Here is a 52,407-nt window from a genome sequence, read left to right as displayed (position 1 = left end):
GCTCCGTTAGGAGCCCAATATTGGTAGAAAAAATAGTATAATATATTCTCGCCCCGTAGGGCCGCAACCTCACAAATTATGTCCGTTGTAATTTGCTATTCCGGCAATTTGAGAGCATGCCTTACCCCAATCAGTTATTTGCCTGATTACACGGCGTATAGGTGGCGTACCTATGGCACGCTCGTCCTATTTTGTTTGTTTTCTACCAATATTAGGCCCCGATGGGGCCGGGAAATGTAATCACATGCCGCCATGCATTGGTTGCCATACAGGCGGCTCCGTTAGGAGCCAAATATTGGTAGAAAAGAAACGAAAAACATATACGCCCCATAGGGGCGAGACCTAACAAATCATGGTTTTTTTAATCGCTATTCCGGCAATTTGAAAATGTATCGCTCGTCGTATTCAATTTCAAATTGCTTCAAAAACTGCTCGTACTCTTCCATGAACGTTTTATGGCGATGATGTTCTTCCTGGTTCATCACATATTCAACTACCTTTTGTACATGCGACCGCGAATATGAAAATGCGCCATATCCCTCCTGCAATTAAAAACGGCCGGTGTAAATTGCTTGTCGTTTATCCATTTTGTCGATTCACTTTTTACAATACGTATTAAATCTGCCAGGGATTGGTTTGGCCGGAATCCGAAAAACATGTGTAAATGGTCGGGCATATTATTTATCGCCAGCATTTTATGTCCGTAATTTTGAATGATGCCCGTAATATATTTTTGTAATTGTTCTTTCCAATCCGGTTGAATTAAGGACGCTCGGTATTTAACCGCCATAACACATTGAATGTGAATTTGGGTGTAGGTATTTGCCATTTTATTTAAACATTTATATGGCGCAATATATAGGTTGACTTATTTTATTTGACGCATATATGCTCAATTTTCGTTTACTTCCTCCTGCCTAAATTAAACACATACCCCACCTAAGACCCACCATTGGCGTGGTACCATCGCCAATAGTCCCGATATAAAACTTAAAGATTTGACAACTCTTCTAAAAGTTATCAAATCCTCAGCGAACAGTTTACACCGTCAATTTTTTATACTTAATCCTTTTCGGAGCCACATCGCCTAAACGCTTTTTACGGTTTTCTTCGTAATCGGTATAGTTGCCCTCAAAGAAATAAACCTGTGAATTCCCTTCGAATGCCAGGATGTGCGTACAAACCCTGTCGAGGAACCAGCGGTCGTGGCTAATGATTACTGCGCAGCCGCCAAAATTTTCCATACCTTCTTCAAGCGCACGCAATGTGTTTACGTCGATATCGTTGGTAGGCTCATCGAGCAGCAGCACGTTCGAGCCTTTTTTCAGGGTGATGGCCAGGTGCACGCGGTTGCGCTCACCGCCGGACAGCACACCTACTTTTTTCTGCTGATCAGCGCCATTAAAGTTGAACTTTGATACATAGGCGCGCGAGTTAAGCGGGCGATTACCCACCAGCACATTATCGAGTCCATCCGTAATGTTTTCCCAAACGGATTTATTCGGGTCGAGGTCATCGTGCATTTGATCTACATAGCCTAACTGAACAGTATCACCTACGCGGAAGGTACCAGCGTCCGGCTTTTCCTGCCCGGTGATCAGGCGGAACAAGGTAGTTTTACCGGCGCCGTTCGGACCGATAATACCAACTATACCTGCAGGCGGCAGCGAAAAACTCAAATTATCGAATAATACCTTATCCCCATAAGATTTGCTTACGCCATTGGCCTCTATCACCACATTCCCCAAACGGGGGCCCGGTGGAATAAACAGCTCCAGTTTTTCTTCTTTTTCCCTTGTTTCTTCGGATGCTAATTTCTCGTAGTTAGACAAGCGGGCTTTTGATTTGGCATGACGTCCCTTTGGCCCCATGCGCACCCATTCCAGCTCGCGTTCCAGGGTTTTCTGGCGCTTGCTTTCGCTCTTTTCTTCCTGTGCCAGGCGCTTAGCCTTCTGGTCGAGCCATGAGGAATAATTGCCTTTCCATGGAATACCTTCACCCCTGTCGAGCTCCAGAATCCATCCGGCTACATTGTCTAAGAAGTAACGGTCGTGCGTTACGGCTATAACGGTGCCTTTGTATTGTTTCAGGTGCTGCTCCAGCCAGTCGATTGATTCAGCGTCGAGGTGGTTGGTTGGCTCATCCAGCAATAATACGTCGGGTTCCTGCAAGAGTAAACGGCACAGGGCTACGCGGCGGCGCTCACCACCGGAAAGTACCGAAATTTTGGTATCCGGGTCGGGGCAGCGCAAAGCGTCCATAGCGCGCTCCAGTTTGGTATCTATCTCCCAGGCGTTCACAGCATCGATCTTGTCCTGCAGCTCGCCCTGGCGGGTCATCAGCTTATCCATTTTATCCGGATCGCTGTAGTATTCTTCCAGGCCAAATTTTTCGTTAATGTCTTCGTATTCTTTTAATAAAGCGGTGGTTTCGGCAACGCCTTCCTCCACCACTTCCTTAACAGTTTTATTGGGATCAAGCTCGGGCTCCTGGCTCAGGTAGCCTACCGTATATCCCGGCGAAAATACTACTTCGCCAATGTTGGTTTTATCTATTCCTGCTATGATTTTCAGCAGGCTGGATTTACCCGAACCATTTAAACCGATAACCCCTATTTTGGCGCCGTAAAAAAACGACAGGTAAATATTCTTTAAAACTGTTTTTTGCGGCGGATAAACTTTGCTTACGCCCGCCATTGAAAAAATTATCTTTTCGTCTGCCATGCCTTGTAATTAGTGAGTTGTTGGATTAGTGAATTAGGCTGCACTTATTCCTGCGGGCTAAATTAGTAATTTGAGTTGATTAAGTTGGATGGGGGTATTAAGTTGTCGGAATTTCGGCCGAACTTTAGATATTCAAGGCCTTCCGGCTTTGTAAGGTGCCTTAAAACATTTTTATTCGGTTGACCGATTACGAAATTCGCAAAACAAGCAGGTAGTGGTAGAAAATTCTGATAACTTATCTATTTTAGGGGCACGGTTATCTATGAATTAACGCCCTATGCACACAATCCTGCCCTTTTTACTTGCCATGGTTGCAGCCGTTGTACTGCTGGAAATGTGGGCGGCCAAACTCCGGATCGCCTATCCTATTTTGCTGGTGGTTGCGGGCTTAATTATTAGTTTTATACCGGGATTACCCATTGTAAGAATCAATCCCGACCTTATATTTTTCATTTTCCTGCCGCCGCTGCTGTTCGATGCATCGTGGAGCATCTCGTTTAAGGAGATGAAAAAGTGGTGGCGTATTATCGGCAGCTTTGCTTTCCTGGTGGTATTTTTTACGGCTTTGTCGGTGGCAATTATCGCCAACCATTACATACCCGGGTTTTCAATTGCCTTAGGGTTTTTGCTGGGCGGCATTGTTGCCCCGCCCGATGCAGTGAGCACCGCAGCTATTACCGGTTTTGTTAAAATTCCAAAGGCTACATCGGCAATTCTGGAAGGGGAAAGCTTGCTTAATGATGCATCAGCCCTTATTATTTTCCGTTTTGCTTTAGTGGCGGTCGGCACAGGCCAGTTTATATGGCACCAGGCTGCGCTTAGTTTTTTGTGGATAGTAATTGGCGGGACCGGCATTGGCCTGCTGCTGGGCTGGATTTTTGTGCAGGCGCATAAACGGCTGCCTACAGATGCCTCTGCTGACGTAGCACTTACCCTCATCGAACCATATTTTATGTATTGGGTGGCCGAGGAGCTCCACTGCTCCGGCGTACTGGCAGTAGTGGCCGGCGGATTATTCATGTCGGCCAGGCGGCTGGTGTTTTTAAACAGTGCCAGCCGTGTCCAGGGTTTCAGCGTTTGGGAAAGCTTCGTTTTTATACTGAACGGCATCATCTTTTTAATTATCGGCCTGGATCTTCCTGAAATTGTGGAGGGCCTGCATGCCAAGGGTATCCCGGTTAGCACCGCTATAAACTATGGCCTGCTGGTAACGGGAGTCCTCATTGCCGCCAGGATGATCAGCGCATACGCTGCGATGCTGGCCACCTATATCTTCAGGCCGGGTGTGGTGCCAAGGGCAGGTTCAGCCGCCAGGGTGTGGCTCATACCGCTGACGTTGGGCTGGTCAGGCATGCGGGGCGTGGTATCGCTTGCGGCAGCTTTATCCATCCCTATGGTGCTGGATAACGGGACGGAATTTCCGCAGCGAAACTTAATTCTGTTCGTCACTTTTGTGGCTATATTGCTTACGCTGGTGATACAGGGATTAACCCTGCCCTGGGTGATAAAGAAATCGCATGCGTTTGATAATCTGACCAATGACGAGAAGGAAAAAATAGCCCGGAGGAATATGAAACATGGCCTGAAACGGCATGTACATGAGTTCCTTACCATCAAGTTCGAAAAAGAGCTGAACGACCATGCGGGTATGCAAAGCCTGCTAAAACTATGGGAGCAGCGCCAGCGCGCTGCAGAGGGCAGCCTGATGGGCGAAAAGAAAAAAGCCGTTTTTTTTGAATTGCTGGAAAGCCAGCGCCGTTTTTTAACCGAGATGAACAAGGATCCTGATATCAGCGAGGAGATGATCCGCGAGCAGCTTTACCAGATTGATCTGGAAGAGGAAAGACTGAGGAGAAGCTGATATACCTCCTACTATTTAGCTTAAAGCCAAACACTGGAGTAAATTCGTAATATGACAGATATCTTCGAAAGGATGAAAGCTGGTGAAATCATCAGCCTGGACGACCCCGAGTTTCATCATGTAAGCGAGATCGTTAACCGTACGCTTGCCCTGATACCTGCCCTCAATAATTCGACAGATACCGCCCTGGTCAGGCAGCGACTGAGCGACATTACCGTCGCACCAATTGACGAAAGCGTAACGGTTTTTGCGCCGTTCTATACCAATTTTGGCCGGTTTATCCGGATGGGTAAGGGTGTGTTTATCAACCATGCCTGCTCATTTCTCGACATGGGCGGAATTACGCTGGAAGAAGATGTGTTGATAGGCCCGAAGGCCAATCTGATAACAGAAAACCACCCGCTTGATCCTGCCGACAGGCGCTCATTGATCTGCAAGCCCATCCTCATCAAACGCAAAGCCTGGATCGGGGCCGGCGCCACCATTCTGCCCGGCGTAACCGTAGGCGAAAATGCCGTAGTGGCGGCCGGCGCAGTCGTCAGCAAGGATGTTCCTGACAATACTGTAGTTGGCGGCGTACCGGCCAAAGTAATCAGGCAGATATAGCTGCAAGTCAGGACTTCCCTCTCCCATCACTATTAAACACATCCCTGAAAATTTTCCACCCGGCGGCGGTTTTCTTCCAAAGCTTCAGGTATTTGCCGCTATCAATCGGTTTGCCGGAGCTATCGAAAACCTGCCATGTTCCTTCCTCAGTGATGTAGCTATTACCCTCGCCATAGATGTTTTGGGTGGTGAATTTAACGCCTCTGATGTGGCCGGCGTCGTAGGTATCCTTAAAATCTTTGGTCAGGGCCGCTTTGCCCCGGATAGCCGGAGCATTTGGCGGCATCAGGCAGCCATCATCTGTATAAAGATTTACAATCGACAGGTCTTTTTTTGAAAAAAGGCCGAAATACCGGGCGTTGGTTTTGGCGATGTACCGTTTGATTGCGCCCGGGCTTTGCGCGAAGCAGTTACCAGCAATAAATAAAACGGCAAGACAAGCCGATAAAATAATAATGTTCCTTTTCATGATGCTTTGATAATTAATATATGTGGCAAAGCTACCGGCCATAAAAAAGCACAAATTGTAAAAATGCGAACAAACTAGCCGGCAAGCGAAACGGACAGTTCGCTGGAGCTTTCGGCCCGGAAACGGGATGGCGGCAGGCCGGTGAAGTTTTTAAAATCCTTAATGAAATGCGATTGGTCGTAATAACCGCATTGGTGGGCGACGGTTGTAAGCGGCAATTCGTCTTTGGCTATCAATTGCAGGCTTTTTTGAAAACGCGCTATCTTGCTAAACAGATGGGGACTAATACCCGAATAGCTCAAAAACAGCCGCTGCAGGTAACGCGGCGTCATGCCATAGCGCGCGGAAATGGTATTGATGTTCCTGAAAAAATCATCGTTATTGAGCTCTCTAACAATGGCATTCATCAGCTTAAGCTTAGCAAAACGATGCCCGAAACGCTGCAATCGCGCAAGCAAAAAATCTTCCAGCAGATTAATTTTTCCAGTAACCGGAATATTTTCCAGTAACCGGGTATATAGTTCGCGGCCATCTGAACCAGCCACATCTACATAATCAACCACCTGGTTGTTAAACGTATCCACCGGTTCATCAAAAAAGCAAGCGGCGGTATGCGGATAAAAGCGCACACCCAGCATGGCATGTTTGCCGGATGAGGTGAAAGTAAATGGCCGGATGGTTTGTCCCCAAAGCTGCGCACGTGGCCGGGCGGACTGACCGGCGTTAATAAGTGTTTGCGGACTATCGCCGAGGTTAAACATGATCTCTGCAAATCCGGATGCATACACGCTGTCCACCGTAGTTACGGCGCAATCTGTTTCGCAGGTGAAATAGCATTGCACGTAACTTTTTAAAGCAGCGGATGCAGGGTATTCTTTGTAGCGCATGGTTTGGTGGTTAAAGGTAAGAAATTGGGGTTAGAATAGGAGGTAGATTTGCATGATACAAACACAGGGCGAATGGCGCATAACGCAGGGGCGATGCCCTGGCTGACATCTGCAACCTTTCAGCGTGTTGAACCTGGTCAATACCATAACTGGGTTGCATACGCCAGCGACCGGTAATACCCATCAGCCCGTCATGCATTTTTACCCCGCCAACATTTCCCATTCACGCATTTGCACATCAGTCATCAGTACCCGCCATACTGTCATATTTTCATATTATTTGGCGGATTGATGTCACCTTAGTAAACCGACGAACGTATACATAATAAACCAAACAGGAATAATCATGTCAAAAAATGTATAAATGCACGTTTTTTTGTAAAAACCTGCTTTGTTTGCATATTTTATTTATAAAATTGCCGTATATAATTTTGTTATCGCAAGTGGGATTATCACAGCAATGTCTGCTTTGGGCATTACCCTAAAACTTGGCAATAATATTGTTGATATGTGCAAAAGAACAAGTCCGGATTGTTGAAACAAAATGATACATTAGGATGTTCATAAAAATCGGAAGGATATATATGGAAGCTAAATTTTCGCCACGGGTAAAAGACGTTATTCAATATAGCAGAGAAGAGGCCTTGCGCCTGGGGCATGATTATATTGGAACTGAGCACCTTTTGCTGGGATTGATAAGAGACGGGGACGGTGTTGCGATTAAATTATTAAGAGAGTTAAATGTGGATACCGGCCGTTTGCGACGTTCTGTTGAAGACGCGGTAAAAGGCACTATAGGCACAAATGTGCACATCGGCAGCATACCGCTTACCAAGCAAGCCGAAAAAGTATTGAAAATTACTTACCTGGAAGCTAAAATTTTTAAAAGCGATGTGATAGGCACAGAGCATTTGCTGCTTTCTATCCTTCGCGACGAGGACAATATCGCCTCACAGATTTTAACCCAGTTTAATGTGAACTACGAAATATTTAAAAGCGAGGTAGAATCGCATAAAAATGATGTGACTGACGAGATGCCCGGCTCACCAACCGGCGGCGACGACGACTTTAAAGAAGAAGAAGCCTTCAGTCAGCCTAAGAAAGTGTCGGACATCAAATCAAAAACACCGGTGCTCGACAATTTTGGCCGCGACTTAACCAAGGCAGCTGAAGACGGCCGCCTTGACCCAATTGTAGGACGCGAGAAAGAGATTGAGCGTGTATCGCAGATCCTGTCGCGCCGTAAAAAGAACAACCCTATATTAATTGGCGAGCCTGGCGTTGGTAAATCAGCCATTGCCGAAGGTCTGGCCCTGCGCATCGTTCAGCGCAAGGTATCGCGCGTTTTGTTTAATAAACGCGTTGTTACGCTTGACCTAGCCTCGCTGGTTGCCGGCACCAAATACCGCGGACAGTTTGAGGAGCGCATGAAAGCCGTGATGAACGAACTGGAAAAATCACCAGACGTTATTTTATTTATCGACGAAATTCACACCATTGTGGGCGCAGGCGGCGCATCAGGCTCGCTCGACGCATCGAATATGTTTAAGCCGGCGTTGGCCCGCGGCGAAATACAATGCATCGGTGCAACCACTTTGGATGAATACCGCCAGTATATCGAGAAGGATGGCGCTTTGGACCGCCGTTTCCAAAAGGTAATGGTAGAACCTGCCACTCCTGACGAAACTGTTGAGATTTTGAACCGCATCAAAGAAAAATACGAAGAGCACCATGGTGTAACTTATACCCCGGAAGCTATTGCGGCCTGCGTTAATTTAACCACCCGTTACATTACCGACCGTTTTTTACCGGACAAAGCTATCGACGCTTTGGATGAGTCAGGCTCGCGCGTTCACCTCACCAACATCCATGTTCCGCAGAACATACTGGATATTGAGCAAAAGATAGAGCAAATTAAGGTAGAAAAGAACCGCGTGGTACGCAGCCAGAAATATGAGGAAGCTGCCAAACTGCGCGATACCGAAAAGCATTTACTGGAAGAGCTGGAACAGGCCAAGGCTATCTGGGAAGCTGAAACCAAATCAAAACGCTACACCGTATCAGAAGATAATGTGGCTGAAGTCGTTTCGATGATGACCGGCATACCGGTACAGCGTGTAGGCCAGGCCGACAGTCAAAAGCTGCTGCACATGGCAGAAACCGTAGGCAGCAAGATCATCGGCCAGGACGATGCCATCAAGAAGTTAACCCGCGCTATACAACGTACACGCGCAGGCTTAAAAGATCCTAAAAAGCCAATCGGCTCATTTATATTCCTGGGCCCTACCGGTGTAGGTAAAACCGAGCTTGCCAAAGAGCTGGCCCGCTTTATGTTCGACACCGAGGACGCGCTGATCCAGATAGACATGAGCGAGTATATGGAGAAATTCGCCGTATCCCGCTTAGTGGGAGCGCCTCCGGGCTACGTTGGTTACGAAGAAGGCGGACAGCTTACCGAGAAGGTACGCCGCAAGCCTTACGCCGTAGTACTGCTGGATGAGATTGAAAAAGCACACCCGGATGTATTCAACATCCTGCTGCAGGTGCTGGATGAAGGTCAGCTGACTGACTCACTGGGCCGCAAGGTTGACTTCAGAAACACCATCATCATCATGACCTCGAACATTGGGGCACGCCAGCTGAAAGACTTCGGCCAGGGTGTTGGTTTTACCACCAGCGCCAAAGCCGACCAGGCTGACGCCCATTCACGCGGTGTGATCGAGAATGCCCTGAAACGCGCTTTCGCTCCCGAGTTTTTGAACCGTATCGATGACGTGATCGTGTTCAACTCACTGGGCAAAGAAGAGATCTTCAAGATCATTGACATCGAACTGGGCTTCCTGTTCAGCCGTGTGAATATCCTTGGTTACAAAATCGAGCTTACACTTGCCGCGAAGGAATTTATTGCCGACAAAGGCTACGATTCGCAATTTGGCGCACGTCCGTTAAAACGTGCCATCCAGAAATACCTGGAAGACCCGATTGCCGAAGAAATACTGAAAGGCGAGCTTGCCGAAGGCGATACCATGGAAGTGGATTACGACAAGGAAGCAAACGAAATAAAAATTATTGCAAGAAAGCCTGAGGCTGAGACAAAAAAGCCTGAGGAAGAAGAGCAGAAGTAATTATTTTTTTAATCGATATTGAAAACCCCGGCGTGCGAAGCACGGCCGGGTTTTTTGTTTTAGTCCTTTACTCCGGATTTGTGGTCTGGATTTGAATAATATGATATTTGTAATTTCACTTTAATGGGCTTTTCGCTGATTGCGCATCCGGACTAACGAGATAATGGGACAATTGAACAATAGTATTGACCCGCTAGTATCCGGACAGCGCTTTGATAAAAAGAGCGAGCACAATTCCAATAACTTAATTTGGGGGATATTGAATACAACCATAATGAAAGCTATAAGAGACATTTCTTTGGAACTGGACTATGAAGAAAATCTTCATACGCCTAAAAAATACACATCTGATTTTTCAATTCATTGTCGGTTTATCGGAAATTATTTGAGAAGGCAAGTCAAGGCTATCGATTTTGAACCAGTTGGATATAATAGACTATTTATAAGCGCCTGCCAATTTACCGTGGCCCCTAATTACGTATTTGAAAACACATTACGTGTTTCTGTTCTTTTTGATCAAAATAAATATGATAAATTACCGAAAAAAGACTTGCCTGATTTCTTCATTGAGCTATACAAAGCTGGAATAGGTAAAGCATCGCAAACACATAAGGTTCCGGTAAAATATCTTTTAATAAAGCTTGAGGAACTCAAAGAGAATGGTTACGAAAATGAGTGGGAATTTAAATCTAAAACATTTAAAGACATCGGAATAAAGGCTGTTTTAAATTGTAGGATGACAATGGACTTTTTCAGTCTTACCCTTATGCTGACGAAGAAAAACGAAGTTGTGGTTAATAAGGAAATACTTATTACTTTGCCAGATGAAATCATTTTTGCATGGCAATTCAAAGAAATTGTTTTAGAAGGCTCAGTTATTAAAGTGTTAGATAGTTTTAAGCAGCCAATTTATACACTAGATTTAACTTCTGAAACTTAGTTTTCTCGCCCTTGTTTGCTGAAAGTCGCTCGCTTACAATTGTCCTGCGGCTTTTTGCTAGTCACAGACGTCATCGTGTTGTTGGTGACAACACCAACAACGGCGGGAAAGTTTTTTTTATGGCAATGTAAGCCTTTTAAATTATCTGTGTCGTCAGCGGGACGCTGACAGGCGTTTTGGGTTCAAGTGAGACACTTGAACCGGCGACGGCCAGCATGACGTATCTTATCCTAAAATCTACTTTCCCCCGAAATCTCCATCCCATCCTTTACAGCTCTTTCCAGCACATCAAGGTTGATATCCGCCAGCTTTTTAAACTTAATGCAATAGCCGGTTATGCTGGCCTTACCGAGATCTTTGCCATAGGTTTGGGATAAATAGGTTTTGTCCGGGATACCAAGAATATAAACAGATATCCCGGTTGTATTGGCGCTTAGGCCGATTTGGAAAAACTCGCGGGTTGCGCCGCCGGCATATTTCATGGTGTAGGAGCCATAGCCTATATTGGGGTTGCTGACCACTTTGCCCTCGCTGTTTTTACCGTCCTCGAACCATAATTTGCATCCTGGCAATGCCTGGAGTATACGCGCATGCAAAGTTTGCATCTCACCGCGTTTTACTTCGGGCTGACCGGAGATATATTCGTCTATTTGTACCTGTACGTCCATTGTGATCATTTTATCGGTTGTAAAATCTCCTTATGTTTTATGATGAATAAAAGTTATCATTCGTATATGAAATCAAATTACACAAATATTATAAAATAATTTTCCGCAACCAAAAAGTTGCACATATATTTGTAGTAATTTTTGCGATACTATGAGACGAGATGTTTTCCAGGCCATAGCCGATCCCACCCGCAGGGCCATTCTTACCCTATTAATTGTACAGGCCATGACGCCCAATGCCCTTGCCGAGCATTTCGACAGCACGCGCCAGGCGGTGTCCAAGCACATTAAGATACTGACGGAATGCGAAGTGGTTGCGCAAAAACAAAGCGGCAGGGAAATATATTATCATGTCGTCCCCGAAAAAATGAAGGAGATCGATATCTGGATGGAGCAATTCCGCAAAATGTGGGAAAGCCGCTTCGACCAATTGGATAACCTGTTAGAAGAACTATAAACCCAAACCGTTATGACCAACAACTTTGTTTTCGAAACCGACATGGCCGCGAAAAAGATCTATATATCGCGTGAATTCAACGCCCCGGTTGAAAAAGTATGGCGGGCCTGGACAGAGCCCTCTCTGATTGAAAAGTGGATCGCCCCAAAGCCCTGGCGTGCGGAAACCAAAACCTGGGATTTTACCGTCGGAGGCGTATGGTTATATGCTATGGTGGGCACCGAGGGCCAGCGCCATTGGGTGTATGCTGAATTTACCGGGATAGATGTCAAAAAGGCTATTTCGACAATCGGTAAGTTTTGTGACGGCGCGGGTAACCCCCTTCTCGGCGGCCCGGCGAGTTACAAGGATGCCAAATTCGCTGCCATTGGAGGAGACCGGTCAAAGGTTGACCAGGTAATTTTATTTGAGGATGATTCAACCATTAAAATGTTTGCTGAAGGAGGCTTTAAGGAAGGCACGGCCGCAAGTCTTAATAATTTGGATGAACTACTGGCAATAGAATAAGATTATTTCACCAAGATTTCTTACCGCTTCTATCACCCGTTGTGCAAAACATAACGGATTATGTTTTATAACCGCGCACGTAATTTGAAGGGATACAAACATCAACCCTTAATTAATTTTTAACTGTATCAATAAATACTGTACCAAAGGTAAAATATTGCGGTTTTTACGTAAGATTTTTGCGGTAAACACCTAGTAAAGTTACGTGACACTACGTTTGCGCCGTAACGCATGCCGGTACTACCTTTATGTCGTCCCTAGACCTTATTTGGTTCGCAAAAAAAGAGAGCCCCTGACGTTGTCAGGGGCTCTTGTTTTTTTGATACCTGGCCGCAATAAGCCGCCATTTTCAACTAAACCCTCTTCTCTACTTTATCATAAAATCCGCCGAAGGTATTGGTTTTTACGGCATCTTCCCTGAAGAAATCGCCGGGGAAGCCTAATTGTATGGCGCTGGCCTCATCCAGTTTTTTTAATTGTGCCGGTGTCAGCTCCACACCTACGGTTTTAAGGTTGTCTTCTAACTGATTAAGCTTGGTTGCGCCTACCACGGGTATAGAAGAAAAGCCTTGCTGCATTGTCCATTTCAGGGCTACATTGCCGGGCGATACGCCAAGCTCGTCAGCAATATCTATGACAACTTTGGTAATATTCACCGCACGGTCGCCGCGGCGCACGCTTTCTTCCTTAATACGTCCCTGCTCGCCGCGCAGGTATTTGCCGGTAAGCGCACCGCCGCCCAAAGGGGCCCATGGCGTTACCGTCATGCCGAAGTGTTTGGCCATAGGAATCAGCTCGCGCTCCGGCGTCCGGGCAAGCAGGCTGTATTCAACCTGCAGGGCCACAAACTGGCTCCAGCCCATCAATTCCGCCAGCGTATTGCCTTTAGCGACTACCCAGGCGGGTGTATCACTGATCGCGGCATAGGTTACCTTGCCTTGCCGGATCAGGTCATCCATAGCGCGGAGAACTTCGTCAATGGGGGTCAGGTCGTCCCAGATGTGAAGGTAAAGTACATCTATAAAATCTGTTTTCAGGCGTTTCAGGCTTTCTTCTACGCTGCGCATCATGTTTTTGCGGTTATTGCCTGAGGCGTTAGGGTTGGTGATGTTATCCTTCAGCGAGTACTTGGTGGCCAGCACGAAGTAATCGCGGTCGTGGTGGCTAACATACTCCCCTATTATCTTTTCGCTGGCGCCCAGCTTGTAGATATTGGCGGTATCGATAAAATTGCCTCCCGCGTTGGCAAAGGCGTCCATAATATCGAAGCTGGCGTCTTTATCGGCCCCCCAGCCGGCCTCAGTGCCGAAGCCCATGCTGCCCAAACATAATTCAGAAACTTTAAGGCCCGAGCGGCCCAGTAATTTGTATTTCATATTGGTGGTGTTTGACGGTAAAGTTAGGGAATGACGGGGAAAAGGGAAAGGGAAAGGCAAAGGCCAAACCGAATATGTATTATCGCCATGCATGCCCCCAGCAGGGGCAAATATTGGTAGAAAAACACAAATAGAGGGGCGGCGCTCCGTTACGTGCGCCACATAGCACCCCGGGGTGGCGCACCTACAGAGCATTGGTTTGGGTTAATTATTTTGCTACCAATATTGGGCTCCTGGCGGAGCCTGTGAAGTTCAAGCGTTGGACCGAAAATTGGCGTGAAAAATAAAAAGGCCAAACCGATTATGTATTGCCGGCCATGCACGCCCCCGGCGGGGGCAAATATTGGTAGAAAAAAACAATAAGGGGGCAGCGCTCCGTTACGTGCGCCACATAGCACCCGGGGTTACGCACCTACGGAGCGTTGGTTTGGGTTAATTATTTTGCTACCAATATTGGGTTCCTGGCGGAGCCTATGAAGTTCAAGCGTGGGACCGAAAATTGGCACGTGAAAATAAAAATGCTAAATCAAATATGCATTGCCGGCCATGCACGCCCCCCAGCGAGGACAAATATTGGTAGAAAAAACAATAAGGGGGGCAACGTCCCTTTACGTGCGCCACATAGCACCCCGGGGTTACGCACCTACGGAGCGCCGGCTTGATTTAATTATCTTGCTATCAATATTGGGCTCCTGGCTGAGCCTGTGAAGGTTCAAGCGTGGGACCGAAAATTGGCACGTGAAAAATAAAAAGGCCAAATCAAATATGCATTGCCGGCCATGCACGCCCCCGGCGGGGGCAAATATTGGTAGAAAAAGATAAATAAGGGGTGAGCGCTCCGTTAGGTGCGCCACATAGCACCCCGGGGTTGCGCACCTACGAAGCGTTGGTTTGGGTTAATTATTTTGCTACCAATATTGGGCTCCTGGCGGAGCCTGTGAAGTTCAAGCGTGGGGACCGAAAATTGGCACGTGAAAATAAAAATGCTAAACCGAATATGTATTGCCGGCCATGCACGCCCCCGGCGGGGGCAAATATTGGTAGTAGAAAAACACAATAAGGGGACAGCGCTCCGTTAGGTGCGCCACATGGCACCCCGCGGTTGCGCAAGCTTTGTGCCTATTATTCAAAGATCAAACAAATATCGCCGCGCACTTGTAATTATTAAACCAACGATATCCACCATGAAAATCATCAACCTGCATAAAACAATCAATATTGCCGACCTTTATGAGCTCATCAGCCAAAAGCTGAACCCGCTTTTTCACGGGCAGAAACAGAGCGGCATAAATTTCAGCGTTGAAAACAGCAACGGCGCTATCCATATCACCCAGCCGGAACTGTATGGCGACAGCATTTTATTCCGCATCGAACCCTTTGGCCAAAACCTTAACATTACCCGCTCCGAACATTATGTCGACGATATCAACTCTATAACAGTCGAGTCCATTTTAAACTCGCTTTTCGACGAGTATTCCGGTGGCGCAGGCGTGTCGCTGGTACAGGAAGGCTAGTATATCATCCGGGAGACTTAAATGCGCCCGCCGGATGATACGTCGATTTAATTGAGTAGCTTTAATAAAAAAGCCTGAACAGATGCGAAAAATATATTTCTTGCCGATACTGCTCCTGATCTCCGTTTTTGCCGATGCGCAAATTAAGCGACCTGTAAAGCCCTCGCCGCCCGATACGCTGCGCACCGCGGTCATTGGTCAGCCGGTGGTTGTGAACCACGACACGCTGTTCAAATTTTACGCGGGCCAGGGTTTGATCGATGCCCGGGAGCGGGCCCATGTGGTGAGCAGCCGCATCAGCCAGATAATTTCTACCCTGGATTTCAATGCCGATTCCCTCACCCTCAAAAACGACACCGCCCTATCGGTCATCAGCTACAAATCGCAGCTGATAATGGCCATCACTAATGCCGACGCCAAATTTTCCGAACTCGGCCGCCCGGCGCTGGCTGCCAATTATCTTGCCTTACTGAAAACGAAAACCGGCAATGCCTTCGAGAGCGGCAGTGTTAAGCAAACCATCACTAACATACTGGAGGCGCTGGCTGTTGTCACCATCCTGTTACTGCTCATCTGGGTGGTAAATAAAGGCTTCCGATGGATAAAGCTAAAGATACTGCTCGGCTGGGAAAGCCGGCTCGAGAAACTGAAAGCAAAAGGCGCTCCCATAGGCTATGCCAACCGCCTGCTGCCCCTGCTTACCAGCGCCATAAGGGTGGCCCGGCTTATCATTATAGCGCTGCTTATCTACCTGGCCCTGCCCGTAGCGTTCCTGATTTTTCCGTTTACCAAACCTGTTGCCACCCAGCTATTAGGCTACGTGTTAACCCCGCTGAAGGATATACTGATGGCCATAGCCCATTATATACCCAACCTGCTCACCATAATTGTTATATACGTTGTTACCCGGTCGATAGTAAGGCTGATAAAATTCATAGCGGGCGAAATTGAGAATGGCGCCGTAACCATCAAAAACTTTTACCCAGAATGGGCCAAGCCCACCTATAACATTATCAGGGTGCTGCTGTATGCCTTTATGTTTGTGGTGATATTTCCCTACCTGCCCGGTTCCGACTCAAAAGTATTCCAGGGGGTTACCGTTTTCCTGGGGGTGCTCTTTTCGTTGGGATCGTCCTCGGCAATTGCCAATATGGTGGCGGGGATAGTGCTTACCTACATGCGACCCTTTAAAATTGGCGACCGCGTAAAAGTGGGCGAAATTACCGGCGACGTGGTCGAGAAAAATATGCTGGTCACCCGCATCCGCACCATCAAGAACGAGGACATCACCGTGCCCAATGCCACCATTCTTTCCGGGGCGTCCATCAATTACACCTCATCATCAAAAAATCTTGGCCTGATATTAAATACCAGTATTACCATTGGCTACGATGCACCCTGGCAGGTGGTACACAACCTGCTGATCCAGGCAGCCCTTGCTACCGAAGGCATTACCGATACACCCAGCCCCTTTGTACTGCAAACCAACCTTAACGACTTTAACGTCACCTATCAAATCAATGCATATACGGCACAGTCGCACAGGATGGCGCTCATTTACTCGCAACTGCACCAAAATATACAGGATAAATTCAACGAGGCCGGGGTAGAGATCATGTCGCCGCACTATACCGCCCTGCGCGACGGCAACGCTATCCAGATCCCCGACGACTATAAGCCCAAAGGATACCAGAAACCGGGCTTTAAGGTGGAGTGATGCAGAAAGAACCCTGATTCAGTAAAGAAAAACAAATAAAAAGGGCCCCAGCAAACCTGCGGAACCCCTTATGTTTTTTCGCTATTACCGGCTTCATCTTCCGGCCTTTCGGACTTTACTGACTTTTCGGACTCCCCTACCCGTTTATCCAGCTGAATTTATATTCCAGCATGGGGTTTTTCATGCGCTCGGCTACGCGAAGCAGGCGGTCGGGAAGGTTCATGATATAGTCGCGGGCCTTTTCGCCGGTTTCATTCAGGTCCGGGGTGTGGGCGATCTTCCAGTCCTCTATCAGTTCTTTCAGGATGTCCACATAATCTATCGCGGTATAAATGCCCAGGCGCTGCGCCGCATCGGTAAAGTGACCGAACGTTTGCCCGATCTTCAGCCCTACCTCGCGCAGGAAGTGCGCCGGCATCACAATCTTTTTCCGCATCATATCCTCGAAGGCCAGCATGGCCTCGTTGGGGTCTACTTCAAATATCTTTTCGATAAAATATTTGTAGGCCTTGGCATGCCGCGCCTCGTCGCTGGCTATAACGCCGCACATTTTCGAGAGCAGCGTATCACCCTGCTTTTTGGCCTGCGAAGCCACGCGGCGGTGCGAAACATTGGTAGCCAGCTCCTGGAAAGAAGTATATATAAAGTTGCGGTACGGGTCGTGACCGGTGCCGATATCGAACCCGTCGGAAATGAGGTATTGGGTCGAAACCTCCATCATGCGCATGTTTACCCGGCCGCTCAGGTACAGGTATTTGTTCAGCAGGTCGCCGTGGCGGTTTTCCTCGCCGGTCCAGTGGCGGGTCCACTGCATCCAGCCGCCTTCTTCGTCGTCTGATACGCCCTCCACCATCGTAAGCCACGACTCATAGGTGGGCAGCGCCTCTTCGGTAATGGTATCGCCGATCAGTACGGCAACCAGGTCGTAGCTGAGGCCCTCGGCGCTTTCGCGCAGTTCCTTAATTTCGCTGAAGAAGGTATCACGCGATGAATCGGGCAGAAAGTCTGATGGCTGCCAAATGGTGTCGATGGGCTTCAAATATTCATTCTTTTTTTCAAGCATGAATTTTTCGATGTGCTTCATCACCTCGCGACGCTTTTCTTCAAAAAATCTCATAATTATTCAATAGTGTCCAAAGTTAGCGAATTGTAACGAAAGTATATGATTTTATCATAACAAGCGGCAGCGGCATTTTGTTAGTGGTAAAATCATGAAGATTTGGTGAAGGAGCGGGATGATGAATGGTGAAGTGGTGAGCGGGTTGGATGGTTGGATGGTATTTTCAATGGGGGCTTGCCGGGCGCCGGTAACGGCTTTGAAGATGGCAGACCCGTTAAAGTGTTCCGTTTTTACGCACACGGAACGAATCGAAACAGTATTAAACACGTTGATTATCAGTTATTTGCAATAAATATCATTTACATTAAGCTGATAATCAGGCAAATACTCCGGGGTTTACACCTGTCAAGCCCTCAAATATCTATAAAGCTGATAAACAGCCGATTGGAAAACGAGGGGTTTACACCTGTCAACCCGTGGCTTTACAGGCGCTTCGCCAAACAGCCAGGCCGGGGGCGCATCTTACCCGGTTTTGTAAAGCGTTTTGTTTCCGCGCGGAACACCCCGGAACACTATAAAATATGTTGATAATCAAAACCATCCATTTTTTACCTTTGGACCGGCTAACAATTATGATGTTTCCTATTTTGCATTTCAGTAAGGGTTTACAGGGGTTACACCTGTTAAGGCCTCGATTACGTATGTAGCTAATAAACAGGCTTCTGCCCCAAGAATCAGGGGTTTACACCTCCCTCCCGGCGACTGTGTCTTCACAGGCGCTTCCCAAAAAGCCCGTCGTAGGCGAGCGGGTTTTGTAAAGCGTTCCGTTCCTCTGCGGAACACCCAGAACAGCTTAAAACAGCCTGATTATCAATAGTCTTCAATTTAATAACTCTGTAACGCACTAATTATCAACATGTTTCACGGGGGTTAACAGGTTAGGTTTACAAGGCCTACACTTTTCCGTAATACCTGTACCTTCAAAGATGCTTTTGAGAACTCCAAGAAAGAATACCATTTATAAAAATTAAATATTAGCTAGTTATCTCTGAAATCTGTCCAACATTGTTCACCTTCACTTTGATTCCATTTAAACCATTAAGACTTTGTATGTTTAAATATTTTTTTAAACGTTTAGCAGTTACACTATCGTCGAGTTTAGTTTCCAAATGATGTCTAAACCAGATATCTATTGCGCCGGATGATTTTTTAGACATTTTCTGTACACGGTACAAATGTTTGCTTATCAATGCATAGTTATGATCGTTAATTGCTGACTGTAAATCCTCCAAAGTTAAACCAAATACAAACATTTCATTTTGTTGTAGGGATATTTGGTAAACCCATCCAGGCTTTGGCAGCCCTTTTAAAAGTTCCTGATCATCAAACCCGGAATTTATAATTGTGTCCCAAACCTCATTCGGATGTTTTATGATAATCGGCAATTTTGCCTGCCGCCGTTTCACAGCATCCCAAAACGAGACTGTATTTTCTTGCAATCTTCCGATTTCGTCTTTATAAATGGCTATATGATGATTATTTCGCGTTGAGACAAAATCAATCGGCTCGCCAAACTCATTAGTATGCAATGCTTGTAGATCCTTAAAACCGGTGAAACATCGTACTGACCTTACTGGTATCCCCTTGTCTTTATTGAGCCATACCGGGTTTTCAATTTTAAAAGCCTCTTTAGCATTATTCCCATGATTACTTAAATGAGATTTTACTATAGCTTTAATACCATGGTCGACAATATATTCAACATCGGCGACCTTAAAATTTGTATCAAGTTTGTAACGCACAACATGCTCGTGCCTATATACAATTACCCGATCATATCCCGATTGCTCTTTAAATAGTAAGAGATTTTTACTATTAAAAGCTTCTTTAATATTGTTATCAAATTTCCCAATATAATCTATTAATTGTGCTTTAATCTTTGGATCTGCAACATCTGTGATTCTATCGAAACGTTGATTTAAAGCAACGTCTTCAAATTGCTTAATCCTGCCATATACGGTATCCTTATGCAAGAACCCACGAGGAATAATTTCAGTTTGTTTTTGAATTTGGCCACCGGCTTTTTTTATTTTATTACTGCTATTACTGCTTACTTTTTTTCCAGGCTTAAAGGAGACTAAAATGCTATCTATCGCATCATGTATCTGCTGAAATGTAAATGGAATTTGAGTTTTGATATCAATTTCTTTGATCGCATCCTGTTTCGTTTGTTGTCGTCGTTTTTCAACTACCTGGTTTAAATTATTAAGTTGCTGAATGTAACTTTGCTCGGTAGAAGCGATAACAATTGCGTCAACCGCGTGGTGCCGGTGGTCGTCTCGCTTGCTCCAGTCAATTATTCGGTATAAAGGTTTCCCATGTTTATCCGTTTCTATAATAGTTTTTCCAATCCCTTCATATTTATGCCAGTTTAATTTCTGCAAAATTAGATCGTACCCCCAATGATGGCGAAGATAATCGGTTACTGGGCCGCTCGTAGCATATACGTTTCTACATACCAAGGTCAATAACTGTCGCACCTCCCGAACGATGAAGCGCGTCTCTTGTAATTGACGATTTATAAAATCTTCTGGTATTTTATCTACCGGCATCATTAATTTATTAAATTTTCCTTTGGAAATGCCGTCCTTTCTGTAAAGATGAGTTTTGATGAACTCAAGATAGTTATTGAATGCCTGATCCCCTTTAGACTTCATGAAATCGTATGCTGTCATTTGATTTTTGCCTAAAATGCCTGAATTTAATCTTCTGGGGCAAATCGTTTTATTTGTAAACGAATCATCAAATAACCGTGATTTAGGTATAATATGCTCTATATCATATTCACCACTGAAAAGCAAGCCTAAAGGAATTGGTTTTTCCGGTTCGTAAGGGGAAACCTTGCCAAATTCTTCCCAAAGTTTATAGCGTTCTATATCGTTCTTCGTGACTCTCTTATAAGGCAGATGCTCTTTTATTGTTTCAATAATTTCTTTATGCCTTCTATCCAACCTACTATTTCGTGAATAGGTCCTATTGCGTTCCTCTGTACTTTGTCGAAGTTCGCGGGCAAGTTCAACCCTTATTTCAAATTTATCTCTTGCGTAACGTTCCTCATTAGAAAGAAATCCATTTTTTTCGTCGATGATGTCATTAACCAAATTGATAACCTGATTAATGATTTTTTCAACAACCGGCTGACGAAGCGAATTTTTGGGATATAACTCAAGTTTATCATCCAGTTTCCTTAATTCATTTTCAATTCCAGTAATAGACGCTGAATGATTATACCCTGCTGTTTTACATGCGTCAGCATAATTAAGCCCCAACTGTAAGTGCGGTAAAATATTCCTCAAGGCCTTCGAACTTAAACTGCCATAACCCTGCTTTTGAAAATCTATCCTTGCCAACGCTTTCGAAACTTCAGCAGTAAAACCATATCGTTTTTGCAGGTTCGCAGTTAATGTTTCTGTTTCTTCCGCTGAATAAATTAAATGCCATAGCTGAAATAGAGGCTCTGCCTCAAATGTCGCGTCAACTTGGAAATGTGTGAACACTTCTCCCGTTTTCTTATCAATTTTTTCATTTTGCCTTACAGATAAATCAAATTTCAACAAGTCATCTCGGTTGACTTTAAAATGGTCAAAAACCTTTTCTATTGACGCATAAGTACGATTACCTTCCAGTTCTTTCTCATTCCGGATATTCAATTTATATTCGTCGTATCCTGACTTATAACCAAGTTCTTTTAGGCAATCTTTGACACTAAGTTTCCCTCTAACGGTTAATATATTAAATAATCTTTGTTTTTCTTCTAAAGTCAACGGGCGCTTGCCTAGCTTATTGAAACCATCTTCATAGCCTTTCATGGCCTTGAAGCTTGTGAGCTCGATATTATTCAATTCCTGCCATATCTTTGACACTTGAAAAAGAGGGGAACTTTTTGGGCTGGCCTTATGATGTTTTTCAAACAAACAGTTACTTACCAGCCCTTTCTGAGAGCGCAGTGGACGTTGGTAATAAATAATTTCGTTACGAATTTTCTGTTTATTTACCTCGGTTAAAATGTTTGAATAGTACTCTTGTTGCTTTTCCCATATTTTATCGAATTCATCGATATAAGTATTCCGCAAATAAATATTCTCTTTAATTCGTAAAGCTTCAGATCCCGGCTGTTCCTTTTGTTTAATTAGCTCATTGTAAAAATGCTGGCCAATGGTTAATCCCCCGTCTTTTAACGCCCGCTCCCGGTCATTAATTAAGTCCAGGTAGCCTTTCTTTTTTAGTTTTGATTTTGTATCGTCAATTGTTTCCAATTCTTTAGCATCGTTGGATTGATCATCTTCATTATTGGCTTTACGATTGCTTTTATACCCTCGTTTCTGATTGAGATGATAAAACACACGCCCTATCTCCTGTAAAGTTAATTGCCCAGTCACCCCTTTAGCGCGTAAACTGTATAGGTTTAGAGCATCTAATTCGAATAATTTTCTATCCGGCATCATGCCCAATAAATTTAACAGTGCTGTGAGCTGATGCCTGCGCAGTTTATAACGATGTAAATTCCGTCTTGCACCACGTTTCAATGTACGCCCCGCGTTTTTAGATATAGCGTTACCCTTGGTAAACTCATCATTCTCGTCGGCCGAGAGCGGTATGATACGCACCCCAACCCCTCTGACGGCATAATTTTCCCCTTTTTGATTTGGCGCCTGCACCAATGCCCAGCCTATGGAATTTGTACCAATGTCAAGGCCTAAGATTTTTTTCATATTGATAATAAGGCTTTTATAATATTAACACTCTCTCACACTACAAGTATAATAAATTTAATTTAGATTTGTAACGGAAAGACGAAATAAATATATGTAAAGGAACGAAGCTGGTTCGATAAAGTCAATGGTCTCATTAGCTATTAGACTTACATCTCTTTCTTATTGATTACTTACGCCATTATCAGTAGTGTGAGTTGTTATTTGCTTAATTGAAATTATCAATTTAAATTTGAGTTCAAGAATGAAGCAAATCACAATAAGGATTATTCCGTTGTGAAAACATTTAAGGCGGGGCAACTCGCCTTTTTTATTCTCCCGTCAATTTAAGCCTAACTTCCTTTCTTTCAACAAAAAAGCTATATTTGATTAGCTTTTTGTCAAACAAACCTCCTAAACCGTGTCGTCATGATCAAACGAACACTGCATTTTGGCAACCCAGCCTATCTGAGCTTAAAGAACGGGCAAATGGTTATCGACCTGCCACATCTTAAAGTTTTGGGCAATGAAGAATCAAAAAAATCCGTACCCGTTGAGGATATTGGCGTCGTGGTGCTCGATCATCAGCAAATAACCATCACGCATGGCTGTATGGCTGCCCTGCTGGACAACAATGCTGCCATCATCACCTGCAACCATACCCACCATCCTACCGGCATGATGCTGCCTATTGACGGGCACGATACCCAAAGCGAACGTTTCCGTCACCAGATCGATGCCTCGCAGCCGCTTAAAAAACAGCTTTGGCAGCAAACGGTACAGGCAAAAATTTTAAACCAGGCGGCCGTATTGGCCGAACGCGGGGTTGACTATGATAATATGTTGTACTGGGCGCGCTCGGTACGTTCCGGCGACCCGGATAATTATGAAGGCCGGGCAGCCGCTTATTACTGGAAAAATGTATTCCCGAAAAAGGTAGAATTCTTTCGCGGCCGCGAAGGCGACCCGCCTAATAACCTGTTGAATTACGGTTACGCAATTTTACGCGCTATTGTCGCAAGGGGACTGGTATGCTCGGGCCTGCTGCCTACACTGGGTATTCATCATCGCAATAAATACAATGCCTATTGCCTGGCAGATGATATTATGGAGCCTTATCGGCCGTATGTAGACCAAATTGTATTGCGGATCATCGACAATGGTGAAAACTTCCTGGAGTTGGGCACTTCTATCAAAACCCAGCTATTGGCTATAGCAACCGTTGACGTACAATTTGAAAAGGGCCGCAGTCCGCTGATGGTAGGAATACAGAACACCACCGCGTCGCTGGCGAGGTGTTATGAGTTAAAGTCGCGGAAAATTGCTTACCCGCTGATAAAAAACCTGGAACAAAAGAAAAAGAAAAGGTATGATGACGAAGATGATTTAAATAGCATAGCTGCCGACGAGGAGGCTCCGTATTATAAAGCCGACAGCAATGGGGACGAATACCCTTTTTAACCAATGCGCTTAAACGAATACCGGATTTTGTGGATACTCGTATTTTTTGACCTGCCAACCGAAACCAAAAAGGACAGGAAGATATATGCCAAATTTCGTAAGGATATTATGAATGATGGCTTTGCTATGTTCCAGTTTTCCATTTACCTGCGCCATTGCAGCAGCCGCGAAAATGCCGATGTACATATCAAGCGCGTAAAAAAAATATTGCCACCCAAAGGGCATGTCGGCATCATGACTATAACGGATAAACAATTCGGAATGATGGAATTGTACTACGGAAAAGAGGAAAAAGATCTGCCAAACACCCCACAGCAGTTGGAATTGTTTTAGCGTTAAACATTCGCTTACCTGTTGGGCTTATAGCTGTAGAAAAATAAATTACAACCAAATAAAAAATCCGGAAGCATCTGCAACCGAATTTTTTATTTTCTAATTTCAGGGTTTAAACAACTGATATTTAGATATTTAATAACAGGTATGTTGTTCTAAATATCAGTTTTTCAAAGAATGAAAGCAAATCACAACAGCTCATTAATAAACTTGTCGGCTATGCCGGTTGTTCTAAATATCAGTTTTTCAAAGAATGAAAGCAAATCACAACTGAACGGTGATAGTGGGCTTTAAGATAAATGTTGTTCTAAATATCAGTTTTTCAAAGAATGAAAGCAAATCACAACAAACAAAAACAACGGGCAACCGCATAGCACGTTGTTCTAAATATCAGTTTTTCAAAGAATGAAAGCAAATCACAACCCACTTACATAGTTGGCACGACACTCGGAAGTTGTTCTAAATATCAGTTTTTCAAAGAATGAAAGCAAATCACAACAAGCCAATGTTCAGACACCCGCAGGATTGAGTTGTTCTAAATATCAGTTTTTCAAAGAATGAAAGCAAATCACAACTTGAGTTGTATCATGCAACACAAAATGATGGTTGTTCTAAATATCAGTTTTTCAAAGAATGAAAGCAAATCACAACCATACTCCTGTTTTTTAACAACTTCAACCTGTTGTTCTAAATATCAGTTTTTCAAAGAATGAAAGCAAATCACAACTGAAGGGTCAGCATAATGACGGTTCACCAAGTTGTTCTAAATATCAGTTTTTCAAAGAATGAAAGCAAATCACAACACGGTGTCTGTTTTATGGATAGCATCACTGGTTGTTCTAAATATCAGTTTTTCAAAGAATGAAAGCAAATCACAACGTAATTACCATTTTTATGTTTAAAATCTTCGTTGTTCTAAATATCAGTTTTTCAAAGAATGAAAGCAAATCACAACCATCTTTCTTCGGCCTCCCAACCTTCTTATGTTGTTCTAAATATCAGTTTTTCAAAGAATGAAAGCAAATCACAACCAAAACGAAGAGCGTGTAGCTGAAGAAACAGTTGTTCTAAATATCAGTTTTTCAAAGAATGAAAGCAAATCACAACTATGGGAATGGGGGATAAAAAAGCCAGATAGTTGTTCTAAATATCAGTTTTTCAAAGAATGAAAGCAAATCACAACAAAAGCCCGGAAGAGGCCATGGTATTTATGTTGTTCTAAATATCAGTTTTTCAAAGAATGAAAGCAAATCACAACTAATTTCAATCATTTGATTACTACTTGTTTGTTGTTCTAAATATCAGTTTTTCAAAGAATGAAAGCAAATCACAACCACTTGTCAATAGTAAAGTGAAAATATTTTGTTGTTCTAAATATCAGTTTTTCAAAGAATGAAAGCAAATCACAACTATGAATGTAATTCATTTTCTGAGCGAGTGGTTGTTCTAAATATCAGTTTTTCAAAGAATGAAAGCAAATCACAACGGTAACTGGATAGTGGCCTTCGGGTAATAGTTGTTCTAAATATCAGTTTTTCAAAGAATGAAAGCAAATCACAACATTATCAGCCAAAGAGAAAAACGCGGCCTGGTTGTTCCTAAATATCAGTTTTTCAAAGAATGAAAGCAAATCACAACCCAGCCGTAACAGTTGGCGTGACCTGGCTAGTTGTTCCTAAATATCAGTTTTTCAAAGAATGAAAGCAAATCACAACGCTTCAATAGCCAATATGCCTTTAACAGCACAACCCCCAGCCTCCCTAAACCCGATAGCAGCGAATACCGGCTGCTTCGCAGGCTTCGGCGCAGGCCGCGACTAAGGCCCGCGCAGTATAAGCGTATAGCGGGACTGGCGGAAGTAGCAAGCACCGGCCTGTCGTTTACTTTAAATGATTTTACGGATTGGACAAGAAGATCGTATCCGGAGGTTCTCCCGATAAGAAACCTGCGATAAATAAATTTACGAACGAAGCAATCCCGTAGCTATACCTGCCGGATGACATGGCGTATATTGCATACCGACGAGGTTGCTTCGCTTGTTCCTCACTCGCAATGACAAAATGTTTTTTTGCTCTAACCACCCGCGTAGCGCCCAACACCCTATTTTGAATGCCGGGACGGAAAATACGAATGGGTCCGTTACATTCCTTTCCTACAACCTCACCGTCTCCGCAGATTTTTTTAACAATTTGTCATTGCGAGGGACGAAGCAATCCCGTAGCTATACCTGCCGGCCTTACATGGCGTAAATTGCATACCGACGAGGTTGCTTCGCTCGTTCCTCACTCGCAATGACAAATGTTTTTGCTCTAACCACCCGCGCCGCGCACGACACCCCATTTTGAATGCCGGGACGGAAAAACAAATGGGTCTGTTACATTCCCTTCCTGCAATCTCACCGTCTCCGCAGATTTTTTAACAATTTTGTCATTGCGAGGGACGAAGCAATCCCGTAGCTATACCTGCCAGTCTTACGTAGCGGCATATTGCATACCGACGAGGTTGCTTCGCTCGTTCCTCACTCGCAATGACAAATATTTTTTGCTCCAACCACCCGCGCACGACACGCTATTTTTAATGCCGGGACGGAAAATACGAATGGGTCCGTTACATTCCCTTCCTGCAATCTCACCATCTCCGGCAGATTTTTTTAACAATTTTGTCATTGCGAGGAACGAAGCAATCCCGTAGCTATACCTGCCAGCCTTACATAGCGTAAATTGCATACCGACGAGGTTGCTTCGCTCGTTCCTCACTCGCAATGACAAATATTTTTTGCTCTAACCACCCGCGCACGACACCCTATTTTGAATGCCGGGACGGAAAATACGAATGGAGCTGTTACATTCCCTTCCTACAATCTCACCGTCTCCGGCAGATATTTCGCTATCAGGTCTTCGTAAAACGGTTTCAGCTCGGCTACTACGGGTGGCTTCGGGCTTTTGGAATAGAGGTCGTACGGGTTAAATTTATCCACCCACTTAAACATTTCCTGGTCGTGGGCATTCAGCAGGTGGTCGTACGCATGCTCACGGTGCTGGGAGTAAAAAGAGTGGTAACGGATCATATACAGGCCTTCTTCAGGCAGGTAGTCTTTGGTGATGTGGTACAAATACTCATCGTGCCCCCAAGACATGTGCACATTGTCTAACCCGCAATGATGCGAGTAAACGCCGTATTTGGTATTGTAGCGCTCGTCATGGGTATCGGGGTTGTCCGCAAAAAATTCGGGGTAAACTATCTTGTCCGAGAACTTGCACCCTACCGGGAAGGAGTCGCCCACCACGTTCCACTGCGGTTCGCCAAAAAGGCAAAGCACCTTGCCCAGGTCGTGTATAAAGCCGGTCAGGATAAACCAGTCCGGGTGCCCGTCGGCGCGGATGGCCTCGGCGGTCTGCAACAGGTGCTGCAGCTGGTCGAGCGAGGTATCCGGGTCGGAGTCGTCAACCAGGGTGTTCAGGTACTCCATGGCCTGCCACCAGGGCATTTCCTTTTTATCAAACTTTAAAAAATTCTGCTTTTTCGCCAGCACGTTAGCATAGGTTTGGTATTTATGGTTCAGGCGGTAAAATTCGCGCACGCCGGTTTTTTCCGGGTCATCATAATTGCGGAATTCCTCCTTGCTTTTTGCGGGTTCGCCGGGCTCGGGGTAGCGCTGCAATACGTCGTCTTCCCATTGGTCTAACGCGGTTAGCGGTGATGCTTCTTCGTGGCTTAAATTTTTCATGATGTTTCTCAGTTTAATACAGGTAATATGGTTTGCAGGGCGTGTAATATAAAGTATATGCAGCTTAAGCCCCTCGCCTTTGGAGAGGGGTTTGGGGTGAGGCCAACCCAAAGCAAATGGGTTGCTGGCCTCTTCCCAAAAACTCCATTCTTGCCTCACCCTGCCGTCTCCAAAGGAGAGGGTTCTAAAAAGTTCGCGCAGCTTAAGCCCCTCGCCTTTGGAGAGGGGTTTGGGGTGAGGCGAACCCAAAGCCAGTGATTGCTGGCCTCTCCCCAAAAAATCCATTCTTGCCTCACCCTGCCCTCTTCAAAGAAGAGGGTTCTAAAAAGTTCGCGCAGCTAAGCCCCTCGCCTTTGCGGAGGGGTTTGGGGTGAGGCCAACACCAAAACTTCTGCCTTTACATCCAACTTATGTTAAAGTTACAAAGTATTACCTGCGGTTGGCGGTATAATTTCAAAAAAAAGATTAACAATCGCGAAATAGTTTAACACAGGCGCATTAAATTATACCCTCAGTTACCAACGGCCGCAGCTTCCCTCCGCGCCCGCTTATCCCCCAAATCGCTATCTTTACTTAAAAAAAAAGCTCAACCTGCCCATGGATGCCCGGGAGATACTTAAACAGCACATCGCTAAAACCGCCACGCTTACCGATGAGGAGTTCGATCACGTATTTTCGCATTTCGCCCGGCATTCGTTTAAAAAAGGCCAGGCCATTATCTCCGCAGGCGACAAGGCAGAGCATGAATATTTTGTGCTGGAGGGCTGCCTTAAGTCGTTTTACATTAACGACGACCTGAAAATGTTCATCTTGCAATTTGCCATGCCCACCTGGTGGGCGTCGGACTTTGACGCCCTGTACAGCGGCGCCCGCGCCACCATTAACGTAGACTGTATTACCGATGCCGAAGTGCTTTCCCTGCACAACACCGACCGCGAAAAGCTTTGCCGCGAAATTCACCAGATGGAGCATTTCTTCCGCTGGCGCACCAACCGCGGGTATGTTGCCGCGCAGAAACGCCTGCTGAGCCTGATGAACAACGACGCCCGCCACCGCTACGAGGAGCTGCTGCAAATGTACCCGCAGCTATACAACATCGTCCCCAAAAACCTCATCGCCGCCTACCTGGGCGTTTCCCGCGAAACACTGAGCAGGCTGTACCAGCATGGGAAGTGAGAGGCCCGATGTCATTAAGTTGAGGGAATATCGAATAATGAATTTCGAATATCCAACGCCGAAGTGTTTTCCTTCATTATTCGATATTCAAAATTCGATGTTCGAGATTTTTTATTACCTAAAAGCTTAAATTAAGTTAAGGGAAATAATATCGAATAATGAATTTCGAACATCCAACGCCGAAGTTTTTTCCTTCATTAGTTTTGGGGTGAGGCCAGCCCAAAGCCAATGGTTGCTGGCCTCTTCCCAAAAATCCATTCTTGCCTCACCCTGCCCTCTCCAAAGGAGAGGGTTCTAAAAAGTTCGCGCAGCTAAGCCCCTCGCCTTTGGAGAGGGGTTTGGGGTGAGGCCAACCCAAAGCCAATAGGAAGCATCTCACCTATGCAGCTAAGCCCCTCGCCTTTGGAGAGGGGTTTGGGGTGAGGCCAGTCTCAAAGTGACCTGCATCACATAAACACCGCCTTGTCTTAAATGTGATGTACATCACACGCTCGTCCGGCCGTTGCTGCCCAACTTTGTGTTGTAATTAAAAACATAAAGACAATGGAAACTCAAAAATTTGAAATCGCAACCGGCCAAAGCCATATCGACTGGATCGGCCGCAAAGTAACCGGCGCTCATAATGGCACTATCAATATCAAATCCGGTACGCTCGTATTAACCAACAGCAGGCTTACCGGCGGCAGCATCACCATAGATACCGCTTCCATCAAAATCCTGGACGTTACCGACCCCGGCACCAACGCACAGTTTGCCGGTCACCTGGCGTCGGACGACTTTTTCGCCATCGAAAAATATCCTGAAGCGATACTGGACATCACCTCCGTTACCGGCGACCGTGTGGAGGGCGACCTGACCATCAAAGGCATTATGCACCCCATCGCTTTTGATGCTACGGTAAACCTTAACAGCGATATCCTGCAAGCCTCGGCAAAGCTGGTGATCGACCGCACCAAATACGGCATGAGGTTCCGCTCCGGCAATTTCTTTAAAAACCTGGGCGAAACCCTCATTTATAACGATTTTGACCTGTACGTAAGTTTAACCGCCAAAGCTGTTGAAGAACCAGCCTTAGCATAATACATAAAGCCATGCCATACATTAAAATTGAATTGACCCGCGAAGGCGTAACCCGCGAGCAAAAACAAACCCTGATAAAAGGCGTCACCGACCTGGTGACCAACACACTGAACAAAGACCCGCACCTCACCCATGTAGTCATACAGGAAGTAGACCTGGACGACTGGGGTTACGCCGGCGAGCAGGTGTCGGTTCTGCGGGAAAAAGGGATAACAGCCGATAAAAAATAACGTCATGAAACCACAAACGATCATAATAACCGGCGCATCATCAGGCATCGGGAAGGAAACAGCCCGTTATTTTCTGCAGAAAGGCGATAACGTTGTTATTAACTCCGCTTCGCGTGATAAACTGGAAAAAGCATACAACGAACTCGGAGCAGGCGATAACCTGGTGATGGTTGCAGGTAATATAAAGGAACGGGCAACCGGTGAAAAATTACTGGCTGCCGCATTAAACAAATTTGGCTCGGCGGATGTGCTGGTGAACAATGCCGGAATTTTTGAAACCAGGCCCTTCCTGGAAGTTGATGAAAACTACCTCGACCGTTTTCTGGATACTAACCTTAAGGGTACATTTTTCACCACGCAGGCGGTCATTCCGCAAATGCTTAAACAGCGCGGCGGCGTGGTGGTTAATATAGGCACACCTATGGTTAATCATGCGTTTGGCGGCGTCCCGGCAACGGCGCCATTAAGCTCAAAAGGCGCTATCCATTCGCTTACCCTGCAACTGGCAGCCGAATTCGGCAAGTACAATATAAGGGTGAACACGGTTGCACCCGGGGTAATACGCACGCCAATGCACGGCGGCAATGGCGACGAAAACGCCGGTCTGCACCTGCTTAACCGCATTGGCGAGGCCGGAGATGTTGCGCAAATGGTTTATACCGTCGCAAAGAGTACCTTTATCAACGGCGCCATTATTAACGTAGACGGGGGCATGGCGGCGGGACATAATCTTTACTGATAAAAAAGCTTTTAACAACCGCTTTGTTGCCTGTGGTCTGCCGGCATCAAAAGCAGAAAACTCAAAAAAATGGAAACTCAGCAAACAGAAGAAATAGCCATTTCAAAAGTGTTGGAAGACTATTATTTTAAGGGAATTTACGAAGGTGACATCCAAACCCTGAAAAACATCTACCATCCCGGCACCTTATTGTTCGGCGATGTAAAAGGTCAGCCTTATGCAAAAACCCTACAGCAATACCTTGATGGCGTAGCCAACCGCCAAAGCCCCAAAGACTCTGGGAAACCTTTTAAAGGCGAGGTTATTTCTGTGAATGTCATCAACTCGATAGCCGTGGCCACAGTACATGTAAAAATGTACGACTTTAATTATGAGGAGTTCCTGTCTTTTCATAAAATTGACGGGCGGTGGCTCATTGTTAATAAAATGATCAGCGATGTTCAGCAATAATTCAGCAGGCAATGTGGTATAACACTAAAGTAACAGCAGCCCTTGGGATACAGTATCCCATTCTGCAGGGGCCATTCGGCGGCAACTTGTCTTCGGTGGAATTGGTTGCAGCGGTATCCAATGCAGGCGGTTTAGGAGGATACGGGGCATATACGCTCAATCCGCAGGAGATAGTTGACATCGACCGTCAGCTTAAAGATGCAACCGGCAAACCCTATAACATCAACCTTTGGGTAAGCGATACCGACGCGATTGATAGCGACGTGCCTGACGAGCAGTTTGAGCAGGCCAAAAAGCTTTTTAAACCCTATTTCGACGAGGCCGGAATACCCCTGCCTGAAAAACCCGCACAGTTCAAGTCCCGCTTCGAAAACCAGGTGCAGGTGATACTGGACATAAGGCCAAAAGTGTTCAGCTTCATGTTTGGCGCGCCTTCGGCAGATGTGCTGGAGCAATGCCGCAGGCTGGGCATTAAAACCGTGGGCGCAGCTACCACATTGGATGAGGCGATATTTCTGGAAAACGCGGGGGTAGATATGATCATTGCCTCCGGGTTTGAGGCGGGCGGTCACCGGCCGTCGTTTCTGGCCTCTGCTGAATCATCTGCCATGGGCACATTCGTACTGCTGCAACTGATCAGGGAGAAAGTCAAGCTGCCCATTATCGCTGCAGGAGGTATCGCCACCGGCAAAGGTATTAAGGCTGCACTAACCCTTGGGGCCGACGCGGTACAAATAGGCACCGCCTTTTTAGCCACCGACGAATCAAACGCTTTGCCAGTGCACCGTAAAATGTTATTCTCTGATGCAGCCCGGTACACTACCCTGTCGCGGGCGTTTACCGGCAGGTTAGGGCGGGGAATCACCAGCCGCATCGCTAAAGATCTGCTCCATAAAGAAGCCGGGTTCCTGCCCTTCCCATTGCAAACCACCTTTATGTCTCCCCTCCGCAAAGCCGCCCTCGACCAGCAAAAATGGGACATGATCCTGTTCTGGGGCGGGCAAATAGCGCCGATTTTAAAGCATACCAAAGCGAAGGAACTGATGGCAGCCTTGGTGGCGGAAATGGATGTTTAAATAAAGCAGCCCGCCTGTTTTACAAGCGGGCTACCGGTCTGGTTGTTATGCATGTTGTCTACCTGTCCTGCGCGGCACGAGAAACCTTTGCGCTTTTGGCCGGCGCATCATTCTCGTGCCTGAAGAGGGGTGTTTTATAAATCACGTTCAACTGGCAAATCACTATTTGTCACGAGTCTCCATCCTTCTTTCCATTTGGCATTAGCATTAGTACCAACGTAAAATTCTTGTGTTTTGACGAATTCTTTTTTTATAGTCTTAGAAAATTTATTAAACAAGTTTAAAGAAAATGGATCGGTTGAAATAGTCCCTATACTGCCTGCAACCAAAATATTATCTTTAAAAATTCCGGAAGGCTTAAAAATAACGCTTTTGGGATTATTATCTTGATAAATTGCGTACCGTATGCCACCTTTATTAAGGTATATTTCGCGTTTTCGAATATTATCTGAGTCGGGAATTATTGCATAAAATCTATTTAAAACCCAATCACCATGCTCAACTGAACCTAAATTTGGTAACTGAGCAAAAGTAGAGTAAATCGGAGTATCGAAAAAGTCGAATGTACCTGCTTCGCAGTACTGGATATTTTCAGATAGTTCTACAATTTCTAAAAGATTCTTGATATCAGTTAGATCCGAAAAGAAAAATATTTGTTTTGTTGCCATTTTATGTTCCCTTTTTTGGTATAAGCACCAAATGTCCTTTTACAATTTGTAGCCTTATTCTGCTAGCATTCGTTGCCTCCCGCGTTGTAGGCATGCCATTTCGTCGAATGTCGATAGTATTTATTCTCAGTATAACATGATCTTTCCGTGCTGTGATGTCGACATATGATCCTCCTGAACGGCTTCCTCTTATCACCGGGGGAAGGTATTCTTCTGGAAGCCTTCCGGCTCCGTTAATTATCGTCCAACCTCTCTTTTCCAACTCAGTTCCCAGATCATAATTATGATCTCTGGTCGATTGTTTTCCAAGTCGCCCTGCCTTTTTGAGTACCCCTTGGATATATTTAGCATGTTCAGCTTCTTCTGCTAATTCTTGTTCACGTGCTGCTAATTTACTAAATTTAGCTGATGGACTTTCTTCATCTTCATCTCCTGCCTGTCCTTCTGTTATAATCATCATCAGAGCATCAGCCCCGGCTACCATTGCGTCTCTTTCGGCTTGAGCAACCCTTTCATCCGCTTCCTTATCTTCTTGCTTTTTGTTATCGCCCTTTTTTTTATCTTTTTTATCGTCTTTCTTACGGTCGTTTTTGTCTTCCTGTATTTGATTCGCGAGAAAATCTCTGGCTGCCTCACCTTCCAATGTTATGTCGCTAGCGTCCATTCCATCGGGATCAATCATTCTCATTGGATTGTTTTCAACGTAGTTATATGGTGAAAACCGCCTGTTAGTTTCAGCTAAGGGATCAACCCCACCCCATCTGCCAACTACTGCGTCATAAAACCTGGCGCCATAGTCATATTCAGCTAAATCCTGCTGATATTCCTTTCCATTATATTTATATTTATTATCAGGGCTTGGCACCAGATTTTGGCTATATGTTATTTCCCTTCCAAAGGCATAATAATCGCTAAACTGCTGTATGTCTGCCCCACTAATTGTACCGCTACTTTTGCCTGCAAATATAGCTCTTACATTGCCTAAATGGTCGGTAACATTGTATTGAAAGCTTACAGCGGCTGTACCATTTGGTATAGCCCTGCCTTCTGGCGTATTAATGAATTCCAGTGTTGCTGCCCCGGTACCGGCATATTCCAGGCCATCATCATAAACACGATTCTCATTCACAGTGGCCCCCGTTTTTATAATACGCTGCAGTTTTTTTCCGGTCGCATCGTAAAAATATTGAATAGTCTTGGTACTTGTAGTTACCAGCGATGGTAAATTTAGCTCATTATATACCATCGGTGTGGTCAGCATCTTTTTTGTATCGGTTATTATGCTGCCATTGGTGTTATAGGTAAATGTACTTGTTTGTGATTCGCTTACCGTACCGTTATCTGTCACAGATAGCAGCTTATTTCCCCTTATGCTGGCCGATGTGTAATTGTAAGCAAGGCTGTTTAACGGCGTGGCAGATGTACTATTCTTTCGCACAAGTGATAGTATATTACCCAAATCGTCGTAAGTAAGCGTTTCGTTAAATGCATTATTGCCAAGCGCTGCCGAAATAGAAGAAGCCAGGGTTAAACGATTCATCGCATCGTAGGTATAGGTGAATCCTTTCTTTTCCTGCGTTAATGTCAACGATGACGGCAACTGGGTTTGCCACATTACGCTCCTGATATTACCATTGTATTGCGCCGTACCGCCGTAGCTATTATTATCTTTCTCGTAATCAATCTGCTCCGAAAACACGTCGATTACAGGGCTATAGGTTTGATCGGTTAAGGTCGTGGGATCGTTTATTTTAACCAGCCAGCCGCGGGGATTATACCGGTAATCGATATGCTGCAGGAACGTACTATTATCCGGATTGGATGCCGTATTGATGCTATGCAGGTGCTTTATCTTTGCCTGACCTGCTTCGTTGTAATCAATTTTCGAAAGTTTAATTACTCCGCTATTGCCCGTTGATGAAATGTATTGCTGTTTAACCAATAACGGTCGTTTTTTATGATCATAAGCCGTCCAATTATTAATGGTTAACTGCACAGTTGGTGCTGCGAGGTAATGTTTGCGAATTGCTTGAATGGGCAGCGATTGGAAGTTGTACTGGTTTTCCTGCGTATCAAATTTAGTTCCTGACAATGTACCTGCTTCATAGTTTTGGCTGATGGTTTTTACAGTTCGCCCGTAAGTGTCATAATGGTCAACCGTAAAAATGTAACTGCTTGTACCTAAAATGTTAGCCAATGTCGCCGTCGGCAGGCTCCTGGGTTGCTGATGCAGAGTGTCTAAAACTGCAGGGGCGGTAAAGTTAGTTGCCGATGGATTCACCGCTGTATTGCTGATAACTGCATAAGTATCATAATAGGTAGCGGAAAGCACTTTATTACCTGCTCCTGTACTTATATCCGGGTAGCTAGCATGTGTATAACCATAATTAGAAGTGGCATTTGTAAAACTCTCCCAAAGATTACTGGTGTTAAGGTCGGCTGCCGCTTGAAGTGTACTTCTGTTTGAAGCACTACTGTACTCACCGGTCATTACCACTCTACCCAGCGCATCATATTTACTCACCATCCAAATACCTTTACTTAACTGATTGGCATCCTGGCTCAATATCATTTGGTCAAGCTTATCATAAACTATGTATTGCCATCCTTGTCCAGGTATCTTTTTTTCGGTCACCCTGTTACGGGCGTCATAATGATAGGCGTAAAAATAATTGAGGAAAGTATTATCCGTTTCAGTAAAAGACGTTGCCGGCATGCTTACGGCAACGTTGGTAACCGTGCCAACTGTTGATGCGCCCGGCAGCGGTGGTATCACGTAGCGCAGGTTGCCTATATCGTCATTAATATAATAGGTTATAATGTACGTGCTTGCTCCTGATTGTACTTTCCTTGCTACCACACGGTCATTTTTATCTTTATACAATATCGTATTGTTCGCATTTTCGTCGGTAGTGGTAACGGTATTTAACTGGCCCACACCATAGTAGCCATTTCTTGTCGCCCCATTGCCACCGCTGGTAATCGTCCAAAGTATAATATCGCTCGCCGCATTGGTGCCGTATGTGCTTTTCACTGTATGGCCGCTTGTGGCAATGCCGCTATTGAGTAGCTGCCACGCGTCGCCGGGAGCGCCCTGCTCGGTTACCCGGTTTAGGGGCGCAGGTTCAAAAGCGGTTTCGGCAAAAGGCTCGGCTATTCTTGCCACCCCGTTAGACAACTGATCGCCGGTACCGGTGGGATTGTAAAAATAATAAAGGCCGGTAGTAGCGCTTGCGGTTAAGGCATCAGCTTTATAGCCGCCGTCAGTAGCGGTACCGTGGGAATAGGTCAGGTATTTTTTAAACTCCCGATCGTAAACGTCGTATGCATTGGGAGTTACCATATCCTTACCCAAAGGCGAACCCTGGCGCTGCACCGTCTGCAAAGGCCTGCCCAGGCCGTCAAAGTAACTGATGGTAGTTTCCATCGAGTCTTTACTTGCCGCAATTGACATCCAGCCGTCCAGCTTGGTTACCGTAGTTGCCGGGCGTTTGGGCTCGCGCAGCATAATATAGTTTTGCGCGGCGGTTTGCGCCATCGCGCTATGGGCGCTAAAGATTAATATTACCAGGTAAGCAACATTAACCATTCTTTTTAATAACTGCATGGTTTTATTATAATATAAACACTTGTGTTAAAAATCTATATAGGTTACTCTGCCAGTCCGGTGCCTATGGTAATGGTCCACGGCGAGGCCGATGTCAGCGCGGCCCCGGTTATAGTATAGCTCGTCGCGCCGGTGTTATTAATCTGGTAATCCACAGTAAAGGTGCTGTTATCCACGTTAATGGCGGCCCAGCCTGTATGCCCCACGCCCGGTGTCCATACCGGGCCGGAGGTGGTGAATGCCAGGTTGTATGTGCCCGGTGTAATAGTCACCCCGGTGGTAAGCTGTGCTTCGGTAAAGGTGTATAGTACCGTACCCCCGCTGTTTTTAATTTGCAGCTGCGTTACATGCCCTGTGGGTAAACCACCGGACAGAGGCGTTTGGTTTGAATAGTTTATCTGGATGCTTGTTGTACAGGTTCCGTTGGCGTCGGCATATTCCTGGCCCTTGTCGGCAACTTCGGCCAGTGCCTGGTTATCGGCATCCGCCTGGCTTACTGTTGAGCTGTAGCTACCCGCGTTAACCGTATAAGTTACCGTGCTGCCCGTGCCCACGGTACAGCTTTTGGTAAAGGTTTGGCTTTGCACGGCATTATAATAAATCGCAGGGTTGGCTGTGTTATAATTGTAGCTGTAGTTTTTAACAATATTGCCATACAGGTCTCTTACGTTCTGCAGACGCTGGTAGCCATCATAATCGTAAGTAGTGGTTTGGCCCTTGGCGTCGATACCGGCCATCATACCAATATAGGGGTCAAAATTAAGGGTGGTCATTAATGCGTCCGATGGGTAAACTGCGATGTCATCAACTGGCGTTCCTGCGGCAAAAGCTTTACTGCCGGTGTAGGTTTCGTTATGGTAAACCCATTTTCCGCCCGTTAGCTGGAACCAGCTGATAAGGTAGCTTCCCGCAGGTGGCGTAAAGCTGACCGTAAAAGCCACATTATTGTAGCGTTTGCCTGTATGGGCCGCCCCTGCGGTAGCAGTAGCGCTGTACTCAAAGCCTTCGTAATATATTTCGTTCGATGCCGCGTTTTTTGCTTCAGCTACCGGGAACAAATTGTTATAGCTCCATATATAGCTGGTAGGCGCCCCGTATTTTTTTGATTGCGACAGCAGGCCTCCGTTTATATTGTAACTTGTAAACGTAATCCTGTCTTCATAGCTGCCTGTTGTTTTGGTTTGTATAAGCGATGGCTCATACACGCCGCTGCCAAAGTCGCTGTAATTGGTTTTTAATCCCTGCAGTAAAGTGTTGTTCTTAGTGAACGTTTGTTCAACCACTTCCGAAATATGATTTGCATTCACCATGGCCTGGTATGGTACGGTGGCGCCGGCTGCAACCATGTCATGCGGGTAGCTGAAAGACATTTTTTGATTAACACCATCGCTGCCTATAACGTGCTTTTCGCTCACCATCATGTGGTTGGGGTTATTATATACATCGTACTGTACCGTGGTTACCGGGCTACCGCCGGCCAAATCGTAATTGGTGGTAGTTACAGTGTCAGGGTATATCCATTGTGCGGTTAAGCTGTAATACATTACATCGTACGGGTCAAACTGCGAAGGAAGCGGAGGGGTGCTCGTTTGGGTGGGTTCCCAGTCCTTTCTCACCACGTAATTATCGGCAAATTTCATCAGCCGGGTATCGGTTGTGTAATGGTTAGCAACTTTGTTTACTACGGTATAAGTATGAGCGCCCTCGACGCCGCCTGTTGTAAAAAAGGTTTGTTTCAATGTTTCTAAACCTACAGGCCATCCGCCGTTCGACAATGGAACGCCGGGTATATATCGGCTTTTCACCAGCAGCGCATCTGCGCCTAACCCGCCGAGGGCATACTGGTGCTCTATACCGCCGTTAGCCCACTGTTCGCCTTTTAATTCGATAACATTGGTATACTGGATATTGCTCCCCGAGAAATAGTTGAGCGAATGCAGGGGCGTAGAGTAGCCCACAAAATAAGTACACTGGCCGATTGAAAGATCGGGACAGGCCTTGCCGTCAACAAGCAGCGTGTAATAATCGCCGGCATCCGAATGATATCTTATCCTTCCGGAAGATTGTGCTTGTGTGACAAGCGCGGCGTAAACATATTTTTTTGTAAGCGTAGCGCCGGTCAGCGGTGTTAATATATCTTTAAGCAACCTAACCCCGCCTACCTGGTAATTGGTGGTTACCGGCGGCAGTGCCACCCTGTAAAACATGGTAACGGAACCTGCTGCCGCAGCTCCGTATGCCGCCAGCTTTAAAGTATAATTGCCTGTAGGAAGATCAACCACCTGGTTAAATGTGGAGTCAACCGGGATAAGGTGATTGTAAATCTGTACTCCGCTTGAGTTTAATATACTTACTATAAGGTGCTGGTGAATATGGTCGTTGGTGCCTGTGCCGCTATAAGGACAGGACATATTGAGTGTTATATTTTGTTCGGTGTAAATATTGAATGGAAATGTTACGTCAACTTCCGTGCTGAGCCCGGTACCTGTCGCATTTTTGGTAACAAAGGTACTCGAGTACTGGCTTCGCGTTTCGTAAATAGTATTAGGCTCGTAAACCAGGCTGTCCGACCCTTTTGACGGGTAGGTTATACTGCTCAGCAAGCCGTAATAGGCATAGCTGCCATTAGGTTCGCGATTAGCCAGCGATGACGGAAATGATGGATTCACCTGCGGATCGGGACTTTGCGGCACCAGGTTGAAATTATTAACCCCATTAAAATATCCCCAATAATCCTGCGCGAAGGAAAGGCGTGACGCAATGCTGTTAATATTGTAATAGCGCATGGTGTGGGTTTGCGTTTGCATACCCGATGCAGTACGTGTTACCGCTGTTAAAAACGGCCTGTATTTAAAAATTCCGTCGCCATAGTTGTTATAATAGGATGTGTTAACTCCATAAGTATAGGTTAACGAATAGGTGTTGAACAGGGAATAGTTTGAGCGCGTGGTATCTATAAGCCCTTTATTCCAAAACTCTACCGATGTAAGCAGCGAATCGCCCGGCAGGTCGCTTCTGGTACTATATTTAAAGTTTACCTTAACAAACTTCGAGCTTATCGATTTCAGGATATAGCCCGAGCTCGTAAGCTGGCTATAGCATATCTGGTCCTCGGTACGCACGGGACATGCCGCCGAACAAGCCCAACCTGCACCTGTAGCGGGTGTACGTATCATGGTTTGCGATACGTCTGTAAAATAATCAAAGCTTACAGGCTTATAGTCAAACCATACATATTCGCCGGTATAATGCTGTACCGCTATTAAATACCAGGCTGTTGCCCATGGTATGTTGTAATTTTTACCGCAGCCGCCGCCGAACGGCGAGGTCTTTGATGTTTCTGTAGCATTTGGCCCGCCAAAATAATATTTAGTGCCCTGCGGATCAGTTATTCTTATTGTCCAGGTGGTCGTTCCGAATTCATTGTGAAAATTCGTTTCGATTTTAAGGTTGCTTTGCTCTATCTGAACTGCTTTGGTCCTGAAGCCCTGCGATGTGGTATCAGATGTAGACAGGTAAAACTGACCGGAATAGCCGTTAAAATTAAAGCTGAACAAGTCGACCTGCGTATCTTTATCCACATTTCCCTGGGCATTGGTCAGGTAGCTGTAAGTCGCCGCGCTTCCGTCATTAAAATTTGCCGGCGGATTAAGCCAAACAGACAATTCATCGGGGTTCCCCCGAACGCTCCTGGTAATTACACCGCCGGCTTCTAGTGTCCAGCTCATTCATGCGCGCGAAGCTGTTTGATTGATCTGGAGCCCGTTGCCCGAGTTGTAAGCAAGCTGAACAGGTATATCCACCTTTCCGGACTTTAGATCTCCTAACGGGATTTTTGTACTAACCGAGCCGGTAGCCATATTAACAGGCAGGCTGCTATAGCGCGTAAGCTCAAAGGCGTTGGGCGCTGCCGGTAATACATTTGTGAGTGCAGGCGTATTAATGGAGTTTTGTCCACCGGGCATTAAAACATTCGTGGTAAACCCGCCCGACTTTTTTAGCAGTACCGTCGTGTCAGACGTTTTATTTGTTGTGTCGCCGGATGTTTCCTGGGAAAATGCTGCAAATGCAAGCAGTAAAAAGCAGCAGCATAGAATAGCTTTTTTTATCATAGTATAATGGCGTTTTGTCATAAAATTCAGGCGCAGCAAGTTATTCCGCGTTTAATATCATCGGCAAAAAAGCCGGAGAAATAAGCATAGAAGAACAAGGCGATATGCTATATATCACTTTTTAGGATGGGGATTGAATTTTCCCGGGGTACAGGGGCGGCAAATTCATGCACGCAACCTTACTGTCAAGATGAATTGCTTCTTGATTTAATTTTCATTGTTCAAATGGCTAGGTATAGTTTGACTTGTAAAAATCTTGTGACCAATGTTAGGTAATAAATCTGAACAAAGCAATATGCTGAACTATTTTTTTAGTAACTTTTTATAAACAATGTCGTCTCTATTACAAACAAAAAAATCCCGGCGCAATTAACATCGGGATATATTTTATAAAGTCAAAAAAGTCCGAAGGCTGGTAAAGGCCGGAAGACGAAAATATCAGTCAACCAGCACCTTATATAGTATCCAGTCGGTGGTTTCGTAAATGCGGCGCAGCTTCAGGGCGCTGTTGGCTTTCTTAATTACCGGCACATACCTGTCGTTAAGCTGGGTAAATCCGGTTACCTCGTTTTTAGGCGTGGCCAGCAGGATGTATTCGTCGAACTTATCGGGCGCCTCTATCGCACCCAGGTACGAGTTCTGGTAAGGCAGCGTATATTTTTGCAGGTTTTCTTTGGCCGACAGTTCCCTGGTTTCTTTAGAGAACGAAACTATCGGGAAACCAATGGCGTCGTCAACCAGCACATGCGATTCTTTGGGCAGATTATCGATAAACTTTGCCAGCTCGCGGTTTTCATCCTGCGAGGTATCATTGGCACGGTTAAACAGCACAGTAATAAAGTGTTGTTCTTCAGCTATCGATGAATTGCGCAGGAAGATGTAGCCGGTATACAGCATCATCAGGGTAAGCACCAAAACTACCGTTTTTAAGACGGTTTGCCGCCTGATGGTTTGTGCACGGTACAAAATACACAGCAAGGCCAGCACCAGGAATATCAGGTAATACTCATGAACCAGGAACACCTTTTCGTATTTGATGTGCAAAAACTCAACAAAAGCAAAAGGAGTGAGCAGCGTCAAGATCTGGTAAGTGCTATTGCGGAACAGGTAGATAGCCACCAGGATCAGCGGGCAAAACAACAGCATTCTTGCCGATATCAATACGGATGTCTCGGGTATCTGGTAAGTTGTACTGGTCGACAGGGTGTCAAAGCTCAGTTTGTCGGCCACAACCGTCCAGGTAGCGTAAGGGCTTTGGCTAAAATAATCCAAATCCTGCGCATGGGTAAGGTTTAGCAGCTTGTAGCAGATGATACAGGCCAGCGGCAGCACGAACAAAATGATGTACAGCGCGAAGGTTTTGTTAACCAGCTTACGGCGCAGCGAGGGGTTGTTAAAACTGATGAACAAACGGAAGATAGATTCCTGCTCGCCCAGGTTTAAGCTTTTGATGGTGATAGACAATACCAGCGGTATAAAGAACAGTGTAAGCCAGATGAACTTATAATCGCAGAAGATAAGCAATACCAAACTGATACTGGCGATAGATACGTGGAAAGTAGTATTGGAGCGGTAGAACTTCAGCAGGTTAAAAAAGAACATGAAGAAGAACAGCATCACCAGCGCTATGGACTTGCCCGACGTGGCCATGTACAGCACGCCCGGGTGCAGCAGGAATACGATAAGCAGTATCACCAGGTAAAAATCGTCCTTAGCGCGTTTCAGCAGCGCGCTGCTCATCAGGAAGAACAGGGCAGCAGTGATGAGGGCCGACGCGATAACAGGCGCCAGCGAAGCACTGATAGCCGAAAAGATAAACGAGGAATAAAACGGCAAAATCGGCGCGGTTAAACCCATTACCTTCAGGCGGTTACCCAACCCGTCAATAACGATTTTGGTTTTTTCGATGTAGAACATCGCCTCCTGGCTTACATAGCCAAGCTTGTTTAAATATATGCCCAGCACCAGGTAATATGCGGCAAGCAAAAAGGTGATAAGCAGCAGATATCTGGATTGATTTCTCATTTAACAACGTTTGTTGGATTGTTAACCTTACTTAAGCCGTGCTCTGTTTTTTCCCAGTAAAACGGTTTCACAATTAATTGGTACAGTCCTTTAAAGGCGGCTACCGAATGCATCAGCCAGTAAACCGGGTTGGCAATACTGAACAGGATCAGCTCGTAATAACGCCTTTTAAATACCGCCATCATGTTGATATAGATCATGAGGATGTTACCTACCATCAGGTTAAATATCGACATAAACAAGATCCAGTCGGGGAAAAGCGTACGGATGGTGGAAAGGTCGAACACGAGATAGCTGATAAAAATAGCCAGCAGGAACGGGTAAACCAGGAACGTTAGCGGCGTTGCGCCGATAAAGAAGTTAAATCCCAGGAAACCTTTCCAGCCCAGCCTTTTCAATAAGGCAACCGGGTTACGCATGTGTACCAGGTAGGTTTGCATGTAGCCCTTTATCCATCTTGAGCGCTGGCGGATCCAGTTGAACGGCTCATTGTTGGCCTCTTCGTAGGTGGTAGAGTTTACTACCGCAATTTTATAGCCCTTTGCGTAAGCGCGCAGGCCAAGGTCGGCATCTTCGGTTACGTTAAAAGGGTCCCATGCGCCAAGCTCCACCAGGTGTTCCAGCTTAAAGTGGTTACTTGTGCCGCCCAGCGGGATCGGGATATCCAGCGTATCGAGGCCCGGCAGCATATAATCAAACCAATAAGAGTACTCCAGCGTGAACATGCGGGTAAGGAAGTTCTCGTTACGGTTAAAGTAGTTCAGCGCACTCTGTATACAGATATAATTCGACGGCAGCTTGCTGAACATCGATACCACCTTTTTCAGCTGGTCGGTATCGGGGATGTCCTCTGCGTCATAAATGGTCAGGTACTTGCCGCGGGCAAAGTGGAGGCCATAGTTGCAGGCTTTAGGCTTCGTCTTTGGCATGTGGAACGGTACAACCACCACCTCGAAAATCGCGGGGAAGTCGAGGTTACGTACGGCATTCAAAGTTTTGTCGTCATCCTCTTCAATCAGCAGTTTAATGTCCAGCTTCTCGCGGGGATAATCCAATGATTGTAAGTTCCAGATCAGTTTTTTTATCAGCTTGTCTTCCCTGTAAACCGGCAATAATATGGTGTACACAGGTAATTCATCATCCACAATCTCGTGCAGGTCATGACGGGTTACTGCCTGGTGCAGTTCGAAGCGTGAGCCCATCAGCGCCAGGAACAGTTTAAACAATATCGCCACCAAAAAGAAAGAACTGATGAGGATATTGATGATAATGGAAGTATTTTTAAAGCTCACCACCAAACCTATAGTAACCAAACCCAGCAATATGAACAAAAATGCCAGCTGGCCTGTAGAGAAAGTGATGAAAGCAGAGCTGTCCGGGTCGCGGTTGAGCAACTCGAACACGGAAGATTTTACGTATTTGTCGCCTGTAAGCTTATGGCTCATCCAGGTAATATCCAGGTCGGAAGCCAGGATGATCTCCGGCTCGCAATCATAAGTAAACCTGATGAAGTCGATAAAAAGGCGGTTACTTGGGTCGGCCATTATGGTTACCACCCTGCCGTTTTCGATGCGGAGGGGCAGCGCCAGGTTCTGGTCGGCAAATTTCAACTCTATTTTGCTTAAAACTTCGTCATCATGCGCCTGTTCGCGAACGGGCTGAAATACATAGCCTGCATTTGTTAACGAGCGTTCGTAGTTTTTGCGGGAGATGTAACCGAAGTTTAATGCTATTTTAATGAACGACTGGCCCGTGCGGGCAGAAAGCTCATCAATCTTTTCCCGATCTTGCCTGGATATAAAACCATCATTAACCAAAAGTTCAGGAATTGACATACTTTTTTCTTTCAGTAAAGTGTTTAAACATTTCCGTTAAGTCAACCATAGCTGCACAGTGCAGGCGGTTGTTACTTACGTAATAAATTGGTACCGTTAATTGGTCTTCAGCCCGGAGTCTTAAGTCTTGAGTCAGAAGTTTATTACTGACTCAAGACTTAGGACTTTAGACTATCGACTTGAAAAAATTAATCGTTATATAATTCCTGTGACCTTTGAACCCTTGAACGAACGAACAGGAATGAAAGCAGTATCAGAACCAGTATACCCAGCAATATGTACAGGTTATATTGCTCCCAGAAACGGGTGATAGCGTTTTTGGTATCAACATACTCAACGTTATCGCTTGATTTGTTGATGTTGAAAAGGTATTTGTTCGAATTGGCATCGGTAACGCACACGTTGCTCGACAGTGTTGAAAGCTGCTCGGTAATAGAACGCGAGGCGGCCAGGAACGCATCGGATATGTGCGATCCGGTTGCAGTGATTACCAGGGTGGCGTTATTGCTGCGACCGTAGAATATCTGCGCCAGGCCATTCGAAGTAGTGTCAGACAGTGCGTAAACCTTGTTGTGGTTCTCGGTGCTGTATATCCTGAAATTCTGTTCGAAACTGATAGGTGCATCAGGGAATTTCTTCAGCAACTGGTCGTCTTTACTTAACAGGGCGATGATGTTATATTTTTTCAGGTCGCCGTCAGGAACGTCAGACGAGTAAGCAAACTCAGGGAAATTATTTGAGTTGATGTTGTTGTTCAGCTCATAGATGATCTCGCCGATTGCTCCGGCAGCATATTTAGCATACTCTTTTGTAACCACAATTTTAGTGGTACCGGTGTTGAATGCTTCAGGATACTGGTAGAAGCTCAGGTCGTTTGAGATGAACGGGTTTTTCGACTCCAGGTATGACTTGTCAGCATCAACCTCGCCAAAGAAATTGATGAAGCTGTTTTTACACAAGCCATTGGTTGGGAAGAAGCGGAACTCAGCCTCAAGCGTGTTGTATTTATGGTGCTGGTAGCGGTTAATGGTTACCGAAGTATTCAGTTTGCCTGATGCATCCAGCTTCTCGCTGCTGATCAGCAAACCGTTCAGGTAGATATTAAAATAACCTCTGTCGCCCGGGTTTAAGCCGCTGTAGTTACCTATAAAACGGATCTCCACTTCTTTTGGCGTAAAGTTAAAGTCGCTGTTTTTGAAAGTGAACGCGCTCTTTAATGAACCGATACCGGATAAGAAGTCGCTGCTGCCGCCGATTTGTTTTAACGACAGTTTCGAGCGGTTTTGATCGGTATTTTTAAAGAAGGTATTTTCAGCTTTGTCAATCAGCAGGTAATCGCCGAAGGTTGAGTTTAAAATATTGATGTTACCCAAAGCAGTGATCGCCTTATCGTAGCCTGCATCGTCGCCGCCGCTTACAAATAATATCTCGGCAGGCGAGCTTTCGGTAGCCACAGATTTTTGCGGAACCATTACACCTTTTTGGTTAACCATGGTGGTAATGGTGTCAACCGATGTCGACATCGATTTTGAAAGGTACAGGATACCTTCGTTTGACTGCGGCGATACCTTGATCAATGAACGCTTATCCTCAGGAAGGGCGCCCAAGGTTCCTACCTGGATGTAGTTCTTAATACTGTCGGGCAACTGGCCAACCGGGTACACCAGGATTTTTTTGTTGTTGGTGCGCTTTAATCTTGCATACGCCCAGGCTACTGCCTTCAGGTCGTTCAGGCTTGGCTCGGCAGGGTACACGATAGCCCTTTTCGACTCAAAGCAGTTACTGATGTTTACATCGGTAAGGCCTGCTTTGTTTTTAACCAGCGACAGGTAAGAGTAATTCTTTACCTTAAGCCACATGGCGGGGTTGTCAAGGTCCTTACAAATGTCGTCGGTGATCGTCAGCAGGGTTTTAACCTGGATCTTCAGGAAATGATCGGCCGACAGGTTCTCGCGGGTAAGGTTCAGTGTTACCTTTTGAACTGAATCTGCACCCAAACGTGAGCTGTACACCGGGCGGTCGTTGATGATTATATTGATAAAGGAGTGATCCTTTAACAGAGCTTGCGACGGCTCGAAATATAATACCAGCTTACTGCCGTTCATTTCCACCAAAGGCGAAATCTTAACGTAAAAAGAACTGGCGCCGCTCATTCCATAAATGGCGTCATCATCATGCCCCAGCGATTTGAAGGACACAATGCTTTGGGCCAATGATGCCTTACTTAAAAGAAATACAAGGGCTAATAAGGTAAAAAATTTGTTCATTGGTTTTTGATATTAATTTACTACGTAAAATTCTACTCTAAAATAATTCCCGTGGTCGTCGCTCCTGTAAGTAAGGTCGCCGCCCATTTCCTGTGTCATCAGCCTGGCGATGGAAAGACCTAAACCTACCCGGTTTTCAGAATGCTCCGATGCCTCGCTCAGCGCGTTCAGCTTATTGAACATTACCGCGAGCTCGCCCTGGCCGATAGGGATGCCTTCGTCAATTATCTCGAACACAAACTTGTTGCGGTCCATACTGGTAACTACGCGGATATTATTATTTGTCTGCGAAAACTTAATAGCGTTCGACAGCAGGTTTTGAAACACCTGCCCGGCAAAAACCCGGTCGAGGTTAACGTTAATGGGGTGTTTGGCCGTGTTGTCAATCAAATGAATATTCTTCATCTGCGCCGTTTCATGCAGCCCCTTTATCACATGCTGCACTTCGGCATTTATATCAAACACCTCCAGCTTAAACCGTATCTCGGGCGATTCGATCTCCTTAACATCCATCAGCTTGTTCAGCAGGTACTGCATTTTTGTGGCCGCCTCGCCTATGTAGCCGGTAAACTCCACCTGGTCTGAACTCAGGCGGTACGACTCTTCCCTGATCATGTTGTTACTCGTGATGATAGAGCCCGTAAGGTTCTTCAGGTCATGACCCGCTATATGGATGAAGTTATTCTTCTGGTTGTCCAGCCTGCGCAGCTCTTCGTATTGCGCATCAATAATGTTGTTCTTTTCGGCGATATCACGGTTCTGTTCTTTCAATTGCTCGTTCGATTTACTGATCAGCAATTGTGAGCGCACATCCCTTTCAATAACTTTATAGCGTGCGCCCGGCACAAAGCACGATACCAGCGCGATAATAACGAACACCGTGCCCCCGTTGGCCACAACAAGATCCAGGTTGTACTGGCTAAAGAGAATAAAGAATATGCTCAGCAGCACCAAAGCACATACCGCCTGCAGTACCGAGTTAACCGGTTCCCAAAAAACCATCAGGTTAAAGAACAGGAATATAGCGCCATACATCAGGTAGTAAACGTTTAATACCTGCAGATCCACTATATTACACAGCATAGCCGATGTGGCCGATATCAGGAACAGCGAGATGTGCAGTAACGTGCGGAAATTGTAATTTCTGCGGTTAAACAAACTGTAGAGCGCCAGTATAACAAGGTCGGTAATAATACGTACGATAAAGAACTGCAGCCAAACAGGGTTAGCGAAGATGAAATCAACAATGCTGAACAGCGGGTAAACAAACAATACCATCCAGATGATATTATTGGTTTGGTACCAGGCCTTTTTCGAGATTTCCCTGTTTAGTTCTTCTTTTGTTAGTTGGACAAACATCAGTTAGTTTTCTTAAATTATGATAGAATTTCTGTTATCTATAAATTTAATTCGTTTAAAATAAACCAAAATATTTAACACGCTATTACACATGTTTTACACATATAAACATATCATTTGCCTTACCCCCGCCCTGCTTAAAAGCACAATTATTTTTATGCTCACTTTTTATATGCACGCTGGTATAGCAAAAAACAATCCAAGCGCCCCAAATCCCCGCTTAACGGCCTTTAAGCGTGCAAAAAGCCTGGATAACGGCATCAGCATTTCGTGGTACGAACAAACCTGGAATAAAGACATTTTAGCTAAAAACCCCTTAAAACCCGCCGATTTCGCGCTCTTAAAGCAACTCGGCATAAAAAGTCTCCGGCTTCCCGTGGCTTTTGCCTATTTTGAATCGCGGAATATTCCGGTTGAGCAAATAATTTCCCACATTGATAATTTTGTTGAGCAATGCCGCGTTTATGGGTTCCGTTTGATAATTGATTATCACGGGGGTAACCTGGATGATAACACCTACGCTACCGAAACCGTAAAACTGGTTGCACTGTGGACAAAACTCACCAAACATTACCGCCATGTTAACCACGACCAGCTGTTTTTTGAGCTGTATAATGAACCCCCGCACATGGACCCCCAAAAATGGAAGGACGCCGCCTACAATATTACCACCGCTATCCGTAAAATTGATAAAGAACGTACACTCATCATAGGCGCGTCGAATTACAACAGCATTTATGAATTGAGCCGGTTTGTACGGCTGGCCGACGAAAATGTTATATATACCTTCCATTTTTACGAGCCTTTTTTGTTTACGCACCAGGGCGCGGAGTGGGTTGGCGCCCAGGAAAGCACCACCGGCATCCCTTTTCCGTATGATGCAGCGCACTGGCCCGCCCTGAACCCGAAGGCAAAAAATACCGACGGCGAGAAAAATTATAACAAATACCACCTGGACGGTAACGAGCAATCTATTAAGGATAAGCTACTTATACCAAAACGATGGGCTGCGGGCTACGATGTGCCGATTTTATGCGGCGAATACGGCGTGTACAACAAGTACGCCGACCTGGACAGCCGCTGCCGTTACATTAAAGCCGTGCGGCAGACCTTAAAAAATTTAAACATTCCGGGAATGTTGTGGGATTACAAGGGCAATTTTTCCATTTTTTCCGGTGAACCCAGCATGGCTACCCTGCCGGATTGTATGCGGGATGCGATGAGGTGAGTCCTGAGCCGGGAGTCTGAAGGCTTTAGTCTGATGCTGTTTATAGCTAACTTACGCCATACTGACATCAAAGGGAGAAGAATAATGGAATCTGAAAAACCTTTGGGTTGCAACTTAACAACCTTAAAATCAGATTAAAATGTGATTTACCAACTTTAAAGCGCCAATGCTTAAATTGCCTATAGACGTTACATGCCCAATTCTGTTTTTAAAGTTTTTATAGTTGCTATCGCTCCTTGTATCTCAGTGGTAACTTCATGTTTGTTTATATCATGATGACTAAGTGGATTTAAAACTAAATTTGTGTAATGATCAATTTGTGTCGTGGTAGCTTGTGTTAAACCGCAAGCAGGATGAGTTGCTTTGTATTTTTTAAGTGATTCCCAAAATTCGTCTGTTTTCATTTTAGAACTATCCAAATAAAAAGGAACGGGTACCTTTTTACCGAAGCAGTATCTTTTCAAAATAAATTCAAAAGCTGATCTTAGATAAACGCCCGCTGCCTTGTTATCTCCTTGATTAAAAAAGTTTTCCGACGCATTTATATAGTTTTGGATATGTGAATTGAGCTTGTTTTCTCTGATTATAGGTATCTCGAAACCTTTTCTTGTCCTACGTCCGTAGAATTCATAACTTTTCCAGTCATTGTTATTGTCCAAATAAGTAGATTTTACGAATTCATACCAAGGCTTATCATAAGTGGTAATGAATACCTGATAGCCGGAGAAATCAGTATCCAAAATTTTCAATAGCGGTAATCTGTTTCCAATATCAAGACCAATGAATATATCGTCTAAAAACAAAACCTTCAAAGGCATGCCTTGAATATGCCTTTTTACCATTCCTAAATAGATAGAAATTGCTATCGCTGACAATCGAGCTTCATTTAAAAAGATATGAGGTTGTTCAATTTCCTTACTTTGATAAATGATTTTTACTCTAACATGATTTCGTTCAAAACTAGTGTAATCTGTACTCGGTCGAACCTGGGTATAATGTAAGCCTAATTGAATGTTATGACCAAATTTGTCTAAAATGGGTTGGGCATACCTTAAAATATTCTCAATACTATTTGCTTCGAAAAGCTTTTTAAATGCTTCATTGAAAGCGTTAACAGCATTATCTACATCCGCTTTCTTTTGCGCAATATTATACGTTCTTCCTTCTGTTTCTTTTTCTATGCTAGCTTTTACCTCTGTCCAAAGCTCGCCTAACTCTTTGTTGCCGGTAATTGCGACACTTTTAAAATGCTTTAAAACTCCGTCCACTAAAAGTTCGAAAAGATCTATTTCAGCACCTTTCCTTATATTGTGAATACCCAATAAATGTTTATAAGTTAAAAAGCTTTTTAGTTTAACAGCATCGCGAATGCTCGTATCTCCTGCAACATAAGTATCCTTGAAATTATTTTTCAGAGTGTAAACCTTATCGGATGTAGCACCATCTTTATCCGGATTGAAAGTTACTTGAATATGTCCCTTTCCCTTTTGCGCCCTAGTTAAAAATATATTTTCAGTTTCAAGAAAATCTATTGTTTCTAGTGAAGATTGGAAAAAGTCCTTCAATGCATAATAAAAAGAACTTTTTCCGCTACCGTTCTCACCATAAATAAATAAATTTTTGCCCTCAACACTGATTTTATATTCACCGTAAAAGGCTTTGTAGTTTTTTATTTCAATTTGCTTTATTTTCATTTAAAAGCTTCCTTAACAATCCTTACTTCTTCAATACTATCTAAGGTCTCAATGGCAAAACGGACTGGATGATTAGGGTTATAAAAACGTTCAAATTCACTCTGAATGATTGACAACTTTCGTTCATCACTCATATCATCGTTAAGTGGCTTTAAATTATCCAGGTGCTTCAGTATTTGTTTACCGGCTATCGCTACTTCGTTCTTAAAGTATAATTCATAAATTATACCATTACACAAAGACCAAAAGAATGAGTAAAGAGAATTATGTTTTTTTGCGGTAAATTCTAGATACCTCTCAAACACAACTAATGACATTTCTGAAATGGGAGGTAACGGGATTTGCCTTAGTTGTTCTGGTTTAATATTAACATCGAAGAAATAATACGAGAACCAGTAATTAATCAGTTCGGAATTCAAATAACATACTATTTCTTCAAGCAGTAGTGGACTCGATTTCTTTAACAAAATATTTGAAGTCCCTGTACCATTTACATGAAAATCTCGATCAATTGCGCCCTTTATTCTTTGTTTTAATCGCGGGTTTCTGATTCGTTGAACTAGAATATGCGGTCTTTCATAAATATAAATTGGTCTAGGTCTATTGTAACCCTCCCTTAATTAGGACTGGTGTTTTATAGACTTATTAATTCAAAAATATAATTATTGTTGTTGTAACT

39 protein-coding genes, 1 pseudogene and 1 CRISPR repeat array are annotated in these 52,407 nt (G+C 45.0%); of the genes and pseudogenes, 19 read left to right on the top strand and 21 right to left on the bottom strand.

Translation table 11 applies throughout. The annotated features are described in order from the left end of the window. Window positions 1-368: 368 nt before the first annotated feature. The 3 genes from Q3W13_RS24045 to ettA all read right to left on the bottom strand — a co-directional run bounded on the left by Q3W13_RS24045 (window position 369) and on the right by ettA (window position 2,723). Window positions 369-548 (bottom strand): hypothetical protein, encoded by a 180-nt coding sequence (locus tag Q3W13_RS24045; protein ID WP_302868410.1) that lies wholly within the window; start codon window positions 546-548, stop codon window positions 369-371. Continuing rightward, on the bottom strand, window positions 494-790 hold the full coding sequence (locus Q3W13_RS24040) for a transposase (protein WP_302868408.1): 297 nt from the start codon (window positions 788-790) through the stop codon (window positions 494-496). The genes Q3W13_RS24045 and Q3W13_RS24040 overlap by 55 nt, the downstream gene beginning before the upstream one ends. Before the next feature lie 250 nt (window positions 791-1,040). After that, window positions 1,041-2,723: an energy-dependent translational throttle protein EttA gene (ettA, locus tag Q3W13_RS24035; protein WP_302868407.1), complete on the bottom strand. Its 1,683-nt coding sequence runs from the start codon at window positions 2,721-2,723 to the stop codon at window positions 1,041-1,043. A 277-nt stretch (window positions 2,724-3,000) separates the two neighbouring features. On the opposite strand from ettA, the gene Q3W13_RS24030 reads away from it, so the two are divergent. Both Q3W13_RS24030 and Q3W13_RS24025 read left to right on the top strand, forming a co-directional pair. Next, window positions 3,001-4,584 (top strand): Na+/H+ antiporter, encoded by a 1,584-nt coding sequence (locus tag Q3W13_RS24030; protein ID WP_302868405.1) that lies wholly within the window; start codon window positions 3,001-3,003, stop codon window positions 4,582-4,584. Window positions 4,585-4,635: 51 nt separating this feature from the next. Continuing rightward, window positions 4,636-5,190, top strand: coding sequence for a DapH/DapD/GlmU-related protein (locus Q3W13_RS24025; protein ID WP_302868402.1), 555 nt, complete (start codon window positions 4,636-4,638; stop codon window positions 5,188-5,190). 7 nt (window positions 5,191-5,197) lie between these two features. Here Q3W13_RS24025 and Q3W13_RS24020 read toward each other — a convergent pair whose 3' ends face one another. Both Q3W13_RS24020 and Q3W13_RS24015 read right to left on the bottom strand, forming a co-directional pair. Next, window positions 5,198-5,659: a hypothetical protein gene (locus Q3W13_RS24020; RefSeq protein ID WP_302868400.1), complete on the bottom strand. Its 462-nt coding sequence runs from the start codon at window positions 5,657-5,659 to the stop codon at window positions 5,198-5,200. Window positions 5,660-5,733: 74 nt separating this feature from the next. Then, window positions 5,734-6,546 carry a helix-turn-helix transcriptional regulator gene (locus Q3W13_RS24015; protein ID WP_302868399.1) on the bottom strand — a complete coding sequence of 271 codons (813 nt, stop codon included), beginning with the start codon at window positions 6,544-6,546 and terminating at the stop codon, window positions 5,734-5,736. Window positions 6,547-7,130: 584 nt separating this feature from the next. On the opposite strand from Q3W13_RS24015, the gene Q3W13_RS24010 reads away from it, so the two are divergent. Next, entirely contained in the window at window positions 7,131-9,671 is a 2,541-nt protein-coding gene (locus Q3W13_RS24010) for an ATP-dependent Clp protease ATP-binding subunit (protein ID WP_302868397.1), read from the top strand. A 274-nt stretch (window positions 9,672-9,945) separates the two neighbouring features. After that, window positions 9,946-10,611 (top strand): hypothetical protein, encoded by a 666-nt coding sequence (locus Q3W13_RS24005; protein ID WP_302868393.1) that lies wholly within the window; start codon window positions 9,946-9,948, stop codon window positions 10,609-10,611. 230 nt (window positions 10,612-10,841) lie between these two features. On the opposite strand, the gene Q3W13_RS24000 is transcribed toward Q3W13_RS24005, so the two are convergent. Beyond that, a complete protein-coding gene (locus Q3W13_RS24000; protein ID WP_302868391.1) occupies window positions 10,842-11,279 on the bottom strand; it encodes a DUF1801 domain-containing protein in 438 nt (145 codons plus the stop codon). 151 nt (window positions 11,280-11,430) lie between these two features. Here Q3W13_RS24000 and Q3W13_RS23995 point away from each other — a divergent pair, with 151 nt between their 5' ends. Together Q3W13_RS23995 and Q3W13_RS23990 are read left to right on the top strand one after the other, a co-directional pair. Then, window positions 11,431-11,736, top strand: coding sequence for a helix-turn-helix transcriptional regulator (locus Q3W13_RS23995; protein WP_302868390.1), 306 nt, complete (start codon window positions 11,431-11,433; stop codon window positions 11,734-11,736). A gap of 12 nt (window positions 11,737-11,748) precedes the next feature. Continuing rightward, a complete protein-coding gene (locus tag Q3W13_RS23990) occupies window positions 11,749-12,243 on the top strand; it encodes an SRPBCC domain-containing protein (protein WP_302868388.1) in 495 nt (164 codons plus the stop codon). Between the two features lie 353 nt (window positions 12,244-12,596). Here Q3W13_RS23990 and Q3W13_RS23985 read toward each other — a convergent pair whose 3' ends face one another. Beyond that, window positions 12,597-13,619, bottom strand: a complete 1,023-nt coding sequence (locus Q3W13_RS23985; RefSeq protein ID WP_302868386.1) for an aldo/keto reductase — start codon at window positions 13,617-13,619, stop codon at window positions 12,597-12,599. Window positions 13,620-14,803: 1,184 nt separating this feature from the next. Here Q3W13_RS23985 and Q3W13_RS23980 point away from each other — a divergent pair. Together Q3W13_RS23980 and Q3W13_RS23975 are read left to right on the top strand one after the other, a co-directional pair. Continuing rightward, window positions 14,804-15,133, top strand: coding sequence for a hypothetical protein (locus Q3W13_RS23980; RefSeq protein WP_302868383.1), 330 nt, complete (start codon window positions 14,804-14,806; stop codon window positions 15,131-15,133). 82 nt (window positions 15,134-15,215) lie between these two features. Beyond that, on the top strand, window positions 15,216-16,850 hold the full coding sequence (locus Q3W13_RS23975) for a mechanosensitive ion channel family protein (protein ID WP_302868381.1): 1,635 nt from the start codon (window positions 15,216-15,218) through the stop codon (window positions 16,848-16,850). Between the two features lie 136 nt (window positions 16,851-16,986). On the opposite strand, the gene Q3W13_RS23970 is transcribed toward Q3W13_RS23975, so the two are convergent. Both Q3W13_RS23970 and cas9 read right to left on the bottom strand, forming a co-directional pair. After that, window positions 16,987-17,967 (bottom strand): acyl-ACP desaturase, encoded by a 981-nt coding sequence (locus tag Q3W13_RS23970; protein WP_302868380.1) that lies wholly within the window; start codon window positions 17,965-17,967, stop codon window positions 16,987-16,989. A 977-nt stretch (window positions 17,968-18,944) separates the two neighbouring features. Then, window positions 18,945-22,682: a type II CRISPR RNA-guided endonuclease Cas9 gene (cas9, locus tag Q3W13_RS23965; protein WP_302868378.1), complete on the bottom strand. Its 3,738-nt coding sequence runs from the start codon at window positions 22,680-22,682 to the stop codon at window positions 18,945-18,947. A 408-nt stretch (window positions 22,683-23,090) separates the two neighbouring features. Between cas9 and cas1 the strand changes: the two genes are divergently transcribed. The 4 genes from cas1 (at window position 23,091) to Q3W13_RS23945 (ending at window position 26,275) form a co-directional block, all read left to right on the top strand. Further along, entirely contained in the window at window positions 23,091-24,122 is a 1,032-nt protein-coding gene (gene cas1, locus Q3W13_RS23960; RefSeq protein WP_302868375.1) for a type II CRISPR-associated endonuclease Cas1, read from the top strand. Between the two features lie 3 nt (window positions 24,123-24,125). Next, window positions 24,126-24,455, top strand: coding sequence for a CRISPR-associated endonuclease Cas2 (gene cas2, locus Q3W13_RS23955; RefSeq protein WP_302868374.1), 330 nt, complete (start codon window positions 24,126-24,128; stop codon window positions 24,453-24,455). 149 nt (window positions 24,456-24,604) lie between these two features. Beyond that, window positions 24,605-25,410: direct repeats of the CRISPR family, unit length 46 nt; unit sequence GTTGTTCTAAATATCAGTTTTTCAAAGAATGAAAGCAAATCACAAC. Between the two features lie 58 nt (window positions 25,411-25,468). Then, entirely contained in the window at window positions 25,469-25,624 is a 156-nt protein-coding gene (locus Q3W13_RS23950; protein ID WP_302868371.1) for a hypothetical protein, read from the top strand. A gap of 528 nt (window positions 25,625-26,152) precedes the next feature. Beyond that, window positions 26,153-26,275 carry a hypothetical protein gene (locus Q3W13_RS23945; protein ID WP_302868370.1) on the top strand — a complete coding sequence of 41 codons (123 nt, stop codon included), beginning with the start codon at window positions 26,153-26,155 and terminating at the stop codon, window positions 26,273-26,275. A gap of 1,034 nt (window positions 26,276-27,309) precedes the next feature. Here Q3W13_RS23945 and Q3W13_RS23940 read toward each other — a convergent pair. Further along, the gene (locus Q3W13_RS23940) at window positions 27,310-28,467 is read right to left on the bottom strand and encodes an inositol oxygenase family protein (RefSeq protein WP_302868367.1); all 1,158 of its coding nucleotides are present in this window, start codon (window positions 28,465-28,467) and stop codon (window positions 27,310-27,312) included. Between the two features lie 312 nt (window positions 28,468-28,779). On the opposite strand from Q3W13_RS23940, the gene Q3W13_RS23935 reads away from it, so the two are divergent. The 6 genes from Q3W13_RS23935 (at window position 28,780) to Q3W13_RS23910 (ending at window position 32,933) form a co-directional block, all read left to right on the top strand. Further along, window positions 28,780-29,358 carry a Crp/Fnr family transcriptional regulator gene (locus Q3W13_RS23935; RefSeq protein ID WP_302868365.1) on the top strand — a complete coding sequence of 193 codons (579 nt, stop codon included), beginning with the start codon at window positions 28,780-28,782 and terminating at the stop codon, window positions 29,356-29,358. Between the two features lie 543 nt (window positions 29,359-29,901). Then, window positions 29,902-30,438, top strand: coding sequence for a YceI family protein (locus Q3W13_RS23930; protein ID WP_302868363.1), 537 nt, complete (start codon window positions 29,902-29,904; stop codon window positions 30,436-30,438). 11 nt (window positions 30,439-30,449) lie between these two features. Next, window positions 30,450-30,668, top strand: a complete 219-nt coding sequence (locus Q3W13_RS23925) for a 4-oxalocrotonate tautomerase family protein (RefSeq protein ID WP_302868362.1) — start codon at window positions 30,450-30,452, stop codon at window positions 30,666-30,668. A gap of 4 nt (window positions 30,669-30,672) precedes the next feature. Continuing rightward, window positions 30,673-31,407 carry an SDR family NAD(P)-dependent oxidoreductase gene (locus Q3W13_RS23920; RefSeq protein WP_302868360.1) on the top strand — a complete coding sequence of 245 codons (735 nt, stop codon included), beginning with the start codon at window positions 30,673-30,675 and terminating at the stop codon, window positions 31,405-31,407. 69 nt (window positions 31,408-31,476) lie between these two features. Beyond that, the gene (locus Q3W13_RS23915) at window positions 31,477-31,857 is read left to right on the top strand and encodes a nuclear transport factor 2 family protein (RefSeq protein WP_302868358.1); all 381 of its coding nucleotides are present in this window, start codon (window positions 31,477-31,479) and stop codon (window positions 31,855-31,857) included. 11 nt (window positions 31,858-31,868) lie between these two features. Continuing rightward, on the top strand, window positions 31,869-32,933 hold the full coding sequence (locus Q3W13_RS23910) for a nitronate monooxygenase family protein (protein WP_302868357.1): 1,065 nt from the start codon (window positions 31,869-31,871) through the stop codon (window positions 32,931-32,933). Between the two features lie 134 nt (window positions 32,934-33,067). Here the strand turns inward: Q3W13_RS23910 and Q3W13_RS23905 are convergent, their stop codons facing one another. From Q3W13_RS23905 to Q3W13_RS23870, 8 genes are all read right to left on the bottom strand, one after another. Continuing rightward, the gene (locus tag Q3W13_RS23905; protein WP_302868355.1) at window positions 33,068-33,601 is read right to left on the bottom strand and encodes a hypothetical protein; all 534 of its coding nucleotides are present in this window, start codon (window positions 33,599-33,601) and stop codon (window positions 33,068-33,070) included. A gap of 1 nt (window position 33,602) precedes the next feature. Continuing rightward, window positions 33,603-37,208, bottom strand: coding sequence for a DUF6443 domain-containing protein (locus Q3W13_RS23900; RefSeq protein WP_302868353.1), 3,606 nt, complete (start codon window positions 37,206-37,208; stop codon window positions 33,603-33,605). Window positions 37,209-37,252: 44 nt separating this feature from the next. Next, window positions 37,253-40,936, bottom strand: a complete 3,684-nt coding sequence (locus Q3W13_RS23895; RefSeq protein WP_302868351.1) for a DUF5977 domain-containing protein — start codon at window positions 40,934-40,936, stop codon at window positions 37,253-37,255. Continuing rightward, on the bottom strand, window positions 40,937-41,320 hold the full coding sequence (locus Q3W13_RS23890) for a hypothetical protein (protein WP_302868349.1): 384 nt from the start codon (window positions 41,318-41,320) through the stop codon (window positions 40,937-40,939). A 438-nt stretch (window positions 41,321-41,758) separates the two neighbouring features. Continuing rightward, window positions 41,759-43,345 (bottom strand): hypothetical protein, encoded by a 1,587-nt coding sequence (locus Q3W13_RS23885; protein WP_302868348.1) that lies wholly within the window; start codon window positions 43,343-43,345, stop codon window positions 41,759-41,761. Continuing rightward, window positions 43,342-45,180, bottom strand: coding sequence for a glycosyltransferase (locus Q3W13_RS23880; protein ID WP_302868346.1), 1,839 nt, complete (start codon window positions 45,178-45,180; stop codon window positions 43,342-43,344). Before Q3W13_RS23880 ends, Q3W13_RS23885 begins: the two co-directional genes overlap by 4 nt. Before the next feature lie 188 nt (window positions 45,181-45,368). Next, entirely contained in the window at window positions 45,369-47,447 is a 2,079-nt protein-coding gene (locus Q3W13_RS23875; RefSeq protein ID WP_302868344.1) for a cellulose biosynthesis cyclic di-GMP-binding regulatory protein BcsB, read from the bottom strand. 12 nt (window positions 47,448-47,459) lie between these two features. Then, window positions 47,460-48,806: a sensor histidine kinase KdpD gene (locus Q3W13_RS23870; protein WP_302868341.1), complete on the bottom strand. Its 1,347-nt coding sequence runs from the start codon at window positions 48,804-48,806 to the stop codon at window positions 47,460-47,462. A gap of 157 nt (window positions 48,807-48,963) precedes the next feature. Between Q3W13_RS23870 and Q3W13_RS23865 the strand changes: the two genes are divergently transcribed. Continuing rightward, a complete protein-coding gene (locus Q3W13_RS23865) occupies window positions 48,964-50,034 on the top strand; it encodes a glycoside hydrolase family 5 protein (protein WP_302868340.1) in 1,071 nt (356 codons plus the stop codon). A gap of 188 nt (window positions 50,035-50,222) precedes the next feature. On the opposite strand, the gene Q3W13_RS23860 is transcribed toward Q3W13_RS23865, so the two are convergent. The 3 genes and pseudogenes from Q3W13_RS23860 to Q3W13_RS25255 all read right to left on the bottom strand — a co-directional run. Next, a complete protein-coding gene (locus Q3W13_RS23860; RefSeq protein ID WP_302868337.1) occupies window positions 50,223-51,728 on the bottom strand; it encodes an AAA family ATPase in 1,506 nt (501 codons plus the stop codon). After that, a complete protein-coding gene (locus Q3W13_RS23855; protein WP_302868334.1) occupies window positions 51,725-51,967 on the bottom strand; it encodes a hypothetical protein in 243 nt (80 codons plus the stop codon). Before Q3W13_RS23855 ends, Q3W13_RS23860 begins: the two co-directional genes overlap by 4 nt. Before the next feature lie 105 nt (window positions 51,968-52,072). Then, window positions 52,073-52,324, bottom strand: a pseudogene (locus tag Q3W13_RS25255) (TaqI-like C-terminal specificity domain-containing protein); the annotation flags it as partial. Window positions 52,325-52,407 lie beyond the last annotated feature (83 nt).

It is taken from the genome of Mucilaginibacter sp. L3T2-6 (assembly GCF_030519355.1).
Taxonomy (GTDB): domain Bacteria; phylum Bacteroidota; class Bacteroidia; order Sphingobacteriales; family Sphingobacteriaceae; genus Mucilaginibacter.
Note: the sequence above shows the minus strand (reverse complement) of the source record. Positions and strands in the feature narration are given on the sequence as shown.

Excerpts from the sequence above, each read along its gene's own strand:
- Q3W13_RS24040 (WP_302868408.1), bottom strand. The coding sequence starts at position 790 with ATGGCGGTTAAATACCGAGCGTCCTTAATTCAACCGGATTGGAAAGAA.
- ettA (WP_302868407.1), bottom strand. The coding sequence starts at position 2,723 with ATGGCAGACGAAAAGATAATTTTTTCAATGGCGGGCGTAAGCAAAGTT.
- Q3W13_RS24030 (WP_302868405.1), top strand. The coding sequence starts at position 3,001 with ATGCACACAATCCTGCCCTTTTTACTTGCCATGGTTGCAGCCGTTGTA.
- Q3W13_RS24025 (WP_302868402.1), top strand. The coding sequence starts at position 4,636 with ATGACAGATATCTTCGAAAGGATGAAAGCTGGTGAAATCATCAGCCTG.
- Q3W13_RS24020 (WP_302868400.1), bottom strand. The coding sequence starts at position 5,659 with ATGAAAAGGAACATTATTATTTTATCGGCTTGTCTTGCCGTTTTATTT.
- Q3W13_RS24015 (WP_302868399.1), bottom strand. The coding sequence starts at position 6,546 with ATGCGCTACAAAGAATACCCTGCATCCGCTGCTTTAAAAAGTTACGTG.
- Q3W13_RS24010 (WP_302868397.1), top strand. The coding sequence starts at position 7,131 with ATGGAAGCTAAATTTTCGCCACGGGTAAAAGACGTTATTCAATATAGC.
- Q3W13_RS24005 (WP_302868393.1), top strand. The coding sequence starts at position 9,946 with ATGAAAGCTATAAGAGACATTTCTTTGGAACTGGACTATGAAGAAAAT.
- Q3W13_RS24000 (WP_302868391.1), bottom strand. The coding sequence starts at position 11,279 with ATGGACGTACAGGTACAAATAGACGAATATATCTCCGGTCAGCCCGAA.
- Q3W13_RS23995 (WP_302868390.1), top strand. The coding sequence starts at position 11,431 with ATGAGACGAGATGTTTTCCAGGCCATAGCCGATCCCACCCGCAGGGCC.
- Q3W13_RS23990 (WP_302868388.1), top strand. The coding sequence starts at position 11,749 with ATGACCAACAACTTTGTTTTCGAAACCGACATGGCCGCGAAAAAGATC.
- Q3W13_RS23985 (WP_302868386.1), bottom strand. The coding sequence starts at position 13,619 with ATGAAATACAAATTACTGGGCCGCTCGGGCCTTAAAGTTTCTGAATTA.
- Q3W13_RS23980 (WP_302868383.1), top strand. The coding sequence starts at position 14,804 with ATGAAAATCATCAACCTGCATAAAACAATCAATATTGCCGACCTTTAT.
- Q3W13_RS23975 (WP_302868381.1), top strand. The coding sequence starts at position 15,216 with ATGCGAAAAATATATTTCTTGCCGATACTGCTCCTGATCTCCGTTTTT.
- Q3W13_RS23970 (WP_302868380.1), bottom strand. The coding sequence starts at position 17,967 with ATGAGATTTTTTGAAGAAAAGCGTCGCGAGGTGATGAAGCACATCGAA.
- cas9 (WP_302868378.1), bottom strand. The coding sequence starts at position 22,682 with ATGAAAAAAATCTTAGGCCTTGACATTGGTACAAATTCCATAGGCTGG.
- cas1 (WP_302868375.1), top strand. The coding sequence starts at position 23,091 with ATGATCAAACGAACACTGCATTTTGGCAACCCAGCCTATCTGAGCTTA.
- cas2 (WP_302868374.1), top strand. The coding sequence starts at position 24,126 with ATGCGCTTAAACGAATACCGGATTTTGTGGATACTCGTATTTTTTGAC.
- Q3W13_RS23950 (WP_302868371.1), top strand. The coding sequence starts at position 25,469 with ATGAAAGCAAATCACAACCAAAACGAAGAGCGTGTAGCTGAAGAAACA.
- Q3W13_RS23945 (WP_302868370.1), top strand. The coding sequence starts at position 26,153 with ATGAAAGCAAATCACAACGCTTCAATAGCCAATATGCCTTTAACAGCA.
- Q3W13_RS23940 (WP_302868367.1), bottom strand. The coding sequence starts at position 28,467 with ATGGATTTTTTGGGGAGAGGCCAGCAATCACTGGCTTTGGGTTCGCCT.
- Q3W13_RS23935 (WP_302868365.1), top strand. The coding sequence starts at position 28,780 with ATGGATGCCCGGGAGATACTTAAACAGCACATCGCTAAAACCGCCACG.
- Q3W13_RS23930 (WP_302868363.1), top strand. The coding sequence starts at position 29,902 with ATGGAAACTCAAAAATTTGAAATCGCAACCGGCCAAAGCCATATCGAC.
- Q3W13_RS23925 (WP_302868362.1), top strand. The coding sequence starts at position 30,450 with ATGCCATACATTAAAATTGAATTGACCCGCGAAGGCGTAACCCGCGAG.
- Q3W13_RS23920 (WP_302868360.1), top strand. The coding sequence starts at position 30,673 with ATGAAACCACAAACGATCATAATAACCGGCGCATCATCAGGCATCGGG.
- Q3W13_RS23915 (WP_302868358.1), top strand. The coding sequence starts at position 31,477 with ATGGAAACTCAGCAAACAGAAGAAATAGCCATTTCAAAAGTGTTGGAA.
- Q3W13_RS23910 (WP_302868357.1), top strand. The coding sequence starts at position 31,869 with ATGTGGTATAACACTAAAGTAACAGCAGCCCTTGGGATACAGTATCCC.
- Q3W13_RS23905 (WP_302868355.1), bottom strand. The coding sequence starts at position 33,601 with ATGGCAACAAAACAAATATTTTTCTTTTCGGATCTAACTGATATCAAG.
- Q3W13_RS23900 (WP_302868353.1), bottom strand. The coding sequence starts at position 37,208 with ATGCAGTTATTAAAAAGAATGGTTAATGTTGCTTACCTGGTAATATTA.
- Q3W13_RS23895 (WP_302868351.1), bottom strand. The coding sequence starts at position 40,936 with ATGAGCTGGACACTAGAAGCCGGCGGTGTAATTACCAGGAGCGTTCGG.
- Q3W13_RS23890 (WP_302868349.1), bottom strand. The coding sequence starts at position 41,320 with ATGATAAAAAAAGCTATTCTATGCTGCTGCTTTTTACTGCTTGCATTT.
- Q3W13_RS23885 (WP_302868348.1), bottom strand. The coding sequence starts at position 43,345 with ATGAGAAATCAATCCAGATATCTGCTGCTTATCACCTTTTTGCTTGCC.
- Q3W13_RS23880 (WP_302868346.1), bottom strand. The coding sequence starts at position 45,180 with ATGTCAATTCCTGAACTTTTGGTTAATGATGGTTTTATATCCAGGCAA.
- Q3W13_RS23875 (WP_302868344.1), bottom strand. The coding sequence starts at position 47,447 with ATGAACAAATTTTTTACCTTATTAGCCCTTGTATTTCTTTTAAGTAAG.
- Q3W13_RS23870 (WP_302868341.1), bottom strand. The coding sequence starts at position 48,806 with ATGTTTGTCCAACTAACAAAAGAAGAACTAAACAGGGAAATCTCGAAA.
- Q3W13_RS23865 (WP_302868340.1), top strand. The coding sequence starts at position 48,964 with ATGCTCACTTTTTATATGCACGCTGGTATAGCAAAAAACAATCCAAGC.
- Q3W13_RS23860 (WP_302868337.1), bottom strand. The coding sequence starts at position 51,728 with ATGAAAATAAAGCAAATTGAAATAAAAAACTACAAAGCCTTTTACGGT.